Annotated in this window: 52 protein-coding genes and 1 riboswitch (1 of these 53 running past the window's edge); of the genes, 21 read left to right on the top strand and 31 right to left on the bottom strand. The window is 52.4% G+C overall.

What is annotated here, in order from left to right:
* From BZG72_RS09015 to zrgA, 5 genes are all read right to left on the bottom strand, one after another.
* Positions 1 to 262, bottom strand: the 5' end (the start) of a protein-coding gene (locus BZG72_RS09015; RefSeq protein WP_046074304.1) for a TIGR03899 family protein. The gene continues 641 nt to the left of window position 1, outside the view; only the first 262 of its 903 coding nucleotides appear in the window; it begins with the start codon at positions 260 to 262; its stop codon lies beyond the left edge, outside the window.
* Positions 263 to 501: 239 nt separating this feature from the next.
* On the bottom strand, positions 502 to 999 hold the full coding sequence (locus BZG72_RS09010) for a DUF3299 domain-containing protein (RefSeq protein WP_077606396.1): 498 nt from the start codon (positions 997 to 999) through the stop codon (positions 502 to 504).
* 3 nt (positions 1,000 to 1,002) lie between these two features.
* Entirely contained in the window at positions 1,003 to 2,262 is a 1,260-nt protein-coding gene (locus BZG72_RS09005; RefSeq protein WP_077666594.1) for an ABC transporter permease, read from the bottom strand.
* Complete coding sequence (locus BZG72_RS09000) at positions 2,259 to 2,954, bottom strand: ABC transporter ATP-binding protein (protein ID WP_077666593.1); 696 nt, start codon at positions 2,952 to 2,954, stop codon at positions 2,259 to 2,261. Before BZG72_RS09000 ends, BZG72_RS09005 begins: the two co-directional genes overlap by 4 nt.
* Positions 2,955 to 2,994: 40 nt before the next feature.
* Positions 2,995 to 3,723 (bottom strand): zinc uptake protein ZrgA, encoded by a 729-nt coding sequence (gene zrgA / locus BZG72_RS08995; protein ID WP_077666592.1) that lies wholly within the window; start codon positions 3,721 to 3,723, stop codon positions 2,995 to 2,997.
* Positions 3,724 to 3,910: 187 nt separating this feature from the next.
* Between zrgA and BZG72_RS16230 the strand changes: the two genes are divergently transcribed.
* Positions 3,911 to 4,057 (top strand): hypothetical protein, encoded by a 147-nt coding sequence (locus tag BZG72_RS16230; RefSeq protein ID WP_158075265.1) that lies wholly within the window; start codon positions 3,911 to 3,913, stop codon positions 4,055 to 4,057.
* Between the two features lie 78 nt (positions 4,058 to 4,135).
* Here the strand turns inward: BZG72_RS16230 and BZG72_RS08985 are convergent, their stop codons facing one another.
* Entirely contained in the window at positions 4,136 to 4,693 is a 558-nt protein-coding gene (locus BZG72_RS08985; RefSeq protein ID WP_046074298.1) for a YtfJ family protein, read from the bottom strand.
* Positions 4,694 to 5,066: 373 nt separating this feature from the next.
* On the opposite strand from BZG72_RS08985, the gene BZG72_RS08980 reads away from it, so the two are divergent.
* Entirely contained in the window at positions 5,067 to 5,273 is a 207-nt protein-coding gene (locus tag BZG72_RS08980; protein WP_025673598.1) for a DUF1107 domain-containing protein, read from the top strand.
* An 82-nt stretch (positions 5,274 to 5,355) separates the two neighbouring features.
* Here the strand turns inward: BZG72_RS08980 and msrA are convergent, their stop codons facing one another.
* Complete coding sequence (msrA, locus tag BZG72_RS08975) at positions 5,356 to 5,988, bottom strand: peptide-methionine (S)-S-oxide reductase MsrA (protein ID WP_443508081.1); 633 nt, start codon at positions 5,986 to 5,988, stop codon at positions 5,356 to 5,358.
* A gap of 188 nt (positions 5,989 to 6,176) precedes the next feature.
* Here msrA and tamA point away from each other — a divergent pair, with 188 nt between their 5' ends.
* Positions 6,177 to 7,880: an autotransporter assembly complex protein TamA gene (gene tamA, locus BZG72_RS08970; protein ID WP_241832533.1), complete on the top strand. Its 1,704-nt coding sequence runs from the start codon at positions 6,177 to 6,179 to the stop codon at positions 7,878 to 7,880.
* Entirely contained in the window at positions 7,877 to 11,647 is a 3,771-nt protein-coding gene (tamB, locus tag BZG72_RS08965; protein ID WP_077666590.1) for an autotransporter assembly complex protein TamB, read from the top strand. The genes tamA and tamB overlap by 4 nt, the downstream gene beginning before the upstream one ends.
* Positions 11,648 to 11,696: 49 nt before the next feature.
* Here the strand turns inward: tamB and ppa are convergent, their stop codons facing one another.
* Positions 11,697 to 12,224: an inorganic diphosphatase gene (gene ppa / locus BZG72_RS08960; protein ID WP_046074295.1), complete on the bottom strand. Its 528-nt coding sequence runs from the start codon at positions 12,222 to 12,224 to the stop codon at positions 11,697 to 11,699.
* Positions 12,225 to 12,350: 126 nt separating this feature from the next.
* Positions 12,351 to 13,373, bottom strand: a complete 1,023-nt coding sequence (gene fbp / locus BZG72_RS08955; protein WP_077638668.1) for a class 1 fructose-bisphosphatase — start codon at positions 13,371 to 13,373, stop codon at positions 12,351 to 12,353.
* A 255-nt stretch (positions 13,374 to 13,628) separates the two neighbouring features.
* Here fbp and mpl point away from each other — a divergent pair, with 255 nt between their 5' ends.
* Positions 13,629 to 15,002 (top strand): UDP-N-acetylmuramate:L-alanyl-gamma-D-glutamyl-meso-diaminopimelate ligase, encoded by a 1,374-nt coding sequence (gene mpl / locus BZG72_RS08950; RefSeq protein WP_077666589.1) that lies wholly within the window; start codon positions 13,629 to 13,631, stop codon positions 15,000 to 15,002.
* On the top strand, positions 14,992 to 15,612 hold the full coding sequence (locus BZG72_RS08945) for a flavin prenyltransferase UbiX (protein ID WP_077666588.1): 621 nt from the start codon (positions 14,992 to 14,994) through the stop codon (positions 15,610 to 15,612). The genes mpl and BZG72_RS08945 overlap by 11 nt, the downstream gene beginning before the upstream one ends.
* A 40-nt stretch (positions 15,613 to 15,652) precedes the next feature.
* Here the strand turns inward: BZG72_RS08945 and BZG72_RS08940 are convergent, their stop codons facing one another.
* The 3 genes from BZG72_RS08940 to argR form a co-directional block, all read right to left on the bottom strand.
* Positions 15,653 to 16,084: a universal stress protein gene (locus BZG72_RS08940; RefSeq protein ID WP_046074291.1), complete on the bottom strand. Its 432-nt coding sequence runs from the start codon at positions 16,082 to 16,084 to the stop codon at positions 15,653 to 15,655.
* A 59-nt stretch (positions 16,085 to 16,143) separates the two neighbouring features.
* A complete protein-coding gene (locus tag BZG72_RS08935) occupies positions 16,144 to 18,714 on the bottom strand; it encodes a TRAP transporter permease (RefSeq protein ID WP_077666587.1) in 2,571 nt (856 codons plus the stop codon).
* 292 nt (positions 18,715 to 19,006) lie between these two features.
* Positions 19,007 to 19,477, bottom strand: a complete 471-nt coding sequence (gene argR, locus BZG72_RS08930; RefSeq protein ID WP_046074289.1) for a transcriptional regulator ArgR — start codon at positions 19,475 to 19,477, stop codon at positions 19,007 to 19,009.
* Between the two features lie 306 nt (positions 19,478 to 19,783).
* On the opposite strand from argR, the gene mdh reads away from it, so the two are divergent.
* Positions 19,784 to 20,722 carry a malate dehydrogenase gene (gene mdh / locus BZG72_RS08925; protein WP_046074288.1) on the top strand — a complete coding sequence of 313 codons (939 nt, stop codon included), beginning with the start codon at positions 19,784 to 19,786 and terminating at the stop codon, positions 20,720 to 20,722.
* 75 nt (positions 20,723 to 20,797) lie between these two features.
* On the opposite strand, the gene ispB is transcribed toward mdh, so the two are convergent.
* Positions 20,798 to 21,769, bottom strand: coding sequence for an octaprenyl diphosphate synthase (ispB, locus tag BZG72_RS08920; protein WP_046074287.1), 972 nt, complete (start codon positions 21,767 to 21,769; stop codon positions 20,798 to 20,800).
* A 367-nt stretch (positions 21,770 to 22,136) separates the two neighbouring features.
* Here ispB and rplU point away from each other — a divergent pair, with 367 nt between their 5' ends.
* The 6 genes from rplU (at position 22,137) to folA (ending at position 25,988) form a co-directional block, all read left to right on the top strand.
* A complete protein-coding gene (gene rplU / locus BZG72_RS08915) occupies positions 22,137 to 22,448 on the top strand; it encodes a 50S ribosomal protein L21 (protein ID WP_046074286.1) in 312 nt (103 codons plus the stop codon).
* 18 nt (positions 22,449 to 22,466) lie between these two features.
* Positions 22,467 to 22,724: a 50S ribosomal protein L27 gene (gene rpmA, locus BZG72_RS08910; RefSeq protein ID WP_046074285.1), complete on the top strand. Its 258-nt coding sequence runs from the start codon at positions 22,467 to 22,469 to the stop codon at positions 22,722 to 22,724.
* A gap of 217 nt (positions 22,725 to 22,941) precedes the next feature.
* Positions 22,942 to 24,102 carry an Obg family GTPase CgtA gene (gene cgtA / locus BZG72_RS08905; protein WP_046074284.1) on the top strand — a complete coding sequence of 387 codons (1,161 nt, stop codon included), beginning with the start codon at positions 22,942 to 22,944 and terminating at the stop codon, positions 24,100 to 24,102.
* 145 nt (positions 24,103 to 24,247) lie between these two features.
* On the top strand, positions 24,248 to 25,027 hold the full coding sequence (locus tag BZG72_RS08900) for a threonine/serine ThrE exporter family protein (protein WP_077666586.1): 780 nt from the start codon (positions 24,248 to 24,250) through the stop codon (positions 25,025 to 25,027).
* A complete protein-coding gene (locus BZG72_RS08895) occupies positions 25,024 to 25,488 on the top strand; it encodes a threonine/serine exporter family protein (protein WP_046074282.1) in 465 nt (154 codons plus the stop codon). Before BZG72_RS08900 ends, BZG72_RS08895 begins: the two co-directional genes overlap by 4 nt.
* 17 nt (positions 25,489 to 25,505) lie before the next feature.
* Complete coding sequence (gene folA, locus BZG72_RS08890; RefSeq protein WP_046074281.1) at positions 25,506 to 25,988, top strand: type 3 dihydrofolate reductase; 483 nt, start codon at positions 25,506 to 25,508, stop codon at positions 25,986 to 25,988.
* Here folA and apaH read toward each other — a convergent pair.
* The 6 genes from apaH to lptD are packed head-to-tail and all read right to left on the bottom strand — an operon-like array spanning position 25,985 to position 32,679.
* Positions 25,985 to 26,812 carry a bis(5'-nucleosyl)-tetraphosphatase (symmetrical) ApaH gene (gene apaH / locus BZG72_RS08885; protein ID WP_077666585.1) on the bottom strand — a complete coding sequence of 276 codons (828 nt, stop codon included), beginning with the start codon at positions 26,810 to 26,812 and terminating at the stop codon, positions 25,985 to 25,987. The genes folA and apaH overlap by 4 nt on opposite strands.
* A gap of 17 nt (positions 26,813 to 26,829) precedes the next feature.
* A complete protein-coding gene (gene apaG / locus BZG72_RS08880) occupies positions 26,830 to 27,213 on the bottom strand; it encodes a Co2+/Mg2+ efflux protein ApaG (protein WP_046074279.1) in 384 nt (127 codons plus the stop codon).
* Between the two features lie 14 nt (positions 27,214 to 27,227).
* The gene (rsmA, locus tag BZG72_RS08875) at positions 27,228 to 28,034 is read right to left on the bottom strand and encodes a 16S rRNA (adenine(1518)-N(6)/adenine(1519)-N(6))-dimethyltransferase RsmA (RefSeq protein ID WP_077666584.1); all 807 of its coding nucleotides are present in this window, start codon (positions 28,032 to 28,034) and stop codon (positions 27,228 to 27,230) included.
* Positions 28,024 to 29,016, bottom strand: a complete 993-nt coding sequence (gene pdxA / locus BZG72_RS08870) for a 4-hydroxythreonine-4-phosphate dehydrogenase PdxA (RefSeq protein WP_046074277.1) — start codon at positions 29,014 to 29,016, stop codon at positions 28,024 to 28,026. Before pdxA ends, rsmA begins: the two co-directional genes overlap by 11 nt.
* Complete coding sequence (gene surA / locus BZG72_RS08865) at positions 29,006 to 30,301, bottom strand: peptidylprolyl isomerase SurA (protein WP_046074276.1); 1,296 nt, start codon at positions 30,299 to 30,301, stop codon at positions 29,006 to 29,008. Before surA ends, pdxA begins: the two co-directional genes overlap by 11 nt.
* A gap of 53 nt (positions 30,302 to 30,354) precedes the next feature.
* Positions 30,355 to 32,679: an LPS assembly protein LptD gene (gene lptD, locus BZG72_RS08860; protein WP_077666583.1), complete on the bottom strand. Its 2,325-nt coding sequence runs from the start codon at positions 32,677 to 32,679 to the stop codon at positions 30,355 to 30,357.
* Between the two features lie 154 nt (positions 32,680 to 32,833).
* Here lptD and djlA point away from each other — a divergent pair, with 154 nt between their 5' ends.
* On the top strand, positions 32,834 to 33,655 hold the full coding sequence (djlA, locus tag BZG72_RS08855) for a co-chaperone DjlA (protein ID WP_046074274.1): 822 nt from the start codon (positions 32,834 to 32,836) through the stop codon (positions 33,653 to 33,655).
* Between the two features lie 12 nt (positions 33,656 to 33,667).
* Here djlA and BZG72_RS08850 read toward each other — a convergent pair whose 3' ends face one another.
* The 3 genes from BZG72_RS08850 to rapA form a co-directional block, all read right to left on the bottom strand.
* Positions 33,668 to 34,639 (bottom strand): D-2-hydroxyacid dehydrogenase, encoded by a 972-nt coding sequence (locus tag BZG72_RS08850; protein WP_077578802.1) that lies wholly within the window; start codon positions 34,637 to 34,639, stop codon positions 33,668 to 33,670.
* A gap of 68 nt (positions 34,640 to 34,707) precedes the next feature.
* Complete coding sequence (rluA, locus tag BZG72_RS08845; protein ID WP_077578801.1) at positions 34,708 to 35,451, bottom strand: bifunctional tRNA pseudouridine(32) synthase/23S rRNA pseudouridine(746) synthase RluA; 744 nt, start codon at positions 35,449 to 35,451, stop codon at positions 34,708 to 34,710.
* Positions 35,452 to 35,490: 39 nt separating this feature from the next.
* Complete coding sequence (gene rapA, locus BZG72_RS08840) at positions 35,491 to 38,400, bottom strand: RNA polymerase-associated protein RapA (protein ID WP_077666582.1); 2,910 nt, start codon at positions 38,398 to 38,400, stop codon at positions 35,491 to 35,493.
* A 315-nt stretch (positions 38,401 to 38,715) separates the two neighbouring features.
* On the opposite strand from rapA, the gene BZG72_RS08835 reads away from it, so the two are divergent.
* The gene (locus tag BZG72_RS08835) at positions 38,716 to 40,089 is read left to right on the top strand and encodes a PhoH family protein (protein WP_046074270.1); all 1,374 of its coding nucleotides are present in this window, start codon (positions 38,716 to 38,718) and stop codon (positions 40,087 to 40,089) included.
* A gap of 45 nt (positions 40,090 to 40,134) precedes the next feature.
* On the opposite strand, the gene BZG72_RS08830 is transcribed toward BZG72_RS08835, so the two are convergent.
* The 9 genes from BZG72_RS08830 to leuA form a co-directional block, all read right to left on the bottom strand.
* Entirely contained in the window at positions 40,135 to 41,139 is a 1,005-nt protein-coding gene (locus BZG72_RS08830) for a GGDEF domain-containing protein (RefSeq protein WP_077666581.1), read from the bottom strand.
* A gap of 48 nt (positions 41,140 to 41,187) precedes the next feature.
* Positions 41,188 to 41,910, bottom strand: a complete 723-nt coding sequence (gene thiQ, locus BZG72_RS08825) for a thiamine ABC transporter ATP-binding protein (RefSeq protein WP_077666580.1) — start codon at positions 41,908 to 41,910, stop codon at positions 41,188 to 41,190.
* The gene (gene thiP / locus BZG72_RS08820) at positions 41,904 to 43,493 is read right to left on the bottom strand and encodes a thiamine/thiamine pyrophosphate ABC transporter permease (protein WP_046074267.1); all 1,590 of its coding nucleotides are present in this window, start codon (positions 43,491 to 43,493) and stop codon (positions 41,904 to 41,906) included. Before thiP ends, thiQ begins: the two co-directional genes overlap by 7 nt.
* Before the next feature lie 5 nt (positions 43,494 to 43,498).
* Positions 43,499 to 44,494 carry a thiamine ABC transporter substrate binding subunit gene (thiB, locus tag BZG72_RS08815; RefSeq protein ID WP_046074266.1) on the bottom strand — a complete coding sequence of 332 codons (996 nt, stop codon included), beginning with the start codon at positions 44,492 to 44,494 and terminating at the stop codon, positions 43,499 to 43,501.
* A gap of 43 nt (positions 44,495 to 44,537) precedes the next feature.
* Positions 44,538 to 44,639: riboswitch (TPP riboswitch) on the bottom strand.
* Between the two features lie 38 nt (positions 44,640 to 44,677).
* A complete protein-coding gene (locus BZG72_RS08810) occupies positions 44,678 to 45,469 on the bottom strand; it encodes a DUF547 domain-containing protein (protein ID WP_077666579.1) in 792 nt (263 codons plus the stop codon).
* A gap of 141 nt (positions 45,470 to 45,610) precedes the next feature.
* Entirely contained in the window at positions 45,611 to 46,213 is a 603-nt protein-coding gene (leuD, locus tag BZG72_RS08805; protein WP_077666578.1) for a 3-isopropylmalate dehydratase small subunit, read from the bottom strand.
* Positions 46,214 to 46,222: 9 nt separating this feature from the next.
* Positions 46,223 to 47,644, bottom strand: coding sequence for a 3-isopropylmalate dehydratase large subunit (leuC, locus tag BZG72_RS08800; protein WP_077666577.1), 1,422 nt, complete (start codon positions 47,642 to 47,644; stop codon positions 46,223 to 46,225).
* Positions 47,645 to 47,665: 21 nt separating this feature from the next.
* The gene (leuB, locus tag BZG72_RS08795; RefSeq protein ID WP_077666576.1) at positions 47,666 to 48,760 is read right to left on the bottom strand and encodes a 3-isopropylmalate dehydrogenase; all 1,095 of its coding nucleotides are present in this window, start codon (positions 48,758 to 48,760) and stop codon (positions 47,666 to 47,668) included.
* Positions 48,761 to 48,762: 2 nt separating this feature from the next.
* Positions 48,763 to 50,325, bottom strand: a complete 1,563-nt coding sequence (gene leuA / locus BZG72_RS08790; RefSeq protein WP_046074261.1) for a 2-isopropylmalate synthase — start codon at positions 50,323 to 50,325, stop codon at positions 48,763 to 48,765.
* Positions 50,326 to 50,849: 524 nt separating this feature from the next.
* On the opposite strand from leuA, the gene BZG72_RS08785 reads away from it, so the two are divergent.
* The 6 genes from BZG72_RS08785 to BZG72_RS08760 form a co-directional block, all read left to right on the top strand.
* On the top strand, positions 50,850 to 51,386 hold the full coding sequence (locus BZG72_RS08785) for a phosphatase PAP2 family protein (RefSeq protein WP_046074260.1): 537 nt from the start codon (positions 50,850 to 50,852) through the stop codon (positions 51,384 to 51,386).
* Positions 51,386 to 52,513: an MJ1255/VC2487 family glycosyltransferase gene (locus BZG72_RS08780; protein WP_077666575.1), complete on the top strand. Its 1,128-nt coding sequence runs from the start codon at positions 51,386 to 51,388 to the stop codon at positions 52,511 to 52,513. Before BZG72_RS08785 ends, BZG72_RS08780 begins: the two co-directional genes overlap by 1 nt.
* Before the next feature lie 171 nt (positions 52,514 to 52,684).
* Positions 52,685 to 54,472, top strand: a complete 1,788-nt coding sequence (locus BZG72_RS08775; protein WP_241832532.1) for an AMP-dependent synthetase/ligase — start codon at positions 52,685 to 52,687, stop codon at positions 54,470 to 54,472.
* A gap of 418 nt (positions 54,473 to 54,890) precedes the next feature.
* Positions 54,891 to 56,609 carry an acetolactate synthase 3 large subunit gene (locus tag BZG72_RS08770; protein ID WP_077606375.1) on the top strand — a complete coding sequence of 573 codons (1,719 nt, stop codon included), beginning with the start codon at positions 54,891 to 54,893 and terminating at the stop codon, positions 56,607 to 56,609.
* A complete protein-coding gene (gene ilvN, locus BZG72_RS08765) occupies positions 56,609 to 57,106 on the top strand; it encodes an acetolactate synthase small subunit (RefSeq protein ID WP_046074256.1) in 498 nt (165 codons plus the stop codon). Before BZG72_RS08770 ends, ilvN begins: the two co-directional genes overlap by 1 nt.
* 252 nt (positions 57,107 to 57,358) lie before the next feature.
* Positions 57,359 to 57,671: hypothetical protein (locus BZG72_RS08760; RefSeq protein ID WP_131828028.1), on the top strand; the 313-nt coding region annotated here is incomplete at its 3' end.

Below are 57,671 nucleotides of genomic sequence, written 5' to 3'. Positions count from 1 at the left end.
ACTGGTCGTAGGTCAGAGCGATGATGGCTTCGAGATTGGCCTGCTGTTTTTGCATCACATGACGCTGGCGGTTGGCACTGCGGTGCGCGAGATCTTCCTGCTCAACTTCCTGCAGGCGCGCATCCACGTGATACTCACTGGCAATCGCTTTCAGTCGTCCTTTACTGCCACGCAGATCCGCGTCTTCTTTGTAACTGTGATCTTGATGTTGCCGTTTGTCGGGATGGGCGTCGACGACCACGGGTTTGTCTTGCTCTGCCATGCGAGTCTCACACTGATTGTCAGCAAAATTTAATGCTGGCAAATATGTTAATTAAAGATTAAATTTGTTAACATTATGAGTGTTAACAATCAAGTGTAGGGATGCGTGTGCGCAAGCAAAAACTCAACCCCATCAATCTGCTGTTGATTGCCGTGTACATTGGCGCACTGGCGATCTTGTCTCATTATATTGTCTGACAACATCGGGTGCGCCGATCGGGCTCACTGATTGATAGGGACTTATCCGTCGTCGTAGTCAGTTAATTCGGTGCCTTGTAGCACATATCCCACTTCTGCCAAGTCATGACTGACATGCTCGGTTTTCAGCGTGCCCTCGACATACACCACATCCCATAGTTGTTGAATCGGCGCGCCGCCGGCAAACTTTACATAAACAATCTGATTAGGTGGCGGTGGTGGGACATGGATACAGGCACCAAGAAAGGGCACCAATAGGAATTCCGTCACCACTTTATCGTCGCCTTCTAGAGGGATCACAAAGCCAGGGATTTTGACCTGGCTGTTGTTGAGCTCCGGGCGAACTGAGCCAACAAGACTTTGTGGATTCTCACTGTCGTGGCTGATTTCCGGCATCCCGCGGCTATCAAATTGGGCGCGTTCGTGCTCGGGGACCAAATCAATCCAATCTAGCGTGAGTGGCTCACTGCTTGCCCACGCCAGTGAGCTTAACAGGCCACTGAGTAAAGCGATAAGACCGAGCGTTATCCGTTTTTTCATCTGTTACACCTTAATTGTCATGCCATCGGCGAGCGCCTGTCGATAGGCCCGCCAGGCCGGGATCAAGCCCACGATAAAACCGGCGATTAACACACCTGCCATCAGTGATAGCTCATAAGAAGACGGCCAGTCGAGTGGCAAGAACAAGCCAAACTCACTGAGGATATAAGGCTGCGCCAGCGCCAGCCCGCCATAAAGCAGGAGCACGCCAAAGACGATCCCTGCGACGGTGAGCGCGACCGCCTCACTGACCAGAAGCAAAATAATATGCAAAGGACGCGCGCCCATCGCACGTAAGATTGCCATTTCTCGCCGACGTTCATTCAGGCTGGTAAGTAGGCTTGAAAGCATGCCCAAAAGCCCGGCGACGGCGACAAATCCGGAGATCACCAGCAGTGCTTGCTCGCCAACCCGCATCATACCCCAGAGTTCATGCAAGGCAATACCGGGCATAATCGCGGTGAGTGGCTCGCGTGGATAGGTATTAACCCAGCGCTGGACGGCAAAGGTTTTGATTTTGCTGTTTAGTCCCACCATCACCGCGGTCAGCTGCTCCGGCTGTAGCTCGCGTTGCTGCGCTTGCGCTTGGGTGAGACCTTGGCCGAGTCGCGCGCCACTTTCCCAGCCGACATGAATCGCTTCTATGGCTTCAAGCGACACATGCACACTGCGGTCGACGGGGGTGCCAGTGGGCGCCAAGATCCCGGTGACCGTAAAGGGTAAATTGTCATGCTGATTAAAGCCTTTGTCGGCCAGTCCATGGGCAATGATCAGACTATCGCCCATCTTGTATCCCAGCTCTTTCGCCACTTGGGCGCCAATCACGGTATCAAATAAGCCGGAAAACGGGCCGCCTTGGCGAAAGGCGAGTGGTTGTTTTTGACCATATTGATAATGAGCAAAGTAATCATTGGTGGTGCCGACCACGCGAAAGCCGCGATGAGAATCGCCCAGTGAAATGGGAATGGTCCAATTCACATCCGAGTGCTCACGAAGGCGCTGGTAACTGTCCCAGCCGATATTGTTGGTGGCGTTACCAATACGAAACACCGAGTAGAGCAGTAAATTAATGGGACCGGAGCGGGCACCGACAATTAAATCGGTGTTGGAGATGGTGTTGGCAAAGCTGGCTTTAGCTTGGGTGCGCACCTTCTCCACCCCGAGTAAGAGCACCACGGCGATGGTGACAGTCAGCAAAGAGAGCAGGGCGGTGGCGCGGCGATTCTTGAGGCTTTGCCCTGCCAACCCTAGTAGTGAAATCATTGGTTGGCCTCCTCGCGGTGTATGGTGCGATTAAGCGCGGGAAGCGAGACATCGCGGTCAAACAAGGGCGCCAATTGGCTGTCATGGCTGACAAACAATAAGCTGCTATTAGCTTCACGGCATCGGTCTTGAAGTAATTGAATAAAGGTATTTCGGGTGTCTGCGTCGAGCGCAGAGGTGGGCTCGTCAGCGATAATCAATGCTGGTGCCCCAATTAATGCGCGAGCCGCTGCGACCCGCTGTTGCTGGCCGATACTCAGTGCAGTGACTGGCTGATGGTAACAGTGCGTGGGAAGACCAAGTTTATCGAGTAAATAGGCGGCCTCTTGGTGTGCAGGCTGGCTGAGTGCCTGACGCCGCGTGTGAGAAAAGCGCAGCGGGACGGTGACATTGTCAATCACCGATAAATAGGGCAGCAGATTAAATTGCTGAAAAATATAACCAATGTGGTTAGCACGGAACTGATCCCGTTGACGATCATTCAGTGCGGTTAGCGCTTGATGATTGACCGTCAGTGTTCCCGATTGTGGGGTATGAATGCCTGCAATCAGGCTCAGCAGGGTGGATTTCCCGCTGCCACTGGGGCCTTTTAAAAATACATGCTCGCCCTCACCGACCGCAAAGATGTCGATATCTAAGATCGGTTGCGGCTGATCTGGCCACGTAAAACGCAGTTGTTCGATGGTTATCATGCCTGACAGGGGCGCTTAACGCGCCCCGCCTCCTTGTTCACTACCACTGGATGTGCGACTTGGCACGATTCAAGGTGTCTACCCAGACCTTATCATCAGTAAAGGCCTGAATTTTGATGGTTTCTGTGTTGGGGAACAGGCTAAACCAATCAGTTTGCAATTCGGTGAAGGCTTGCGGGTTTTGGCAAACGAATTGGTAGTTCGCTGATAAGGTGTTGTGGTTACCGTGATCATGCCCATGATGCTCATCGTGGCCGTGGTGCTCGTCGTGGTCATGGTGCTCATCGTGGCCGTGGTGCTCGTCGTGGTCATGGTGCTCATCGTGGCCGTGGTGCTCGTCGTGGTCATGGTGCTCATCGTGGCCGTGGTGCTCGTCGTGGTCATGGTGCTCATCGTGGCCGTGATGCTCGTCGTGGCCGTGATGCTCATCGTAGTCGCTAAAACTGCTGGTGACTTTGGCCTCGGCGAGCTGGCAGTTTGCCTCTTTGGCTAGCTGGAAGCGTTTCCCACCATCACGCAGCAGCGCATAAGCATCTTCGAGTGTTTGCTGGTCGGCGGCATTTTTCGGGTGGTGCTCAAACCCAACCACATCATGGCCGGGTGCGGTCAGTTCAATCAGCACGCGCTCACCGTCTTGGGCGAGGCTTGCGGTGACTTCACCGTGCACATGGGCATCGAACGACTGATAGTTGGCTTCCTCGGCGAGCGTGGCTGTGGACGCGGTTGCGATGGCCATGGCGATAACATTGGGTAAAAAACGCGTTTTCATTGGGTTCTCCTAGTGAATAAATGGGTTAAATCATTGTGGTATTTATTCGACTAGGTGGGTCGCGCGCCGAAAAGGCGATGGCGATGTGGTAAGCACGTGGTGGCTTAGAAAGGGTAATAATTGCGTTGACCACATAGGTGGGCGCAGGTGCTGTGACAGCATAAGCTAAGAGGGCGGGTGGCACCAAGTGGCAGGCGCTGCAGTGCTCACTGTGATGCGTTGGAGTGAAAGTATCGAGGTGATGATGCCCCCACAGCCCAGCTTGGCTGAGCAGCAAAACAAACAGCAGATGGACGATCAATCGCCGAAACATACCAACTTCCGCGCCATATAAGTAATGTGATAACATAACAATTATCATCATCAACGCCAAGTATTGAATGGCAGCGCGGGCTGTCCCCGCGCGCGGTTGTTATTGGTTGACCAGTTGGGTGACTAAGCTGACGACTTGATTCACTTCATCGGCACTTAATTTGCCTTCTTTGACAAAACGCACTGAGCCTTTGTCATCCAATACAGCAATTAACGAGCTTTCTTCTTTTAGGCGCCACGCTTCGGCAACACTGCCGTTTTCGTCGAGCACGATAGAAGACCAACTAAACTCGCGTTTACTGTCTTCGGCTGATGATTTCACAAAGCCACCGGTGCCCCACATGGCATCATCTTGGTTAATGATGGTGGTGGTTTGGTAGCGAGCGTCATCAAAGTCTGCGGCTGTGATGGCTTCCATTAACGGCGCGTTCATTTCCTTGGCACTACTGCGTCCGGCGATAGCTTGGATCACGCGCACCTTGCCTGGCAATTGCTCGGTTTGCCAGTCTTGATAGACGATATCGTCGCCATTGAGGGTCAATTCGCCATGCTCGGCGACCTTGGCTGAAGGTAAAGGTGCACCATTTTGGATCGTGTGCGCCATACTGGTGCCAGAGAATAACGCAAAGACGAGAGCAAGTAGGGTGGTTTTTTTCATTATTAATCATCCATGTTTGTGGTCACTATTTGGCATCAGGTGCCAAGTTATCTATGGTTACGCCAGACGGTGATTTGTGCCAAGTATCTAAGGTGAATCCGTGCGCAAGATCGGAATTTTATCCGGTGATCTTAAAAAGCCTTGGCTCGTCATCGATCAAACGAGGGAACTTTTGGTGTTGTGTTGCCTCTAACACTGTGTTGGTCACCTTGGCAAGGTGGCACTTTGCTTGCTTAGCTTTGTACGCGGAGATGGTTAGATAATCTTCTGCTCTCCATGGTGGTAGCTCATATTTGCTGTGAACAGTGAATGAATCGGGTTACCGTTTCGGTCTGTTAATCAGACTTTGTTGAGAAAAAAGAAAGGGATCCTTATGCTTCGCATCTTTCGTCAATATCGACCAACCCAGATTGCGCGGTATGTGAAACGATTTTTTAAGGGCCGACTCTATATCGAAGGTGTAGGCGCGTTTGAGTTTGATGGTGGCCGTTTACTGCCGCCGGGACATAGTGACAAACGAGCGTTATCGGTAATGACCGAGGTGAATAAAGAAATTAAAGCCATGGCCATTACCGCATAAACATCGCCACACTGAAAAAACACGTCCAACCGGACGTGTTTTTTTATGCCTAGCCATTTAGCAATGGTTAATTGCCAAAGGCTTATTGTGGTGGGAAACACACACCTGTGCCACCTAAGCCGCAGTAGCCTTGCGGATTTTTGTGCAAGTACTGCTGGTGGTCAGTTTCCGCGAAATAGTACGCGCCAGCGGGTGCGATCTCAGTGGTGACCGCATCTGGCTTATCCGCCTCTCTCAATGCCGCCTGATAGGTCGCTAGACTCGCCTCGACGCTGGCTTGGTCCGCTGGATCGCAATAGTAAATTGCGGAACGATATTGCGGGCCGACGTCATTGCCTTGACGCATGCCTTGGGTCGGATCGTGGTTTTCCCAGAACACTGCAAGTAGGGTGTCTAAACTCACCACTGACGGGTCAAAAATCACGTTAACGACTTCGGCATGGCCGGTTTGCCCTGTGCACACGTCTTGATAACGCGGATGCTGGGTGACGCCGCCACTGTATCCGACCGATGTCATGACTACCCCTGGCTGTTGCCACCACTTTCGCTCGGCCCCCCAAAAACAGCCCATGCCAAAAATAACCTGTTTTTGACCGGCCGCTGGCGTGGCCGTGATAGGCTGATTAAATACCGCGTGCGGTTCGGTTGGAATAATAGGATCGGTGCGATCGGCTATCGCATTGTCAGGTTGGGTAAAGGAAGATTGCATCGACATAGGCATCCTTTGACTGCTGTGATGGAAAAGCGCAACGCGTGCTGCTTTGCGCGTTAATGGTTGGCGTTCAGGCATGGCTCCCGCACCTTGTGATCAACATGGTACTGGCATCCATCCCCGCTCAACACGTAATATGGCAAGATATCATCAATTTAGCCGGGCGACACCCGGGTAATGGATCTCACTGTATGAATATACGGCTACTCCCGCTATTCGCGATCGCTATCAGCTTGATGGCTAGCGTTGCTCGTGCGGATGTCGACATTGATATTGAAGGGCTAGACGGCATTGCACAAGACAACGTCGAGACCTATCTCGCGGCGATTGCCCCAGAAGAGCGAGATGGCTCCTACCGATTTATAGCCCGGGTCGAAAAAGATGTGCGCAAAGCGCTGCAAGCGGTGGGCTTTTATCAACCCAAGATCACCACGCGAATGGATGAAGACGCCACGCTGGAGGTCAAGGTTGACCCAGGTAAACCCGTTCGCTTGGCACAAGTGGATGTGGTGTTCAATGGCGAAGCTAATATGGATGATGACTTTCATGCTCTCATCGCCCAAGGGCCTCAGCCGGGCGCGAGGCTCAATCACAGTGATTACGAGACGCTAAAAAGCCAGATTCAAAGTTTGGCAGTGAAAAAGGGATATTTTGATGGTCGCTTTACGCAAACGCGATTAGAGGTTGCCCCTGATCGTCAGCAGGCCTTTATTCGGCTTCACTTTGCCAGTGGTAAGCGCTATCACTTTGGTGCGATTCGCTACCAAGGTGCGCAAATTCAGTTGCAGCGTCTCGACACTTTACGTGATTTTTCTCCGGGCGAGCCGTATCGCGTGTCGGTATTGGGCGAGTTTAACCAAGCTCTCGCGAATACCGGTTGGTTCGCCAGTGCCTTGGTGCAAGCGGACATGGAAGAAGCCGATGACAACGAAGTGCCGATCAAGGTGACGCTCACCCCTGAAGCACGCAACAAGTTTGAAACCGGGATTGGGTACTCCACCGACATTGGTCCGCGGTTCAAGTTTAACTGGCGAAAGCCTTGGTATAACTCACGCGGCCACAGTATCAACACATCACTAGCGATTTCTGAGCCCGAACAGACGCTAACCTCGACCTACAAGGTCCCCTTGGAGGATGTTTCCCGCGAGTATTATCAAGTGCAGTTAGGGTTACAAAATACCGATCAACGCGATACCTCCAGCCTCGAAGTGTCCACCTCTGTCTCTCGCCATTGGCTGTATGATACCGGCTGGCAACGCAGTGTCTCATTGCGCTGGCTATATGAAAACTACACCCAAGGGCAAGATGAAGACATCGTTAGCGTGGTGCTGCCTGGGATCAATTTCACTCGCACCCGCGCTCGCGGTGGGTTAATGCCGCATTGGGGAGACAAACAATCTATTACATTGGAAGCAGCCGATCCGGTTTGGCTGTCCGACATCAGCTTGGTGCGCTTACAAGGGCGGAGTGCGTGGATTCGTAGTCTCAATAAAAACCATCGCGGCTTATTACGCGTTGATGGTGGCGCTTTGATTTCTGAAGAATTTAGTGAAGCGCCACCATCGTTGCGTTTTTTCGCCGGGGGCGACAACAGCATTCGTGGCTATGCCTACGAAACTGTTTCTCCGCGTGACGATAGCGGTCAGCTCAGTGGCGCGCGCTATATGTTAACCGGTACGTTAGAGTATCAATATCGCCTCGGCGGCAACTGGTGGTGGGCGTTATTTACCGATGGCGGTGATGCGTGGACCAGTCATTTATCGTGGAAGCGTGCGGCCGGTACCGGTATTCGCTGGTCATCGCCGGTCGGCCCGATTCGTCTTGATGTCGCCCATGGCTTTGATAATGACGATGATGATTTTCGTGTACACCTTACCTTGGGGCCTGAGTTATGAGTCGCTGGTTCGTCAGGCTAACGTTTATTGCGTTAATTGCTCTTTTTTCATTGGTGGGGCTAGTGGCGGCCGCACTTTTTACTCCGGTGGGTCTGCAAGTGGGCCTGTGGGGCGCGCAAAAAGCCTTGCCAGCGTTATCGGTCGATGAGGCCGAAGGCAGCCTGCTGACCGGCTTTATGCTGCAAGGGGTGCGCTATAAGGATGCGCAGCTGCAACTGAACGCCAAACAGCTGAATCTTGTTATTGAAGGTAAGTGCTTACTGACGCCTGAGCTTTGTATTGACCAATTGGCCGTCGAAGGGGTCACGCTCGATATTGATTTGCCCGCGAATAAGGAGGATACATCGTCGGAAGACGTATCCACGTCGGTTATCCACGCGCCGTTGCCTATTCATGTCAATGCCTTTGCTTTTAACGAGGTGGCGATTCAGGTCGCTGGACAGTCGGTGAGTTGGCACCAACTGCAAGGTGGCGTGCATTTTGTGGGTGATACGTTAACTGTATCGCCGACCGATTGGCAGCAGTTGGTGGTGAGTCTGCCGAGCAACACCGAGCCTCAACAAAATACCGACCAAGCGGTCGGCAAACCGGATAGCGCGGTGGCAAGCACACCATGGCACTACCCGGGCTTGGAGTTACCCACGGTGGCGCTGCCGCTGGCTATCGAAGTGGAGCAGCTTCGTCTGCAAGATACGCGGATTGAAGCGGGCACAGTACAAACCCTCTCAGCGTTATCTTTGGCGGGTAGCGTTCGAGGCAGTGCGGTAACCATTGATAGCTTCTCAGTGACCGCCCCCCAAGGCACGGCAAGCCTTGCAGGTGATATTACACTCGAAGGTGAGTACCCACTGACCTTGCAAACCCAGTTGACCACTCATCTCGCCCCCCTTCAAGGCCAAGCTTTATCACTGTCGGCCTCTGGAAGCCTGGCCGCGCTTGAGCTAAGCGCGAATGCGCGCGGTCCGGTGACAGCGACGCTGGAAGGAGAGGCAAACCTGCTGGCGGCGAACTTACCTTTTGCGGTGCAATTGGATAGCGAGGCATTGACGTGGCCGCTGACGGGGGAAGCGATCGCGGCATTACGCGAGCTACAATTTCACGCCGATGGGGATTTGTCTGACTATCAGCTCGGCTTACAAACCGGTGTCGGCGGCCCTGACGTGCCAACCACTCAGCTGAATCTTGCCGGCCAAGGCAGCCTGACGGCGCTGACCCTCTCGCAGCTGGAGGCCAACACGCTCGGGGGCAAGGTGGCTGGCCGTGCCAGCGTAGATTGGTCCAGCGTGCCTTTTTGGCAAGCTGAGTTAGGCTTTGCCAATATTCAACCTCAGCAGCAATGGCCAGAGGTGACGGGAGATTTAACCGGTGCAATCAGCCACCGTGGCCGCTTAACCGCCCAAGGCGGCTGGGATGTGTCGGTGCCCACGTTGGTGGTGCATGGCGAGTTGCAAAAACTGCCGCTAGCGGTCGCGGGCGCGCTCAATGCGCATGATCGTGATGGCGATGGTCAGCCGAGCGTGTCAACACCGGGGTTGACGCTGTCACACGGTCCCAACCAAGTGACGGCGCAAGGGCAAGTGCGTGATGAGTGGCAAATGGGGCTATCGGTCGATATTGCTGATTTGTCGCAATCCTTGCCCATGCTCACTGGTGTGATCCGCGGAGATGCGCGACTGAGCGGGCCGTTTGCACAGCCAACCGCAAAGTTGGCACTCCATGCTAAGCAGCTGCGTTGGCAAGATGTGCGCATTAATCAGCTAACGGTAGACGGCAATCTTGCCGTGAAAGACCGCTTGGGTGGTGATCTGACGGTATTAGTATTGGGCGGGCGCTATCAAACCGCGCGTTTAGATAACCTCGATTTAACCGTGCGCGGTGATGAAGCCGCCCATCAGCTGGATTTGCGCTGGCAAGGGGCACCGGCGTCTGGCGCGCTGCGCATTGAAGGTGCATTGTCGCGAGACACAGGTTGGCAAGGAAAATTACTCGATACATCGGTGAGCGTGGAAGATCTTGGCGACATCGTGCAGCAAAGTGCAGCACCGATTACACTCCGTTTCGCCGATATGCAAACTGAGGTTGGCGAGCATTGTTGGCAGTGGCAAGCGACCTCTTTGTGTTTATCGCAACCAGCGACAATCGGCGCGCAAGGGGAGGTGGTTGCCAAGATTGAAGGCTTTGAAGCCGCGCAAATCGCTGCCTTCTTACCGCCGGAATGGCAACTTGATACACGTGCCAATGCCGCGGTTCATGCACGCTGGCAGCCTGACGCCTCGCCCGATGTGCAAGCCTCGATTGATATCGCGGATGGTGATGTGCGCCAGCAGGCCGACACACCACTGGTGATTGGCTGGCAGCATGCCAATCTCAATGCGCGTTGGCATCAGGATAAATTGCAAGGTGCGATGGCGCTGACATTGTCCGAAGGAGGCACCCTAGCCTCGGCCTTTACCTTGACCGATCTGTTGGCGCCAAGTCGCGCCTTATTGGGGGAGGTGACGGTCAATGACGTTCAACTCGCGACACTCGAACCTTTGCTGGGTAGCGATCAGCAAGCAGATATTAATGGTGAAGTGAACGCTAACTTGCGGATGGAGGGGCCGCTGACCTTGCCGAATGTGTATGGCGGGCTGACGATTGACGCGTTGCGAGTCAAAGGCTTGGCTTCACCTGTCGATGTGAACGATGGGCGGTTAGCACTCACGGTGGATGGTAAGCAAGGCAAGGTAGAAGGCGAGCTGGTGACGCCGGATGGTGTGCTGGCACTTAACGGCGATGGGCAATGGCCCAGCATGGACGACTGGCGCTTTGGCTTAAACGTGGCGGGGGATACCTTACGCGTCAACGTGCCGCCCATGGTGCGGCTGGATGTGGCACCTGACCTCACGGTATCGGCAACGCCGCATGATATGACTATTCGGGGCGATATTCGTGTGCCTTGGGGACGGATTGAAGTCGAGAATCTGCCCGAGTCTGCGATCACGGTCTCGGATGATACGGTCCTGCTGAAAGAGAACTATGTGCCAGAGGATATTGAGCAAAGTGAATCTGTGCCCTTTGATTTACAGACTGATGTGCGACTGGAGCTGGGGCAAGATGTGCAATTAGCGGCGTTCGGACTGAAATCGCGTTTGGCAGGAGCGCTGAACATCAAAAACAATCAGCAAGGTGCCTTAATTGTGGGGAATGTGAGCCTGCTGGACGGTACTTACCGCTCGTTTGGCCAAGACTTGCTGATTAAAAAGGGCGAGATCTTATTCAATGGCCCCGCTGATCAGCCGTATTTGCAGGTGGAAGCGATTCGAAATCCTGAACGCATCGAAGGGGATGTCACAGCAGGGATCCGTTTAACGGGGCCCGCCGATGACCCGGTTGCTGATGTGTTTATGGATCCGGCAGGCTCGCAGGCAAACGCCCTGTCTTATTTGTTACGTGGCCGCGCGCTTGATGCCGGCGCCGGTGATGCCAATATGACCTCGATGCTGATTGGCTTAGGCTTAGCGCAAAGTGGCAAGCTAGTGGGCGAAATCGGTCAAGCGTTCGGTGTGGAAGATCTCACTCTTGATACCGCTGGTGCTGGTGATGAGCAGAAAGTAGAAGTATCGGGTTATATCCTGCCCGATCTAGAGGTGAAATACGGTGTGGGGATCTTCGATGCGATAGGGGTGTTTACGGTGCGCTACCGATTGATGCAAGACCTTTATCTCGAAGCGGTCTCTGGGGTGGATCAAGCGGTGGATTTGCTCTATCAGTTTGAGATAAAATAGAAAAAAGCCCGCGAAGGCTCGCGGGCTTATGTGTCATTGACGCGGAGGATTACTGCTTTGCGCGCTCAAATGATGACAGGATTTCGTCTTTTGCCGCCTGGGCATCTTCCCAGCCATCCACTTTCACCCACTTGCCTGCTTCTAGCTCTTTATAGCGCTCGAAGAAGTGCGTGATTTGGGCTTTTAGCAGCTCAGGTAGGTCGTTCACGTCTTTCACGTGATCGTACTCTTTGGTTAGCTTGCTGTGCGGTACGGCGATCACTTTCGCATCTTCACCCGACTCGTCGGTCATTTTCAGCACGCCAACAGGGCGGCAGCGGATCACTGAGCCTGGTACCAATGGGAAGGGTGTGGGTACCAGCACGTCGACAGGGTCACCGTCCAACGACAAGGTGTGGTTCACATAGCCATAGTTACATGGGTAGAACATAGGCGTTGCCATGAAACGGTCAACGAAAACGGCGCCGCTGTCTTTATCGACTTCATACTTGATAGGATCGGCGTTAGCTGGGATCTCAATCACCACATAAATATCTTCAGGCAGCTCTTTGCCCGCAGGGACCTGGTTCAGGCTCATGGGATGTCCTTTTGTTTAATGAAAAAGTGTGTGCCAATTATAACCGCCAAGCGTGAAAATAACAGAGGCGACCGTGTTGGCCGCCTCTTTATCATGGAAGACTGTCGTTAGGCGTCTATTTTGCGCTTATTCGTCGTCATGATCCGGATAAGCGTCGAGATACTCCTCGACTTTATCGACCATATTGCTCGAGCCAACAAAGAATGGGACGCGCTGATGGAGCTCATTCGGAGCGATGTCCATGATTCGCTGGGTGCCATCGGTTGCTTTGCCGCCGGCTTGCTCGATAATAAACGCCATCGGGTTGCACTCATACAGCAAGCGCAGTTTGCCATTGGGGTAGGCGAGCGTGCTGGGGTAGAGGTAAATGCCGCCCTTTAGCAGGTTACGGTGAAAGTCAGCGACCAAGGAGCCAATATAACGCGACGTGTAAGGACGTTTCTCTTGTGGGACGTTTTCTTGACAGTATTTGATATATTTTTTGACGCCTTGCGGGAACTTGATGTAGTTCCCTTCGTTAATCGAGTAGATATTGCCGTCTTTAGGAATGGTCATGTTTTCGTGAGACAGGCAAAACAGGCCGAGGGATGGGTCATAAGTGAAACCATGCACACCATCACCGGTGGTGTAAACCAACATGGTCGATGAGCCGTAAATGATATAGCCGGCGGCGACTTGGCGGTGACCGGGCTGGAGAAAATCTTCTTCGGTGGGCGGTGTCCCCACAGGCGAGACGCGGTGGTAAATGGAGAAAATGGTGCCAACAGAGACGTTAACATCAATGTTAGAGGAGCCATCAAGTGGGTCAATCAACACCACATATTTGGCATTACGGTTAAGCTGTTTATTAAAAATAACCGCGTCATCTTCTTCTTCGCTGGCCACGCCACACACTTGATCGCGCGCTTCCATCGCGGCTTTAAATTTTTCGTTGGCATAGACGTCGAGTTTTTGCTGCTCTTCGCCTTGTGCGTTTTCCGTCCCAATCGCGCCGGCAATGTCGACTAAGCCGGCTTTGTTGATTTCACGGTTAACAATTTTGGCGGCCAGACGAATCGAGGCGAGAAGAGAAGATAAATCGCCGCTAGCATGCGGAAACGCGTGTTGCTTCTCAACAATGTACTCGCCGAGGGTCTTAATGTCGGGCATTCTCAATCCTTAATGATGATGAACTGTCTTTCTTGTGCAATCGGATACATGGGCAGTGGGCTGCCTCTTGGAATCGCCGCTATTCTAGCTTTCGTGACTTTTTAATCGTACTGAAGAAATGAATCAGGCGAGGGAAGTGTGATCGCGACATAAAAACCATGTCAGATGCGCGCAAGCGATAAGACCCAAGCGTTAATCCGAGGCATAATAAACGCCTGCGCCAAACGGCAGGCAATCAACAATACAGTGAAGGCTATGCATATTCATATTTTAGGCATCTGCGGGACTTTTATGGGTGGCGCAGCCATGCTGGCAAAACAACTTGGGCACACGGTGACGGGCTCTGATAGCCATGTTTACCCACCGATGAGCACACTACTGGAGTCTCAGGGAATCGATATTATCGAAGGCTATGACCCTGCCCAACTATCGCCTGCACCTGACTTAGTGGTGATTGGCAATGCCATGAGTCGAGGCAACCCTTGTGTTGAGGCGGTCCTCAATCAAGGGTTGCCTTATACTTCTGGCCCGCAATGGCTGCACGACTTTTTACTGCAAGACCGCTGGGTGCTGGCGGTATCTGGCACTCACGGAAAAACCACCACCGCGAGTATGCTGGCGTGGATTTTAGAAGACTGTGGTTATCAACCTGGCTTTTTGATTGGTGGGGTGGCGAGTAACTTTAACGCGTCGGCGCGATTAGGAGAGAGCCCGTTTTTCGTGGTGGAAGCCGATGAATATGACAGTGCGTTTTTCGATAAGCGCTCTAAGTTTATTCATTACCAACCGAAAACTTTGGTGATCAACAATCTTGAGTTCGATCATGCTGATATTTTTGATAATCTGGCGGCGATCCAGAAGCAATTCCACCATGTGATTCGCACCGTGCCAGGGATTGGGCAGATTATCGCCCCGTCAGACGATGCCAATGTCACGGATACCCTCGCCATGGGATGCTGGAGCGAGTGTGTTTATGCGGGCCCGGATGGTCAGTGGCAGAGTGTGAAAAAAGACCCGGCTGGCAGCCAGTTTGATGTGTACTTTGCCGGTGATCTCGTGGGGACGGTGAGCTGGGATTTGGTCGGTGACCACAATGTGCGTAACGCCTTGATGGCGATAGCAGCGGCCCGCCATGTGGGGGTGACCCCGGACTTTGCTTGTCAATCGCTCGAACGATTTATCAATACCAAGCGTCGACTTGAGTGGCGCGGCGAACAAGCCGGCGTCACTGTGTATGACGATTTTGCCCATCACCCAACGGCGATTCGATTAACCCTTGAGGGGGTGCGCGCGAAAGTAGGCAGTGGCCGTATTTTGGCGGTGTTAGAACCACGCTCCAATACCATGAAGCAAGGGGTGCATAAAGACACCTTGGCAGCGTCATTAGCCCGTGCGGACGCGGTGTTCTTGTACCAACCGCAAGGGCTGGATTGGTCGCTCGACGCGGTGGCGGACAGTTGCACCCAGCCGGCGCACATCCATGCCGATATTGAAGCCCTTGTTACTGCGCTGTGCGAGCAAGCCCAAGCAGGCGATACCGTGCTGGTGATGAGCAATGGTGGATTTGGCGGCATTCATGACAAGCTGCTAACAGCACTGGCGAGTAAGGAGGCGGTTTATGGCGGATAAACGAATAACCTTGGCGTGGACAGGCGCATCCGGTGCGCCCTACGGCCTACGTTTGCTCGAGTGCTTGCTTGCGCAAGACTATCAGGTTTTCTTATTGATTTCGTCGGCCGCGCGAGTAGTGTTGGCGACCGAGCATGGGCTGAAGTTGCCCGCCGGGCCGGATGCGGCGAAAAAGGTGTTAGTGGAACACTTACAATGCCACACCGACAAGCTGGTGGTGTGTGGCAAAGAGGATTGGTTTTCGCCTGTTGCGTCTGGGTCTGCGGCGCCGAAGCAAATGGTGGTGTGCCCCTGCTCGGCAGGCTCGCTATCGTCCATTGCGCATGGGTTGTCCGATAACCTTCTAGAACGTGCGGCGGATGTGGTGCTTAAAGAGCGCGGACAGTTGCTATTGGTGGTGCGCGAAACACCGTTTTCGACCTTGCACTTAGAGAATATGCACAAGCTGTCGCAGATGGGGGTAACGATTATGCCCGCCGCGCCAGGCTTTTATCATCAGCCTCAGTCAATTGACGACTTAGTGGACTTTATGGTGGCGCGGATTTTGGACCACTTGGGGGCAGAACAAACCTTGGTGCCGCGCTGGGGCTATGATCAACGCCAGCGGTGAACAATGCTCAGGCACGCCGATGCGTGCCTGAACCGTATGGTTAAGGCTTTAACACCATCACATGGACACTCGCACCCTCGAGCACTTTGGCGGCGACTGAGCCCAGCATCATTTTATTGACGCGTGAGCGCTTATGGCTTGGCATCACAATCAGATCGCAGCCGATACGCTCTGCCGTTTTAATGATCCCCTTGTAGGGCTTGCCTTCTTCAACAGAGACCTGACAGGCCACGCTTTTGGGGACATATTTATCCGCAAACCCTTGTAAGTTGCGCTTCATGTCGCGTTTCATTTTATTGGCAGCTTCTTCAGGGAAGTAAGAGGCGACCATCGAATTGTGAATGCCGGGCAGCACAGTGAGCAGGTGTATTTTGGCCCCTGACTGACTGGCGAGCCAAACGGCGTGATCCACTGCGGTATCTGCAAAGCTTTCGTCGTTCAAATCAACGGGAACCAAGATATGTTTATACATAGCGATATCCTTTGCGCTTATAAAAGAAAGGGGCACGTGTTACACACGTCCCCCTGTTATTAGGCTTGGCGAATACGACGGCGTTGATTCCACCCCAACAATGCCAATAGCAAGAGGGTGGGGACAAACACCCACTCTTTCCATGGGCGGACATTATCAACCGTCACCGTTTTGATTTGCCAGTCAAAATCGATGCCCGCTTTGTCAGCGTCACTGCCAAACTGGATCATATCCACCAACAACTTGTCATCTTCCTCACGAAGCATTAAGCCTGTGTCGTTAATGCGGGCTTCACCGCTTTCAAGGCTATGATCCACGGGCAGAACCACGTGTTTGGAGACTTGCTCACCAAAGAAGTTTTCCCCTTCCACTTCAAGTTGTAGCGGCTTTCCTTCTGGTAGCTGCTCCGCCACACGGGTGATCTCTGTGCCTGGGAAGCTGGTGGTCGGTGGATACACTTCGTCCCACCAAAACCCTGGGCGGAAGAGGGAGAAGGTGATTAACAACAGCAGTGCGGTTTCCCACCATTTGTTCTTGGTCATCCACCAACCTTGTGTCGCAGCAGAAAAAGCCAGCATGGCTATTGTCGCCGACACAATGGTCAAAATCAGGTGGAAGGGGCCATCGAGATCGAGCAACAACAACTGAGTGTTGAAGATAAACATAAATGGCAGGATGGCGGTGCGAATATCGTAGGTGAAACCTTGCACACCGGTGCGGATGGGGTCGGATTTAGCGATCGCTGCCGCCGCAAAGGCAGCCAGCCCCACCGGGGGCGTGTCATCGGCAAGGATACCAAAGTAGAACACGAATAAGTGTACCGCGATCAGTGGAATAATCAGCCCTTGTTGTGCACCTAAGGTAACAATGACCGGCGCCATCAGGGTGGAAACCACGATATAGTTGGCGGTAGTCGGCAGTCCCATCCCTAATAGCAAGCTGATGACCGCGGTAAACAGCAGCATCAGGAAGATGTTACCGCCGGAGATGAACTCGACGAAGTCTGTCATTACCAAGCCGATACCGGTGAGTGTCACCGTGCCCACCACGATCCCGGCCGCTGCGGTGGCGACACCGATACCGATCATGTTGCGCGCACCAGTAACAAAGGCCTCGGCTAAGTCTGTCACCCCGTCGCGGATCTCTTCTTTAAAGTTGGTACGCTGGTTGAAGTAGGCAATCAGCGGGCGCTGGGTGAGAATGATAAAAATCATAAACACAGTCGCCCAAAATGCAGACAGGCCTGGTGAGAAGCGCTCGACGGTCAAGCACCATACCAATACGCCGATTGGCAGCAGGTAGTACAAGCCTGAACGCACGGTGGGGCCCGGCTCTGGCACTTCGGACAAATCGGCCGCCGCGGGGTCTTCCGCTGCTTGCGATTTATACTGGGCGGAGTAGCGTACTAAAAGTACATAAGCCACCAAGGTGAGGATACCGATGACCACGGTTGCCATAGCGCCAAATACATCCTTGGTCCAACCAATGCCGTAGTAAACCGCAGCGCTGAGCACCAGCAAGCCGACAAATACCGTCATGAACGAGAACAGTTTTTGCAGTACCGTGCTGGTATGGCGGCGTGGTAAGCCTTCCATACCGGCTTTACAGGCCTCTAGGTGCACGATGTAAATCAGCGCAATATAAGAAATCAGTGCAGGAAGTAGCGCGGCTTTAATCACCTCGACGTAGGAAATCCCCACGTATTCCACCATCAAGAATGCGGCAGCGCCCATAATCGGCGGAGTCAGCTGGCCATTGGTCGACGCGGCAACTTCCACCGCCCCGGCTTTATGGCTCGGGAAACCCACGCGTTTCATCAGTGGAATGGTGAAAGTCCCGGTGGTGACGACGTTGGCAATCGATGAGCCCGAGACCAAGCCTGAGAGGCCAGAGGCCACGACCGCGGCTTTCGCAGGACCGCCGCGCATATGGCCTAATAGTGAGAAGGCCACTTTAATAAAATAGCCACCGGCGCCGGCACGGTCGAGGAGTGCGCCGAAGAGCACAAACAGAAAGACGAAAGAGGTGGACACCCCCAGTGCTACGCCAAAGACGCCTTCAGTCGTCAGCCACAAGTGTGACATGGCTTTGTTCAAGCTTGCCCCTTTGTGAGCGATGACATCCGGCATGTAGGGGCCGGCAAAGGTATAGAGTAAGAAGACACCAGCCACCACCATCAATGGGGGGCCAAGGGCGCGGCGTGTTGCTTCCAACATCAGAATCATGCCGATGGCGGCAACCGTGATATCAAACGGGGTGTAAGCACCAGCGCGATCAGCAAGCTGATTGTAAAAAAGGAAGAGATAACCTGCGGCTAAACTGCCTACGAGTGCAAAAACCCAATCGAGCAAGGGAACGCGATCACGGGGTGAGGTTTTACGCGCGGGATAAGCGGTATAAGCCAAAAACATTGCGAACGCTAAATGGAGCGAACGTGCTTCGGTATTATTGAGTACGCCAAAGTCGAGCGCAAAAGGTAGCGGTGACGCATACCAAAGCTGAAAAAGGGACCAGCAAAGTGGTACCAGCCAAAGAATACGTCCTGATAGTCCATGCGGTGATCGTGCGCCTGTGTCTGCTTGCGCCACCATGTCTTGCACATCAGGAGACGATTGATGTGTCTTCGTCATGCAGTTTGTCCTTATTATCATATGCACCGCTGATGCGGCTACAGTGTCCCGAGAAATGCATACCCGGCTGCGTCACTCTCCATGAGCGACTCGCCTGTCTGCAGCCCACTGCTACGTTCGCAGTATAATTGACGTTTAACGAAAGCGTGAACAGTGTGTGGCAGCTAAAAGCAGATAGTAACAGAGGGGTATCAAAAAATTAAAACGATGTTATCGCTTTTGCTTTCGTTGTGGCGACTCAAAAGTAAGACAGGGCAGGTAGGCAGCGGCTTCACGCTGCCTGACAAAGGAATCAATAATGATATTCAAAGAGATCACACACGGCCTCAAATAAGGCTTCTGTGCTGGTACCGCGGGTGGGTGTGATAAAGATGGTGTCGTCTCCAGCCACTGCTCCTAGGATACCTTCAGCCTTGCCCAGAGAGTCAAGTAGGCGAGCGATGAGTTGCGCCGCCCCTGGCCCCGTATGGATCACCACCACAGCCTCATTATAGTCAATTTCCATCACGAGCTCGCGCAAGGCGCTGCCAGTGGTTGGGACACCGAGTTCGATCGGTAAGCAATAGACCATTTCCATTTTGGCGTTGCGGGTACGCACAGCGCCGAACTTGGTCAACATGCGTGATACTTTCGACTGGTTGATGCCCTCAAATCCTTGAGCACGTAGGGCTTCGACAATCTCACCCTGAGAACTGAACTTTTCTTCTTTGAGGATCGCTTTAAACGCTCGAACCAATTGGTCTTGTTTTTCTGAGTTACGCATGACGGCAGACTCGCAATGACAAACGAGTGGCTATTTTGCATATACATGCAACGAGGGGCAATCACTGAGGGTGTAAAATGGCGACAATATCACTGTTGCTGACCAGACACCCCGCGACAACGAAAGGGTGGGGGAAAGGGAGAGCGAAAAAATGAGAGCTTAGGCTGATCATCACCGCCTGAGGCTTGAGTGGGGGTAGGGGCGGGCATATGATGAAGCAACAGTTCGCACCATTGATGGGCGATTTGTGCCCGAACAGAAGCCGGACCGGATCCGGACTATAAGAAATATCGAAAGGAGAACGACATGAAAGTTGCTGTGATTGGCGCCGCGGGAGGCATTGGTCAGGCTCTAGCCCTACTGCTAAAAAACAATTTACCAGCCGGTTCCGACCTGGCCTTGTATGATATCGCTCCTGTTACGCCAGGTGTGGCGGTTGACCTCAGTCATATCCCCACGCCGGTCACCATCAAAGGCTACAGCGGCGAAGACCCAACGCCAGCACTTGATGGGGCTGATGTGGTATTAATCTCTGCGGGGGTGGCCCGTAAGCCGGGTATGGATCGCTCTGACTTGTTCAATGTAAATGCCGGGATTGTTAAGTCATTGGCGGAAAAAATCGCCGATGTCTGTCCAAAAGCCTGCGTAGGCATTATCACTAACCCAGTGAACACCACGGTGGCGATTGCCGCGGATGTACTGAAAGCCAAGGGCGTGTATGACAAAAACAAACTGTTTGGCGTGACCACGCTGGATGTGATCCGCTCTGAAGCCTTTATCGGTGAGCTGAAAGGCATGGATCCACGTGAAGTGTCTATTCCTGTTATCGGTGGCCACTCGGGCGTGACCATTCTGCCGCTATTGTCGCAAGTAAAAGGGGTGACGTTTAGCCAAGAAGAGGTTGAAGCCTTGACCCCACGCATTCAAAACGCTGGCACCGAAGTGGTGGAAGCCAAAGCCGGTGGTGGTTCTGCGACCTTGTCGATGGGTCAGGCTGCATGCCGTTTTGGTCTATCGCTGGTCCGTGCCCTGCAAGGCGAACAAAACGTGGTGGAATGCGCGTACGTTGAAGGCAGTGGCGAGCATGCCCGTTTCTTTGCTCAACCCGTACGTTTAGGCAAAGAAGGGGTCGACGAGATCCTAAGCATCGGTGAGCTCAGTGCGTATGAGCAACAAGCGATGGACAAGATGCTAGAAACGTTGCGTAAAGATATTAAAATGGGCGAAGAGTTCGCGGCAAAATAGTGGGCAATTCGACATTGGTGAGAGAAGCGGCGCAATAGCGCCGCTTTTTATTTTGGCTGAGGGGCTTAAATTGCGTTAGGTGTTGCGGTCAACTGCTAAATGCGCCAACGCCACTAAGGCGTGTTTATACGGGGTATCTGGCAGCGTATCGAGCGCACGGATCGCTTTTTCTGATTCCTGCTCGGCACGTTTTCGCGTATAGGCGAGAGAGCCGCAGGCGTCCATACAGGCCAGAATCGCCTCGAGTTTATCGCGACCATTGCCTTTTTCGATGGCGGTACGGATCATCGCCGACTCTGCCTCAGACCCATGTTGCATGGCGTGCAACAAAGGCAATGTCGGTTTGCCTTCGGCGAGATCATCGCCCGTTTGCTTACCCATTTCATCGTCAGCGCTGGTGTAGTCAATCACATCATCAATTAACTGGAACGCCGTCCCGAGGTAACGGCCATAGTCTTGAAGGGCTTTCTCCGTCTCCGCGTCCGCCTCGTTAAGAATCGCGCCAATCTGGGTGGCTGATTCAAACAAGCGCGCCGTTTTAGAGTAGATCACCTGCATGTAACTGGTTTCTGTGGTATCAGGGTCGTTACAATTCATCAATTGCAGCACTTCACCCTCAGCGATCACATTGGTAGCCTCACTCATTAAATCCAGAATGCGTAACGAGCGCAGGCTGGTCATCATTTGAAACGAGCGGGTATAAATGTAGTCACCGACTAACACACTGGCCGCATTACCAAACAAGGCATTGGCCGTTGCGTTACCGCGACGCAAATCGGATTCATCGACCACGTCATCATGGAGCAAGGTGGCGGTGTGAATAAACTCAATAAACGCGGCGGCGGTGGTATGTTTGTCACCGTGATAACCAAGCGCACGCGCCGCTAATACAGCGAGCATCGGGCGCAGTCGTTTACCACCGCTATTGACGATGTAAAAGCCGAGCTGATTGATTAGCGCGACATCAGAGTTTAGCTGGGCGAGGATCTTTTGATCGACCTGCGCCATGTCGTCACTAATTAAGGCTTGGATTGATTTGAAATCCATGAATATATCCGGGCGTTGTCCTAGTTACTTGCCTGCCGAGCTAACGAAATAAATCACAACTCACTAGCAGCAAGAGGCGAAATATTGCATGTTAATACGTTCAGAATGGCGTGAAACCTTCGTCAGTATCGGCACCAGAGCGGGTATTTAGCTTCGCATAGTACACCAGATGACAGGCGACGAGATAGCGCTCACACAGGGAAAATGTGCGGGAATTAATGCTGAGCACCTTTTCACCAATTTTCTTGCTTTCCCCTCTTGCCTCAAATCAATTTCTGCCGTAGAATTCGCGCCCTATTGATGAATTATATGCGCACCCCTTGTTGCTCAATAATGCAGCAGGCCGTGCGGAAATGCGGAGTAAAACATGTACGCAGTTTTCCAAAGTGGTGGTAAGCAACACCGAGTAAGCGAAGGCCAGACTATTCGCTTGGAAAAGCTAGACGTTGAAACTGGCGCAAGTGTAGAACTTGACAAAGTATTGCTAGTGGCAAACGGCGAAGACGTTAAAGTTGGCGCGCCTTTTGTTAGCGGTGCAAAAGTAACAGCAGAAGTTGTTACTCACGGTCGCGGCGATAAAGTGAATATCGTTAAGTTCCGTCGTCGTAAACATTCTCGCAAGCACATGGGCCACCGTCAGTGGTTCACTGAAGTCAAAATCACTGGCATCAGCGCTTAAGAGTAGGAGAGAGAAGAGATGGCACACAAAAAAGCTGGCGGTTCTACTAAAAACGGCCGCGATTCAGAAAGTAAACGCCTAGGTGTTAAACGCTTCGGTGGTGAGTCTGTACTAGCAGGTAACATCATCGTTCGTCAACGTGGTACTAAATTCCACGCAGGCAATAACGTAGGTTGCGGTAAAGACCACACTCTATTCGCTCTGTCTGATGGCAAAGTGAAATTTGAGACCAAAGGTCGTCATAACCGTAAATTCGTTACTATCGAAGCTGAATAAGCTTCAACGCCAAGCGAATTTTTGAAGCCCTGCCTTTTGGCGGGGCTTTTTATTGTGTCTGGTGATCACCGGTCAGTGAGCGTCTGATCAGAGCAGCACAGAAAAGCGGTCAAAACAGAAAAATGATCCTAAGATCGATAAGATCGCCATTCACTAATCTGGGATAAAACTAATTGCAATAAACGTGCGTTTTAGCGATTGGTGCGGAGAAGTTAGCATGAAGTTTGTAGATGAAGCGATTATTCGCGTCGATGCCGGAGACGGGGGCAATGGCACCGTTAGCTTCCGGCGGGAAAAATATGTCCCTAAAGGGGGCCCAGATGGCGGTGATGGCGGCGATGGTGGTGACGTCTATCTGCTGGCCGACGAAAACCTGAATACCCTGATCGATTACCAGTTTGAGCGCTTTCATTCTGCGGCTCGTGGCGAAAACGGTCGCGGTGGCAACTGTACCGGTAAACGGGGCGACGACTTGGTGCTGAATGTTCCGGTGGGCACGCGCGCCATCGATGAAGATACCGGTGAAGTGATTGCCGATTTAACCGAGCATGGCATGCAGGTAATGGTGGCCAAAGGCGGGTTTCACGGCTTAGGCAATACCCGATTTAAGTCGTCCATCAACCGCGCCCCACGACAAAAAACCATGGGAACCAAAGGCGAAGTTCGTCAGCTGCGTTTGGAGTTGTTGCTGTTGGCTGATGTGGGGATGTTGGGCTTGCCGAATGCGGGTAAATCCACCTTTATTCGTGCGGTATCCGCGGCGAAACCGAAAGTGGCTGATTATCCTTTTACCACCTTGGTGCCAAGCTTAGGCGTGGTCCGTGTAGCGGCTGACAAGAGCTTTGTAGTGGCCGATATTCCAGGCCTGATTGAAGGTGCGGCGGATGGCGCTGGGTTGGGTATCCGCTTCTTGAAGCACCTAGAGCGTTGCCGCGTCTTATTGCACATGATTGACTTGCTGCCCGTGGATGGTACCGATCCGGTCGATAACGCGTTCACCATTATTGATGAGCTGAACCAATACAGCGAAAAGCTGGCGGATAAACCGCGTTGGTTGGTGTTTAATAAAGTGGATTTGATGCCGGAAGACGAGGCGCAGGCGCAGATTGACCGCGTGCTTGAGGCATTGGCGTGGGATGACAAATACTATGCGATATCTGCGATTAATAAAGCGAACGTCCAACCGCTTATTTACGATCTGATGGCGTCGATTGAAGCGCTACCCGCGCCGAAACCTGAAGTTGAGCCGGAAGATGAGACAGTGGCGTTTAAGTGGGATGATCACCACGAACAGCAGCTCAATCAAAGTGATGACGACGATGATTGGGACGACTGGAACGAAGACGACTACGATGTCGAGATCATCTACAAGCCTTAATCTTATAAAGCCGTTACTGTTGTAGCGGCTTTTTTTATCTCCGACGTGGCGATAATCTGAGCACAACTTTATTTGCATCAAAGACCGAGATGACGCTGTGGTGAATACTGCGAGTAGATAAGCGCAACGAAGAGGGATTTTTGAGGTGGGAAAGCGGTTAACCGAACCAGAGCAACGGGCCATATCGCGTCTGGTGATTGAAGTCGGCCAGCGGCTATTACAGCATGGTGCGGAAAGTAAACTCGTCAGTGATGTGAGCATCCGTTTAGGGCGGGCGCTAGGGCTCGATAGCGTTGAACTGGCGTTATCGGCGAGCTCCTTAGTGGTCACCACACTCAGTCAAGGTCACTGCATTACCACCGCCAGACGTTGTCCCGATCGCGGGATTAATATGAAAGTGGTGACCGATATCCAGCGCACGGTCATTTTGGCCGAGAAAGGGATCCTCGACGCCTTGGCGGTACGTAAACGCTTGAGCCGGATTGAACCCTTTCGTTACCCACCTTGGCTCGTGGTGGGGATGATAGGGCTTTCTTGTGCGGCCTTTAGTCGCTTAGCGGGCGGTGATGCGGTGGTGTTTGCACTCACGTTTATCGCCTCTGCCACCGGTATGCGGGTACGCCAGTTGATAGCTCACCGTCACTTCAATCCGCTTCTCACCTTCGCGGTCACCGCCATGGTCACCACCTTGATATCCAGTGTGGGGACCATAATGCATTGGGGCAATGAACCCTTCCTCATCATGGCCTCATCAGTCTTAATGTTGGTACCTGGCTACCCGTTGATAAATGCGGTATCCGACATGGTCAAAGGCTTTGTCGATATGGGTATCGCACGCTGGACGATGGCATCCTTGCTCACCTTGGCAACAGCATTAGGCATTGTCGGTGCTATGAGTCTCGTGGGGGCGTGGGGATGGTTATGAGTTTATTGCTCGCCTTACTGGAAGATATGTTTTTTGCCATGATCCCTGCGGTGGGGTTTGCATTAGTGTTCAATGTACCGGTTAAGGCGCTCAAATACTGTGCTTATGGCGGTGCCGTGGGGCATGGCTTACGCTTTTTACTGATGGAGTCTGGTGTCGCGATTGAATGGGCCACGCTGGCAGGGGCGACCACGATTGGGTTTTTAGGTGTGTACTGGTCGCAGCGCTTTTTGGCGCATCCCAAGGTGTTTACCGTGGCAGCGATCATCCCGATGATCCCCGGCGTTTACGCGTTTAAAGCGATGATTGCGTTGGTAACCATCAACAATCAAGGCTATAGCCCTGCTTTATGGGCGAGCCTTATCGAAAACCTCACCACAGCCGGCTTTATTCTCTCGGCATTGGCCATTGGTCTTGCGATGCCCGGGTTATTGTTTTATCGTCGCCGACCAGTGATTTAAGGAAAAAGGCACCTAGAATGCGCATCAGTTTAGTGGCTGCGATGGCAAACGATCGAGTGATTGGCAAGAATAACCAAATGCCGTGGCATTTGCCGGCGGATTTAGCGTGGTTTAAACGCACCACCCTTGGTCACCCTGTGGTGATGGGGCGTAAAACCTTTGAGTCGATTGGTCGTCCGCTGCCCAAACGACCGAACATTGTGATCAGCCGCGACCCTGATTTTCAGCCAGAGGGCGTCACAGTGGTGAGCTCGCCAGAGCAAGCGCTTGAAACCGTGGTCGAGTATGAGGAGGTCATGGTGATTGGTGGCGGTACCATTTATCAGGCGTTTTTGCCCCGTGCTGACCGTTTGTACCTGACCTTTATCGATCTCGACGTCGACGGCGACACCCGCTTCCCGCAGTGGGGAGAAGGATGGGTGAAAACAGAGGTCGGCGCCCATCCTGTGGATGAAAAAAACGCCTACCCCGTCACTTTTACTGTCTGGGATCGTGCCTAAGTGGCGCTATTTTCTGCCGCTAACGTAAAGCAGGCTTTATCTTCCCAACGAAGGAGCGTGAGCTTACCGCCCCATACGCACCCAGTATCTAGCCCATAAAGCTTGGGCTGGATGGTGCCATTTAACGCCGCCCAATGGCCAAACACCACCGACTGATCAAGCGGCTGGCGCGCCGGCACCTCAAACCAAGGTAACAAACCACTGTCTTCGGCCTGGTTGGGCGGCAATTTGCATTGCATATCAAGGCGGCCATCTGGGAAACAAAAACGCATGCGGGTAAAGCTATTGATGATATAGCGATAGCGGTCAAGCCCGGTGAGTGTTGGATCCCACTGATCGGGGCTGTCGGCATACATGTTTTCTAGCAACCAGCGCTGATCATCACTGCGCAATATCGCTTCTACCTCGCGTGCACAGGCGACCGCTGTCTTTTTATCCCATTGCGGGCTAACCCCGGCATGGGTGAGTAAAAAGCCACCGTCTGGCGCGGAGACATCCATCAGAAGCGGTTGCTGAGAAAGCCAGCCGAGGAGTTGCTCCCTATCTGGCGCATCGAGAATGGGCTGGGTGTTGTCTTTGGCTTTGACCGGTTTTATGCCATGGGCAACGGCCAGTAAATGTAAGTCATGGTTACCCAAGACAACCTGAGCTGCGTCACCGAGCTGATAAAAGTAACGTAATACGCTAAGGGAATCTGGCCCACGTGCGACCAAATCCCCAACTGAGTACAAAGTGTCTTTATCTGGGGAAAACCCGACTTGGGTGAGAAGCGCATCTAATGTGCGCTCACAGCCATGGATATCCCCGACAAGATAGGTCGCCATATGCCTCCCTGCTGGGGTTAGTGGAGAATGTTTGGCAGCGCGAGACGAAACGGTGCGATGTCGACTTTAAATGACTGATCGTCTTGACCTTGCATGGTATAAAAACCTTGCATCACACCCACAGGGGTCTCGATGATGGTGCCACTGGTGTAGGTGTATTTTTCCCCCGCGGCAATCTTGGGTTGCTCGCCGACAACGCCTTCTCCTTCTATTTCTAGTTCTTTACCATTGGCATCGGTAATGAGCCATTTTCTGCGCATAAGTTGCGCAGGGGCATCGCCGCGGTTTTCAATGGTGACGGTGTAAGAGAAGACAAAACGCTCATTGTCAGGCTCTGATTGGTCTTCCACGTATTGGGTCGCGACGTGAATCTCGAATTGCGATTGTTCAGTGGCTTGCAAATCAAGGCTCCTGTTTATGATGAGTGATTGGCGTCCAACCAGTTAGCTAAGCGGGAGAACTGCGCCAAAGTCATGTGCTCAGGACGTAAGCTAGGGTCGATACCGAGATCGGTCAAGGTGTCCGTGCTGACTAATGATTTAAAACAGTTACGTATGGTTTTGCGACGCTGATTAAAACCTTCACGACACACGCGCTCTAACCATGACAAATTGGTGACCGGGTGTGGCAGGGTTTTGTGTGGCACCAGACGGACAACGGCAGAGTCCACTTTCGGTGCGGGTTTAAAGGCACTCGGTGGCACTTCCAATACAGGGATGACTTGGCAGTAGTATTGTGCCATCACAGTGAGACGCCCATATGCTTTGGTGCCCGGGCCTGCAGCCAGACGGTTAACCACCTCTTTTTGCAACATAAAGTGCATATCTTGCACTTGATCGGCAAACGAGAACAGATGGAACATTAACGGTGTAGAGACATTGTATGGCAGGTTACCAAAAATCCGCAGTGGACCTTGCTTGGCAAGCTCGGCAAAATCAAACGCCATGGCATCGGCCTCATGGACCGTGAGTTTGCGCCCCATAAATGGATGACTGCGTAGGCGTGCGGCAAGATCACGGTCAAGCTCAACCACGTTTAAGTGATCAACTTGCTCAGTGACGGGCTCGGTGAGCGCGCCGAGGCCTGGACCAATCTCAACTAGATTCTCGCCGGATTGGGGATTAATGGCTGACACTATCCCATCGATGACATATGGGTCGTTTAGGAAGTTTTGTCCGAAACGTTTTCTGGCACGGTGGCCTTGATGGACTTTATCGCTCATGCTTGCTATCTACTAATTCAATGGCGTGGGAGATGGCCGTCCGCAGGCTTCCTGTATCCGCCGTACCGGTACCCGCTAAATCCAGTGCAGTACCATGATCTACTGATGTTCTGACAAAAGGCAGACCCAGGGTAATATTCACTGAGCGGCCAAATCCTTTGAATTTTAACACAGGTAAGCCCTGGTCGTGATACATCGCCAGCACGGCGTCTGCATCTTGCAGGTATTTTTCCTGGAAAAGCGTGTCTGCAGGTAAAGGACCGACTAAATCCATCCCTTGTTGGCGCAGATCATCCAGCGCCGGCTCAATGGTGTCGATTTCTTCTGTTCCTAAACAGCCCCCTTCACCAGCATGCGGATTCAGGCCGCACACATAAATACGAGGATGTGTGATGGCAAACTTTTCACGTAAGTCTTGATGCAAAATGCCGATAACGTCGTGCAAGCGCTCACGGGTGATGGCCTTGGAGACATAGGCCAATGGAATATGGGTGGTGACCAAGGCGACGCGTAGCCCCTCAGTGGCGAGCATCATCACGACTTGATTGACATTGGCGTGCTGGGCGAAAAACTCGGTGTGGCCACTAAAAGAGACCCCAGCACGGTTGATGATCCCTTTGTGAACCGGACCGGTGACAATCGCAGCAAACTCGCCGCTCATGTTTCCTTCCGCGGCGCGGGTGAGGGTATCAAGTACATAGCGGCCGTTGGCCTCATCCAGTTGCCCGGGCGTCACCGGCGCGCCAATCGGCGTCTCTGCGACAATGAGCTCGCCCGCCTTGTGTGCTTGCGGCTCAGTGCGGGGATCGTAGTCGCGTAAGCTGATGGCTAGCCCTAACTGCTTGGCGCGCTCAGCCAGCATCTGCTTATTGGCGACGGCGACAAGCTGATGAGGCCAGGCATGAAGCGCCATGGCCAAGACAAGATCAGGCCCGATGCCTGCAGGCTCTCCGGGCGTAATCGCGATACGCTCAGCTGTCATCGGTGAGCACCTCGACGTAAGCCCCTGCGCGTAGCTCTTGCAGCCAGGCCTGCGCTTCTTCGTTGAATTTTCTATTGAACAGCATGCGGTAAGCGCGATTTTTCACTGCCGCATCGGTTTTATCCACTTCACGACGATCAGTGACTTCGACAATATGCCAGCCATGTACGGTTTTAAACGGCTCGCTGACTTGTCCTTCTGGCAGGGCATCGACTTTGGCTTTGAAGGCAGGCACATAGGCATCTGTGGTTGACCAACCTAGATCCCCCCCATTGACTGCCGAGCCTGGATCGTCGCTGTACTGCTTGGCGAGATCGGCAAAACTTTGCTCACCACGTCGGATTTGGTTCGTCAGTTGGTTGAGCTCTTTCTCCGCGCCTTTATCACTCAATACGATCGATGGTTTGATCAGGATATGACGCGCTTTCACTTCGGTGACCGCGACCGTTTCTAGCCCTTGTACATCGTCAATTTTGAGAATATGGAAGCCAACGCCGCTTCTAAAGGGGCCGATGATCGCCCCTTTACCTTGGTTGGTGATCTGGTCGGCGAAAATGGTGGGCATTTCTTCTCGTCGCAACCAGCCCCAATCACCGCCGTCGAGCGCTTTGGGCCCTTTGGAATATTCCATCGCCAGTTCAGCGACATTCCCGTCATGGCGTAGAGTATCGACTAAGCGATGAGCTTGCTGTTTCACGCTTTCACGCTCAGCCTTGCTAGCATCGTCGTCTAACTTGAGCTGAATATGCGAAAGTTTGTATTTCACTTTTTGCATTTTTTGCTCGTTTAGTTGGCTAGCGAGCGTCTCGACTTCTTGCGGTAAAATACTAATACGGCGACGTACTTGCGCATTACGTGCTTCGGAAATGGTGAGCTCACGACGCACTTGTTCACGGTATTGTGCCCACGCGACACCTTGCTCAGCCATTTTTTCACGCAGGGCTTGTACGCTAACCGATTGCTCCTTAGCAATGTTTTCAATTGCTTGTTGCAATTGGCTGTCGTCTATCTGGATCCCTAAACGTTTAGCCTCTTGCAGCTGTAGCTCCTCAATAATCAGCCGCTCACGCATCTGCTCTTCAAGCACCTCTTGCGGCGGCAATTCGCGATCGCTGTTGGCGGCATTAAGGGTAACGGTACGGCGCATCGCCGTCATATCACTTTTTAACACCACGCCGTCATTGACGACCGCAATCACGCGATCGAGTGCTTTCGGCGCGGCTTGTGTTAAAGGGGTCAGCAACACTAAAACGCCAGTGATGAGGGCGTGACTCCATTTGTTCATGCTTTGTCCACTTCTTTTCATAGGTTCAACAGTCCAGACCACAATATGGCGGGTTAGTTCTTCAGGGCAAAAGGATTACGATAACCCAACGCATTACCTGAGTCTGTGTTGAAGTTAAAGCCACTGTCAGCTCCCAGTCCCAACAGGCTAAACGAGAGAGTCACGTTGTTGTCGTATTCTGGGTCTGCATTAATATCGGAGCGCGAGAGTAAGTACTCGTTGTAGCTCAGGCCGACCACCCAACAATCCGAGCGATAGGTCAGGCTAAACTGATTTTCTAGCATCACGTCTTGAGTCAGATCGCGCCAGTATTGGCCTTTAAAACTGAGGCCTCCCCACAGTGGGAAGCCTGTGACCACACCGGCTTGGGATAGGCCGTCATCGGTGAGTGCGCTGATATCGCGGTTAGGCAAGGTAGACTCAATGTATTCTTGGGCCACATAGCGATAACTGGTTTGCGCGTAGAATTGTTGGCGGCGATACTCGGCAATCACGTTACCAAATTGCATTTCACTGAGGTTGCTGTCGTACTGCATTGATGCCCGTAAAAACAGGTAGTCATCAATATTCGCTTCCCCTTCGAGCGCCCAAGATGAATAGTCAAAGGTTTCTGCGTCTTGGTTTGACGGCTGATCAAAGTAATAAATTTGCCCGAACGACAGGTTGAGTCGCTCTTTATAGCCACCGTCGTAAAAACGAGTGGTCGCCCCGTAAGTCAGCTGGTTAGCCGGGTTAACATAATCAATGCTGCTAAATTGATTGCCGCGGAACAAACCATAGTAGTCGGTTTGTAAGCGTGCGGTATCGTAGCCACCACCACTGAAGTTGACGGGGTTATAAATATCCCCTTGCTCTACGTCTTTGATGTACAAGTATTGCACTTGAGGTTCGATCGTTTGGCTAAAGTGCCCCCCCATCGCCCAAAAGTTACGCTCTAGAACCACACCGGAATGCAAGCGCACGGTTGGGATTTTACGCTCCACCGACTTACTCAAGGTCGCCGTTGACTCGGCATCTGGCATGGCATTGTCAAAGCGCTGATCGTAATGGGTGTAGAGCATGCTGGCTTCGGCCGTGGCATTAAACCAAGGGCGTGTGAAGGGCATGGTCAAGGTCGGGGCGAGATGTGTGCGCGTTGCTTCTGGTTTATTCGGGTCGTCGTTAGCAAACACACTAAATTGTGCCGGTACGCTGATATCCAACCATGGCAGCACTTGCGGCGCGTAGTAGTTAAAATCGACTTGCGGCATCAAACGATACACGCTGGTATTTTCTGTGAGCGGTTGGAAATCTCTCACGCGCACGGTGCTGTTCCAATCTAAGCCGCGGTAGCTGATTTCACCGGTTTGCAGCAAGGTATTGTCTTCCCGTTTACCCACGTCCGAGTCAATGTTTTGGAAGTAGGTGATGTCACTGACCTTGCTGTAATCGGCTTGGTAGCGCCAGTGACCCTGTACGCCGCTGTGTGTCCAGTTAAAGCCCCAGCGTGCGTCAAGATCTGGGTTACGCTGATCATCAGGCAGATATTCTGAGTACAAAGCGCCTGAGCCGAGTGGGGTTAAATAACGCACCTTAGTATTGAGCTGCACACCCCGTTCCGACATGTATTTGGGCGTGATCGTGGCGTCAAGTTGCGGATGGATGTTCCAATAAAATGGCGTTTCCATCTCGATACCATCGCGATCACTCCAAGAGACTGATGGGTATAAAAAGCCCGTTAGCCGGCCATCTTCAACGGGTACCCGCAGGTATGGCAGATAAAAGATCGGCACATTCATCACCTCAAACCGAGGGTGATAAAGGTCAGCAAATAAGCTACTGTCTTCTTTTTCTATTTTCGAGGCAGAAAAGCGCCAGCTTTTGTCTTCGTCCGGGCAGGTGGTATAGGTGCCATCTTCCAGCTCATAGAAGGTGGTACCGTTTTTAAATACCCGCTTGGCTTCCCCTCGCCCTGGCGTACACAGCATCTTGTACTGCGCATTATTGAGTGTGGTGTCTTCGTTTTCTAAATTGGCTTGTAAATAGTCCGATGTCACCATCATCTGGCCGTCATTGAACACCACATCACCTTGAGCGGTGACGATCCGTTCTGGATCGCGCAAGGTCGCGGTATCTGCCGTCATTTTACGATGACCTTGGGTCACCTCGACATTACCGTTGTAGATGGCTTTTTCATTGGTTTGCGCTTCCGCGCGATCGGCCACCACGCGAATAGGCGCATTGTTCACATCTTGGGTTTGCTCACTTGCTGGAATACAGCGCGCCTCGCTATCAGGACAAGGTTCGTTGGATGATTCCGCATTAGCAAAAACAAGGGCTGGGCCATAAAGCGCCAGGCTAATCATGGTGGCTAAAAAGCTACGTGCAGTCGGTGACATTGAAGAAGACATTCCTGTTTTATCTGATTGCGTGGTGTACACGAAGGCAACGCATCAGTATGCTTTGGCTGCAAAATGCGATTATCATAAATCAATTTACGCCCGGCATCACCTGTAAATGTTCAGGGTGTGAAACTAGCAATGAGACCATGGCATGCGACTAAATGGCAAGGTAATTGGTGCAATTCTCGGCACATTGTTGGGAGGCCCAATCGGTTTTCTTCTTGGCCTTTTCTTGGGTCATCAGTTTGATAAAGCGAAACAGCGCGCGCGTTTCGGCGGTTTTGGTGCCCAAGGCCCACAAGCACAACGTGTTTTTTTTCACGGTACCTTTGCCGTGATGGGACATATCGCCAAAGCCAAAGGGCAGGTGACACAGGATGAAATTCGTCTCGCCAGCTTATTTATGGACAGAATGCAGCTGCAAGGTGAAGCCAGGCAGTTGGCTCAGCAGGCATTCCGTGAGGGGAAAGACAGTGATTTTCCGCTGGATGAAACCCTCAACGGCATTCGTGCTTTGAGCCAAGGGCAGCGTGATTTGTCGCGTGTCTTTCTGGAAATGCAAATACAAGCGGCGTTTGCTGACGGCGAGCTACATCCTAAAGAGCGCGAACTACTCTATGTGATTGCTGAGAAACTGGGTTTTTCGCCGCAGCAACTGGAGCAACGGTTACGGATGCAAGAAGCCGCGTTTCGCTTTAGCCAAGGTTATCAAGGCGGCTGGCAGCATCAAACCGATGGGCCGGGCGCACCACCACGGCAAAGTGAGATTGATGATGCCTATGATGTGCTGGGTGTTGATGCGTCGGCTTCCTCTCAGGAGGTGAAAAAAGCCTACCGTAAGCTGATGAATGAGCATCATCCCGATAAATTGATGGCAAAAGGCTTGCCGCCAGAAATGATGGAGCTTGCCAAAGAAAAGGCGCAAGAGATCCAAAAAGCCTACGATGTGGTGAAAAAAGCCCGCGATATGTAGCGGGCTTGTGCGTTAGTCAACCAGTGTATGTTGCGGCGATCCGCTTAAAAAGCCATCAATGTTATCCACCAGTTGGTTGGCGAGACGGTTAACCGCTTCATCTGCGCCCCATGCGATATGAGGGGTGACCAGCAGGTTAGGCAATGATGCGGCGATCAGCGGGTGAGTGTTAGGTGCCGGCTCTTCACTCAGTACATCCAATCCAGCACCGCCAATTTGACCCGTTTCTAGCGCGTGTAGCAGCGCGGTCTCGTTGACTAAGCCGCCACGTCCGGTGTTGATCAATATGGCATTCTCTGGCATCAACGCCAGCGTGTCTTGGTCGATAAGATGATGGGTGTTATCGGTGAGTGGGCAATGTAAGGAGAGCACATCTGCTTGGCATAGCACGTGTTCAAAAGGCAGATAACCAAGCCGGCATGCCTGTGCACCACGGTGCTCGGCGAAAACCACCTTCATTCCTACTGCGCGCGCAAGTTGTGCGACGGCCTCGCCCAATGCACCTTTTCCAATGATCCCCAATGTACTGCCGGCCACACTGCCAATAGGGTGGGTGAAAAAGCAGAACTGTCCTTGCTTTTGCCATTCGCCATTTTGGACATCTTGGTGATAGCCGAGGAGCTGGCGCTTGAGGGCAAAAATCATGGCAATGACATGCTCAGGCACCGACTGAGTGGCATAGCCTTGCACATTGCATACTTGTACACCATGCGCTTGGCAGGCCGCCAAGTCGACATTGTTTACCCCTGTTGCGGCCACCGCAATCAGTTTGAGTTTCGGGCAGGCGGTAAGCACCGTCTCATCGATCACCACCTTGTTGGTAATGGCGATATCAGCGTCTTGTAAGCGCGCGATCACATCGCTGGGTTGCGTTTCACCGTAGGCTTGCCAGTGATGTGGATACTGGGGCGTGGGCAGGACAATATGCGCTGGGATAGTGTTGCGGTCGAGAAAGACGATATTGACGGGGTCGTGCTGAGCCATGTTGATCTCCGAGTCTCAATCCATGGCTCTAGGGTGCGAGATATCGCGATGTTGTGCAATGGTTTCAGCTAGCTGGCCTGTGAATCCGTCGTTGTGCTCGCAAGTGGTACGGCCAATTGATACTCATTGGCCAAGCGGTTGTCGGGCATTGTGGGGTAAAAATCACAGGGAGCCTGAAAATGGAGCGTTTCACCGGTGGCCGGATGCAGCAGGCTGAGCTCGGCAGCATGGAGGTGCAGTCGATGGGTATAGGCGAGCGCGTCCGGGCAGGCATAAAACTCATCGCCGACAATGCTGTGCCCTATAGACTGCATATGCACACGCAGTTGGTGCGAGCGTCCCGTCAACGGGTACAGGGCCATCAAGCAGGTAGGTGATGAGGCTTGCAAGCAACGGTAGTGGGTTTGTGATGGCTTGCCATGTTCAAAGCACACTTTCTGACGCGGGCGGTTGGGCCAGTCACAAATCAGCGGCAAGTCAATGATGCCGTCATGGCTGTCGGGTTGTCCCCACACTTCCGCATAATAGAGTTTGGTGGGGACGCGGTCGCGAAACTGCGCTTTAAGGTTGCGCTCTGCTTCTTTATGGGCGGCAAAGGCCATCACCCCTGAGGTGGACATGTCTAAGCGGTGAACCAGCTCGGCGGAGGGAAACGCGGCTTTCACGCGCGACCATGCGCTGTCGTAATGCTCGGGATTGCGACCAGGGTTGGCCAGCAGACCACTGGGTTTGTTGATCACCACCAGATCCGCATCTTGATAGAGGATGTCTAACCAAGGGTCTGTCGGTGGATGGTATTCAGTCATTGCCATAGGGTTTATCGGGGCCGCCGGGCCCCGTCTCACTTTGGTTTATTGGTGGCTAACCACAACAAGGCGCAGCGCATCGAGTTCAATTTGTGCGTGCTGAATATGGTGCGACAAGGTGCTTATCTGCTCGCGTAATGCGTCTAGCTCATCATCACGAATATTCGGATTGACCGTTTTCAGCGCCTCTAAACGCGCTAAGGCTTGTTGGAGCTCGGTTTCCATTTCTTGGAGCGCCCGGGCTTGGATCTCACCGAGGGCTTTTTCTGCCAGTGGCTCACTGCTCTCAATCAGCTTGTGGATCTGGCTTTGTACTGAGTTGACCATTTTACTGCCGAGGTGACGGTTAACAGGGCTCAGTTGACGATGGAAGCTTTCAAACTCGACGTTGGCGGACCGATCATTGCCATTGGCATCAAGTAACAGTCGCACGGGTGTTTGCGGTAAAAAGCGGTGGATACCGCTCGATTTCGGAGCTTGGGCGTCAATGGTGTAGATAAGCTCGACAAACAGCGTGCCGACCGGCAGTGACTTGTTTTTAAGCAGTGATACCGCGGTGGTGCCGATGTTTTCGCTCAGCAGCAAATCAATGCCGCCTCGAACAATGGGGTGCTCCCAAGACACAAACTGGACATCTTCGCGACTCAATGCGGTATCGCGGTCAAAGGTGATGGTACAGCCGTCGGCAGGTAGCCCTGGGTAGCTGGGCACCATCATGTGTTCAGACGGTTTGACCACCAAGGCATTTTCTCCTTTGTCATCTTGATTGACACCGATAGTATCAAACAGCCCCAAGGTAAAGGTGACTAAGTTGGTATCACCATCCTGCTCAGCAATGGTGTTTGCCAGTTGGTTGGCGGCTTCCCCACCGTGAGAGTGCATTTCTAGCAGTTTATCGCGGCCTTGCTCCATTTCCGCTTTTAGCCGTTGGTTCATGGTGGCACTGTCGTGAATAAGGGTCGTCAGCGCATCATCTTGTTGGTTGGCGGCCAACAAGGCCAGGAGGGTCTCGCCGTATTGTTCAAACACCGCTCGGCCCGTGGGGCAAGTATCTTCAAACGCGTCCAAGCCTTCGTGATACCAGCGTGCCAAAATGGTTTGCGCGGTGCCTTCAAGGTACGGGACATGAATGGCAATATCTTGCGTCTGGCCAATACGGTCAAGGCGGCCAATACGCTGCTCGAGTAAGTCGGGATTCATCGGTAAGTCGAACATTACCAGCTGATGAGCAAATTGGAAGTTGCGCCCCTCAGAGCCAATTTCTGAGCAGATCAAGACCTGGGCGCCCCCGTCCTCTTGGGCAAAGTAAGCCGCGGCTTTGTCACGCTCGACAATCGACATGCCTTCATGGAATACGGTACCGCGAATGCCTTCGCGCTCACGCAGTGCTTGCTCCAGAGTCAGTGCGGTTTGCGCCCGCGAGCAAATAATCAGCACCTTCTCGCTGCGATGGGCCTTTAAGTAATCCAGCAGCCAGTCAATACGTGGATCAAAGCCCCACCAGCTCGCGCTATCCCCTTCAAACTGTTGATAGATATCTTCTGGGTATAGGTTTTGCACGGCCTTTTGTTCGCTTGAGCCGGTGCTACCCATCATGCCAGCGACTCGCATGGCAGTTTGATATTGACTGGGTAGCGCGAGTGGGTGCATACGCAGTTGGCGGCTGGGGAAGCCACTGATTGCCGCTCGGGTATTGCGAAATAACACACGCCCGGTGCCGTGACGGTCCATAAGATCATCAATCAATTGTTGGCGCGCCTGAGCGTTCTCTTCTGCGTTATCACTGTGCACTTGGGCTAAACGTGCTGACAGATCTTCGTGTTGCAATAGCTGACGTATCCCAGCTTGTGCCGCGTCGGTCAGTGGGGTATCACTCAGCAGCGCCTCAACGGCCTCAGCCACGGGCGCGTATTGTTGTGCTTCTTCGACAAAGACGTCGTAATCATAGAAACGGTCGGGGTCGAGCAGGCGCAAGCGAGCAAAATGGCTTTGTTGGCCCAGTTGCTCTGGCGTGGCGGTAAGTAGCAACACGCCCGGCGTATGTTCGGCAATGCTCTCAACGATTTGATATTCTCGACTCGGTGCCTCCGGCGTCCAAGTTAAGTGATGGGCTTCGTCAACCACCAGTAGATCCCAGTGGGTATCACAGACTTGTTCCACCCGGCGGCGGTTTTTGCGCAGAAACTCGAGTGAGCACAATACCAACTGTTGGGTATCAAAGGGGTTGGGGGCGTCGGCAAAAGCCTCGACACAGCGCTCTTCATCGAAAATGGAGAAATGCAGATTAAAGCGGCGCATCATCTCCACCAGCCACTGGTGCTGCAGGGTTTCGGGTACCACAATCAGCACACGTTCCGCACGGCCAGCCAGCACCTGCTGGTGGATAATCATTCCTGCCTCAATGGTTTTCCCCAACCCCACTTCGTCGGCGAGCAGCACGCGTGGAGCATGACGACGACCGACTTCATGGGCAATATAAAGCTGATGGGGGATCAGGCCAGCACGCATACCAGTTAAGCCGCGTAGCGGGCTGCGCAATTGCTGATATTGGTTGGTCAGGGCGCGATAACGCAGGGCAAAACGGTCCATACGATCGAGTTGGCCTGCAAACAGTTTGTCTTGCGGCTTGTTAAAGCGAATTTGGTGGCTGAGTAAGATCTCACGCAGTGCGACCTCATCTTCCCCTGTGTCGGAACGCTGGCCGTAATAGGTTAATACCCCATCGTTTTCCTCAACGCGTGAGACGGTCATGGTCCAGCCTTCGTGACTTTCCACCTCATCGCCGGGATTGAACATCACCCGAGTCACGGGCGCATCATGGCTGGCGTACAGCCGTGTTTCATCACTAGCAGGAAACATTAGGGTCACGGTACGGCCATCAACGGACACCACAGTGCCGAGTCCAAGATCATGTTCCGTATCACTGATCCAACGTTGTCCAAGCGCAAATGACATAGGGGAAAACCTCTGAATTAACTCGATTGTCGAAAGACGCGACGCCATTCAATACAGCGTCGTTTAAATACTCTGCTATTCAGTGTGGCACTGAAAAAATTGGCCGCCAATAGTACTCGAACTTGTGAGGAGGGTCACGATGAAACTCAACGAATCGCATCAAAGGTCACGCTGACATACAAACGTCATTAATGGGCGGCAAAGATAAAAGCGTGAGCTGGCGCAGTAAAACAAGTTGGGCGCATCCCAACGGCCAGGTCTACGCTTATTTTAAGCGCTGTCACCGACAGTGAACTGCCGACACAGGAGGTGCCTATGGGCGACGCCGACCGGAAGCTGTTTGTACTTGATACTAATATTCTCCTCCACGAGCCTTTCTCGATTTACTCTTTCCAAGAACACGATGTCGTGATCCCCATGACTGTCCTCGAAGAACTTGACCGCATCAAAGACAGCAAGCGTGATGTCTCACGGGATGCGCGTGTGGCGATCCGCGCCTTGGAAGATATTTTTAAAGAGGCTACTCCTGACGAAATTGGCGAGGGTATTGCCGTTGGCAAAGGGGATGCCACTGGCACGGTATCGATTCTCGCTGATTTTGAGATCAAAGAAACGGTCCATGCCTTCGCGGATAAAGCGGGTGATAACCGAATACTCAATGCGGTGTTATATCTACAAACCAAACGCTCGCCACGTAAAGTGGTGTTGGTGACCAAAGACATCAATATGCGTCTGCGCGCTAAAGGGGCGGGGGTGATGCATGTGGAGGATTATCGCACCGACCAGTTGATTGATGATGTACGATTGTTGACCAAGGGTTTCCACCAATTTGAAGGTAGCTTTTGGGATAAAGTGGGGGAGTGCAATAGCCAAGCCTATGGCACAGAGACCTTACATACGTTGCCGTCAGAGCTCCTCGATACCCCGTTTGTTAATCAATACCTGTTGGATGACAGTGACGATTTTGCTGCGCGAGTGCAAGCCATTGATGGCGATAAAGCGGTGATTAAAGATCTGAGCCGAGAGCGATTGATGCATCGCGCCGCGTGGGATGTGAAACCGAAAAATATCTACCAAGGCATGGCAATGGATGCGTTGCTGGATCCGAGCATTGACTTGGCGATCCTCACCGGTCCGGCGGGCTGTGGTAAAACCATTCTGGCGATGGCAGCAGCCCTTGAACAAGTGGTCGAAAAAGGGATGTATGACAAGATTATCGTGACCCGCAATACCCCAGATATTGGCGAGTCGATCGGCTTTTTACCGGGCACTGAAGAAGAGAAAATGTTGCCTTGGCTTGGGGCCGTCACCGACACGCTAGAAGCGTTGCACATGCATGACGAGTGCACTGATGGTTCGATGCGGTATATCATGGAGAAAGCCAATCTACAGTTTAAATCGATTAACTTTATGCGTGGTCGTTCGATTCAAAACGCGTTTGTCATTTTGGATGAGTGCCAAAACCTGACTGCCTCTCAGCTTAAAACCATTATCACTCGATGTGGGGAGGGTACTAAGCTGGTGTGCTCGGGGAACTTAGCGCAAATTGATTCTTCGTATTTAACCCCAGTGACATCAGGGCTGACTTACATTGTCGAGCGGTTTAAAAACTTTGAAGGCAGTGCGTGCGTATACCTCAATGGCGTGGTGCGTAGTCGGTTGGCTGAATTTGCCGAAGAGAATTTGTAGTGGATATCAGGTGGTGGTCATCAAGCCGCCACCTTTCTCCATGAGCTAAAACAATTCAACATCGTCCTCGGCGACAAAGGTTTTTATCACCCCAGATTGTAGTAAGTCATCATAAAAAGCGACTTGGTTACGGCCGTTTTGTTTGGCGTGATAGAGCGCTTGATCCGCATTGCCTAAGATGGAGCTGGTACTGAGTTGTCCACGTTCAATTCGTGTCGCGCCCATGGAAATAGTCACGGTCTGAGCGGCACCAAAATCTCGAGCGTTGACATTAGCAATAAAGGTGTTGGCTTTTTGCTCTGCCATCGCCCGCGAGCAGGGCTGAAACAGCACCACAAATTCATCGCCGCCATACCGGAACAAGGTGTCTTGTGACGAGAAGGTCTGGCGCATCAATGAAGCCAGTAACAAGATGACCTCGTCACCAAATACATGACCAAAGTTATCATTGATTTGCTTAAAGTGATCAACATCGAAAATACACACCCAAGGTGAGAGCGAGCTGTCGGAGTCACTATCTGATGTCGCCTCGCTTTGTGCTAGGCGATCACAAATAAGATCCAGCTTTTTAGAGAGGACTTTGCGATTAAATAAGCTGGTGAAACTGTCACGCTCGCTGGCCATGATAATCTGCTGATAGTTCTCGTAAATACGCGTCAATCCTGCCACTAGAGCACGTTGTTCCTGGCTGAGATCTGTGGCGCGGCCGCATAAAACACCGTTCACACCTTCTTCTTTCTCGTAATAAATGGGGACAGCAATCAATACATGATCATTGGTATGGTGTTGAGTCACCGCTTGTGTCGCTAGGCATTCTGCAAGCAGCGCGTCAATTTGATGGATGTTCTCTTGCTGAAAAGCGCTGTTGTCATTGGTGCCTAATACCGTGAAGGCAGGCTGCATATCGGCGCAGTAATCAAGCAGCACCACTTCACTCACTGGGGTAAGCTCGGTAATTGAGGTCAGCAAGCTTTTAGTAATCGCATCGACTTCCGTTTTAGCGGTAAAGTCGACAATCGAGTCGAGGATCTGGATGCTGCTGGCGGCCACAAGGCGCCTCCTTGGATTCTTCCGTGTTTTCCTTAGTATAGAAGCCTATCAGGGGGATGCCACCCGGAACGAATCGTCAGCGGTGCCCATGTAACCTTGCATCATCGCGGGTGGATGATTGAGCACCTCAACCGGACGGTGAAGACAGACTTTTCCATCATCGAGATAAAGAAACTGAGAGGCAATGGCTTGAGCATCTTCAGGGTGGTGGGTGACCATCACCACGGTAGTGCCTTGCGCTTGGGCGGTACGCTTAACTAGCATCAGCATGTCTTTTTTTAGCGCGGGATCGAGTGCGGAGAAGGGCTCATCGAGCAGCAATAAAGGTTGGTTGCGTGCGATGCTTCTACCCAGTGCGATACGTTGTCGTTGCCCGCCTGACAATTGGCCGGGCAGGCGAGAGAGATAGTCGCTTAAGCCGACCGATTGCGCTGCCTGTTCAATGTTTTCCCGCTGGGTAGCGGTGAGTTTCAGTGATGGTGATAAGCCAATCGCCATATTGTCGAACACCGACAAATGGGTAAAGACATTATGCTCTTGGAACAAGATAGACAGTGGCCGCTGGTGGGCGGGGGTTGTTGTCACTGGCTTACCATCAATAGTAATCTCGCCACTATCAGGGGCAATCAACCCGGCAATCAGTGATAGTAAGGTGCTTTTGCCTGCCCCGCTGGGCCCGAGCACGGCCACAATCTCTCCAGGGGCGATATGGGCATCAAAGGTCATCCAATCTTGTTGGTAACTATACTGAACATCGGAAATCGTTAACATGCGTGTCTCCATTGGATAAGGCGCGTCAGTAGGGCATAACACCCCAAGCTGGTGAGCAGTAACAGCATCGCCGCGGCGGCGCCCGCTTCCATTTGGTAACTGCCCATTAAGCGAAACAAATACAGGGGCAGGGTTTGAAAGTTTTGACTACCAAATAAGGAGATGGCACTGAGATCGCCCATGGATAACACAAAACTCACCGCGACACCGCGCGCAATAGGTGCACGTAAACAGTCCCACTCAATCAGACGTAAACGCGTGATGCCTCTGACGCCTAAGGTGGCGCACAAGTTATGGTATGACTGAGCGAGCTGGAAGGCGGGGGCACTCAAGACCTTGATAAGATAAGGCAGCGCCATTAGGGCGTTCACGGTCATTACCAGCCACAGCGCTAAGCTGAATACGTTACTAAACTGGCGAAACAGCAAAAAAAGCCCGGTACTGAGCACGATACTTGGCACTACCAGGATGATGGCACCGAGCGTTTCTATCCCATCCGCCTGTTTTTTTCGTCCATGTAAGCGCCAGTGCCGACTGGCTAAGATCACCGCCACCGCTAACACAAAAGCAAAGGTGGTGGCGCCCGTGGCAATGAACAGCGAGTGCAGAGTTGCTTGCCACAATGCGCTATCGCCGAGCACCGCTAATGCGCTGGGGTTCAACCCGCGTGCAATCACCACGCCCAGTGGCGGTAACACCAGTAGCAAAACGAGGCCAATCCAAAGGCCATCCCAACACTTGGCCGCACGGCTATCCAAAGACGCAGGCAGCGGCAGCACTTCACTGGGTGTGCTCGGCAGCGGGCGCGTCAAGGTTTGCACGGTAAATGCGATGGCCCCGCATAGCAGCATTTGCCACAGCGCGAGGACAGCACCCGTTTGTAAATCGAAATCAAAATGAATGGCTTGGTAAATGGCCAGCTCGATGGTCGTCGCTTTCGGCCCGCCGCCCAGTGCCATGACAGTCGCGAAGCTGGTAAAGCACAACATAAATACTAGCCCCACGATATGAGGCAAACTTTGGCGTAGATACGGCCATTCTAGGTGCTTAAAACGTTGCCAGCCTTTGAGCCCTAGCTGGGTAGCAAGACGGCGTTGATCCGCTGGGATCCCCTCTAAGGCTTGCACCATTAATTGGGCGGAAAAAGGGAGATTAAAAAACACATGGGCGAGTAAAATGCCACTTAAGCCATAAATAGAAAACGGCATAGCCGCATCGAAGTGCGCGAAAGCTTGTGCAATCCAGCCACTACGGCCATAGATAGCAACCAGTCCAAATACTCCCACCAAGACCGGCAGCACCAAGGTCATGGCGAATAACTTCAGCAGCCATGCCTTTGCTGGAAATTGTCGGCGAGACAGCGCATGAGCGACTGGCACTGCTAGCCCAACGCTAAGTACAACGGATAACGCGGCCTGTTTAAAACTAAAGTAGGTGACATGACGCAAGTAGGTATCTTGCCATAAGGAGGCAAGTGACAAATCGTGGCTGTGAGAGAATAACGCCCAGAGTGCGCTGCCAATCAAAGCCACGACCAAGCTGGCCGCAATACTGCCCGGCCAGGTTCGAGAAGGGTTGAGCATCTTGGCTATTCAACCAGCGCGGTTTGCCAGTCACGCACCCATTGCTGGCGATTGCCCATCACTTCATCAGGCTGATACAGCAAGCTCTCTTGCGGTTTGTCCAAGGTGTAGAAGGCATCAGGCAAGTTGACATCGGTGACCGGATACATCCACTGAGTGGTTGGGATCACCGACTGTGCCGCATCACTGAGCATAAATTGTAAAAACGCATCCGCACGTTCCGGCTGATCGGTATAGGCTGATTTAGCGGCGACTTCGATTTGCATATAGTGCCCCTCTTCAAACATGGCGGCGGCAAAGCGATCGTCTTCATCGGCCACTAAGTGGTAAGCCGGCGAGGTGGTGTAAGAGAGCACCATGTCCGCTTCTTTATTGAGGAACATGTTGTAAGCTTCGGTCCAGCCTTTGGTCACAGTGATCGTGTTATCGGCAAGATCGCGCCATGCTTGTTGATTATTATCGCCGTACACTTTTTGGATCCAAAGCATTAGCCCCTGGCCGACCGTTGATACGCGCGGATCTTGGTAAATCACACTGATGTCATCGCGCTCCTCAATCAAGGCTTTGAGGCTTTTGGGTGGGTCGAGCAAACGAGTAGTGTCATACACAAAGGCAAAATAGCCGTAATCGTAAGGGATAAAGTATTTGTTATCCCACCCGCCAGGCACTTGCAGGCGCTCGGTATTGACCGCGTGCTCGGCAACAATCCCACTGCGCTCGGCTTCTTTCATTAAGTTGGTATCCATACCGAGTACGATATCGGCTTGGGTGGTTTCTCCTTCAATGCGCAGGCGATTAAGTAAGGCGGCCCCATCGTCGAGAGACACAAACTCAAGCTGGCAATCGCATTGCTGTTCAAATTTCGCTTTAATTTTAGGCCCCGGCCCCCATTCAGCAATAAAGGAGTCATAGGTATAGACAGTAAGCGGGTCCGCGGCGCGGGCGCCGAGTGATAATAGCGATAAAGAAACCAGAGTGAGAACAGAGGTAAAAACTTTCACAGCACGCTCCTAAGTTGGGCGTGGGTGTTGAGGCAAGTTGATGGCAACATCAAGTCTCAATCCCTACGCCAGTGTTAGCTGGATCAGGTTCGATGGGTCTAGCGCAGTGCGCAATCTCAGCCGTGAGGCTCCCCAATGAGTACGGTGGTATTGTACTGATTGGCTTAGGGTTAACCAAGCCTTTTAGTTGCCGAGTTGGTTAAGGTCCCAGTTGTAGTCGTATTCCAATGTTGCCTCTTGTGGCAATGGAATATCGCGATACTGGTTTATGTGAGCGATCACGCCTTGCTTATCGCCACCAAAGTCAGCTTCAAACCATTCATAAATTGAGGAAAGTTGCCATTTTCCCCCTTGCTGACTCACGCCTTTATCACTGTTAATGAAGGTATAGGCGGCGTGCTCGAGCTGTGCATCAAGTGCACTTGCTTGAAAGGCTTGTGGCTGAAGATTAGGGCAGCCAAGGCTGGCACAGTTGACCGCATAGTGGGTACGCGGATCTTGCCAAAGCGGGCGTAAAATCCGGTGTTCGATATCGTTTAAAGCGAGCGGCTCGCCAGCGACGGTAACCACTTCATCATCCCAAGGGCCAAAGCTAAATAGCCCACCGAGTTTGGTGATGGAACGGACCGGGTACTCGGCGATAATCAGTTTTACCGTGACCGCATTATAGAGGTTAACCCAATACGCGTATTGCTCGTCTTTGGTCAGGGTACGTGGGTCGCGCGCGGTGAGCATGTCAATGTAATGGTCGAGGGTTGCTTTGTCGTTATCCGTGACCGCGGCATAGTTAAATAAGGTGTGCTGCCCCTGAGATTGCAAATACTTATCCAGTAATACTTGCCAGCTGTGATGGGTAAACGTGGCTTGGCTGTCAGGGTTATGGGCATCCCACATTGCCCAGTAATCCGCTTTGGGCGCGGCTTGACTGATGAGCGGAAACACTAACCAGAGCAGAATTATCAAATGTTTTTGCATTGCCAGTCCTTAATGCGATCAAACCTTCTTTGAGACTAGACCAAGCGAGTCAGCGGTTGGTTTCATTGAGGATGGAAAAATGGGTTGAAGCGCCAATAAGTACGGGTAACACCGCGCTTATTGGCGTTCTTGGAGGGCGTATTACACCAAAAAGTCTGGTATTTGTTTTTCAAAGCGTGAGATATCGGATTCGTGCTGCAACGTCAGACCGATGCTATCTAACCCTTCCAACAGGCAATGACGGCGAAAATCATCCATCTGGAAGGCAAAGCAGTGTTCACCGGCTCGAATGGTTTGGGCGGGCAAATCTAGCGTTACAGTCGCGCCTTCATTTTCCGCCACATACGTAAATAAAGCATCGATTTGGCCTTCTTCAAGGGTCACCGGCACCATTTGGTTGTTGATGCAGTTGCCATAGAAAATATCGGCAAAACTGGGGGCGATAATCACTTTAAACCCGTAATCATCCAGCGCCCAAGGCGCATGCTCGCGGGATGAGCCACAGCCAAAATTCTCGCGGGTGAGCAAGACGCTCGCGCCTTGGTAACGTGCTTGGTTAAGCACGAACTCGGGGTTCGGTTGCTGGCCCGCATCGTCTAAAAAGCGCCAATCGTGAAACAGGTGCTGCCCAAAGCCGGTGCGGGTGACTTTTTGCAAAAACTGCTTAGGAATGATCGCATCGGTATCGACGTTTGCCGCATCCAACGGGGCAACAATGCCGGTATGAGTGTGTATGCCTGACATAAGGCCTCCTTATATTTGGTTAACGTCGACAAAATGGCCCGCAATCGCCGCCGCTGCGGCCATGGCTGGGCTGACCAAGTGGGTGCGGCCTTCACGGCCTTGACGCCCTTCAAAGTTGCGGTTACTGGTGGAGGCGCAGCGCTCTTTGGGGCCTAAGCGATCATTATTCATCGCCAAACACATTGAGCAGCCGGGCAAGCGCCATTCAAAGCCAGCGTCACGGAAAATGACATCCAGCCCTTCTTTCTCCGCCTGTGCCCGCACTTGCTCGGAGCCTGGCACCACCATGGCATGCACGCCCTCTGCCACACATCGCCCTTTGGCAACCGCAGCGGCCGCACGCATGTCTTCAATCCGTGAGTTGGTACAAGAGCCGATAAAGACTTTATCGATACGGATTTGGTTGATGGCTTGGCCGGGTGTCAGCCCCATATATTTTAATGCGCGTTCTGCCGAGTGACGTTCAATCGGATCGTTCATTGTCTCTGGAACAGGCACGGTATCATGCACACTGACCACTTGGCCGGGGTTGGTGCCCCAGGTCACTTGATGGTGAATTTGACTGCCATCGAGGGTGACCACGCGATCAAACTGCGCATCGGCATCCGAGTGCAAGGTTTGCCAATACGCAACGGCTTGCTGCCATTGCTCGCCTTTCGGGGCAAATTTCTTGTCTTTTAAATAGGCAAAGGTGGTGTCATCCGGGGCGATCAGGCCAGCTTTGGCGCCTAATTCGATTGCCATGTTGCACACCGTCATTCTCCCTTCCATCGACAAGTCGGTGATTGCGTCCCCGCAAAACTCCACCACATGTCCGGTGCCGCCGGCATGACCGACCTTGCCAATAATGGCTAGGACAATATCTTTGGCAGTGATCCCGGGGGCGGTTTTGCCCGTGACTTCAATTTTCATCGTGCGGGCGCGGGATTGCTTGAGCGTTTGGGTGGCCAGCACGTGCTCGACTTCAGAGGTACCAATGCCAAAGGCCAGTGCACCAAAAGCGCCGTGGGTTGCGGTGTGGGAGTCACCACAGACGATGGTGGTGCCGGGCAGGGTAATACCAAGTTCGGGGCCCATCACATGCACAATGCCTTGGTAAGGGTGATTCAAGTCATACAGGGTGACACCGAACTCTTCGCAGTTTTTGGCCAGTGTTTCCATTTGGATACGCGCCATTTCTCCTGACGCGTTAATGTCTTTGGTTTCGGTGGAGACATTGTGATCCATGGTGGCGAAGGTTTTACTCACTTGGCGTACCGGACGCCCTTTTTCCCGCAGGCCATCAAAGGCTTGTGGTGAGGTCACTTCGTGCACCAAGTGGCGGTCGATATACAGCAGCGGCGCTTCGCCGGGCTGCTCAGTGACAATATGGGCTTGATGAATTTTTTCGTACAAGGTCTTGGCGCCTTGCTGGGTGTTTGCATTCGACATAGCTCGTATCCTTACGGGTAATTATTCTGCGCCTTGGCGGATATAGGCGGCGATACGATCGCCCATTTGTTCGGTACTGAGGGCAGGATGGTTGCCCGCCAGATCAGCGGTCAGCTCACCGGCCGCCAGTGCTTGGCTGACCGCATGCTCAATCGCACAGGCCGCGTCTTCTTCGCCTAACGAGTAGCGTAACATTAGCGCGGCGGAGAGAATTTGCGCCACTGGGTTGGCGATATTTTTACCCGCAATATCGGGGGCAGAGCCGCCGGCGGGCTCATACAAACCAAATTTACTCGCGTTCAAGCTCGCAGATGGCAGCATGCCCATTGAGCCGGTGATCATTGCGCACTCATCGGAGATGATGTCACCGAAAATATTCGAGCACAGCATCACATCAAATTGCGACGGGTCTTTAATCAGCTGCATGGTGGCGTTGTCGATATACATATGGCTCAAGTGGACATCCGGATAGTCTTTGGCCACCTCTTCCACCACTTCACGCCATAGCATTGAGCTTTGCAACACATTGGCTTTATCGATTGAGCACACTTGCTTATTACGCAACTGAGCCGATTGGAAGGCAATGCGGGCGATACGCTCAATTTCATAGCGATGATAAACTTCCGTATCAAACGCTTTTTCCTCGCGGCCTTCACCTTCACGTCCTTTGGGCTCACCAAAGTAAATCCCACCGGTTAGCTCTCGCACCACCACGATGTTAAAGCCTTTGTCGGCAATGTCGGCGCGCAGCGGGCAAAAGCCTTCGAGACCAGTGTGGATTTGTGCCGGACGCAAGTTACAAAACAGCCCAAAGTGTTTGCGCAATGGCAGCAAGGCACCGCGCTCCGGTTGCTCGGTTGGCGGTAAATGCTCCCACTTTGGGCCGCCCACTGAACCAAATAAAATTGCATCGGCTTTTTCACACCCAGCCAAGGTGTGTGCGGGCAGCGGCGAGCCATGGGCATCAATCGCGGCACCGCCCACAGGATAGTGGTGACGCTCCAAGGTGAGTGAGAATCGCTCGCTAACCGCATCAAGCACCTTCTCGGCTTGCGTCATGACTTCGGGGCCGATACCGTCACCGGGCAAAATAGCAATCTGATGTGCGCTGGCCATGTTTATACTGTCTCCTGTTTTAAGTGGGATTGTTCCTTAATCTGGGCGATTTTGTCGGCGCGATAAATGGCATTGATCACATGCAGTAGCGCCTCACCGGAGGCTTCGATAATGTCGGTCGACACCCCGGTGCCGTGATATTTACGGCCCTTGTAGTTAGCAATGATGTCGGCTTGGCCGAGACCATCTTCTCCTTCCCCTTTGGCGGTCAGATCGAATTTATCCAGTTCAATGTCATAGCCGGTAATGCGGTAGATGCACTGATAAAGGGCATCGACGGGGCCGTTACCAATCGCCGCCTCGCGTTTCTCTTCGTCGCCACATTGCAACTTGATGCTGGTGGTCGCCATTAGGCTGCCGGATTGCACGCCTAAATAGTTCAGCTTGTAGAAGTCGTCCTCTTCTTTGAGGTTGTTGAAGAACATCAAGGCTTCTAAGTCGTAATCGAACACCTGACCTTTACGATCTGCCAGCTGCAAGAAAGATTGATACAAGGTGTCTAAATCGTAATCTTGTTGGTCGTAGCCAAGGTTATCCATGTGGCTTTTCACCGCGGCACGGCCGGAACGGCTGGTCAGATTAAGCGCCTTTTTGCCCAAACCAATCGACTCTGGGGTCATGATTTCGTAGGTGTTTTTGTTTTTCAGCATGCCATCTTGGTGGATGCCGGAGGAGTGGCTAAAGGCATTGGCACCGACCACGGCTTTATTGGGTTGGATTGGCATGTTGCAAAGCTGACTAACTAACTTGCTGGTGCGGGCAATTTCGGTGTGGTTCAATCCTGTTTCTACGCCTAACAAGTCAGCGCGGGTTTTCAAGATCATCGCAATCTCTTCCAGCGCGCAGTTCCCCGCACGTTCACCGATGCCATTGATAGTGCCTTCCACTTGGCGAGCGCCGGCTTGAACCGCGGCAATAGAGTTGGCCACCGACATCCCTAAGTCATCATGACAATGGACAGAGATCACGGCTTTGTCGATATTCGGCACGCGGTTAAACAAGGTCGCAATGATATCGCCGAATTCACTCGGCACTGTGTAACCCACCGTATCTGGGATATTGACGGTGGTCGCACCGGCATCAATCGCCGCTTCGACCATACGGCACAAGTTATCTATTGGGGTGCGCCCGGCATCTTCGCAGGAAAACTCCACATCGTCCGTGTATTGGCGTGCATGCTTAACGGCGCGCACCCCCATCTCGACCACGTCATCGTAGCTGCGGCGAAGCTTATCTTTGACATGGATGGTTGAGGTGGACAAAAAAGTGTGGATACGAAAGGCGTCAGCGGCTTTGAGGGATTCGGCGGCCACATCTATGTCTTTAGGAACCGCGCGAGACAAGGCACAGACACGTGCATGTTGCATGTGCTCGGCAATGGTGCGCACGGATTCAAAATCGCCCGGTGAGGAGACCGGAAAACCGGCTTCAATAATGTCTATCTTCAAGCGGTCCAAGGCTTGGGCGATCTGCAATTTCTCTTTGACGGTTAAACTTGCTGACAGCGCCTGCTCGCCGTCGCGTAAGGTGGTATCAAACAGAATGACTTGGCTGTTCTCGCTCATGGGTGACTCCCTGTTGTGTTTGCTTGGCCGCTTTGAAGGGCTCTTTAATTGGCGCTTGATGTTATTTTGGCGACGTTAGATACAAAAAAACCCGCGTCTGGCGCGGGTTTTTGAGATTTGGCATTCACTGTTTTCTGCCCAAAACCTACCCGCGCGACTGGGTCACGATAAGGAGGAGGATGAGGCGTAGGTGAAACAGTGTCATGCTGATGTCCGTCAGTAAATATCCTGTTACCAGAAATAACAGAGCGATGGGGAAAGCGTCAATCTGAAAAAAACAAAACCCGTTTTCTGCGCAATATAACGGTAAAAAACTGGTTAGTTAAACTGGTTTTAAAACTAAAAGTTAGATTTTTGTGCTGCGCTCTGGCGCGGCTTTGTCCAGTCTTCATTATTTTTACTTGTCCCAACGTACCTGAGCTCAAGCGGCGACGTAAATTCATCGAGATGACCCAATAACGTCACCGACCTGTCATACCGGCTGACTAGAGTTTAACCATCAGCTCGCCGCATTGGGAGGCAGGATGAGAAGCTTTACCGCGATTCAACGCTTCGACCACACGGTGTCGACACTGTGTTTATCTCACCGCTTTAGCGCTGGCACAGCGAAAATAGCCCGTGCCGTTTCCCGTTCAGGTGACGGGCCACTCTATCTGGTGATTGGCTTTACTGCATGGTGGCTTCATGAGGCGGTCGGGCTCTGGTTTTTGCTCACAGGATTGACGGCTTTTGCCATCGAACTCCCGATCTATTGGGTACTTAAACGCAGCTTTCGGCGCGCACGTCCTTCGCAGTTACCTGCCTTTATCACGCCTTCCGATCTTTACAGTATGCCATCAGGCCACACGGCCGCGGCTTTTCTCATGGCCTCATTGCTGAGCACCTTTTTTCCTTCGTTAACCCTTTTGGTGTTCATCTGGGCCAGCCTAATCGGTATTTCGCGCGTGTTACTGGGCGTGCACTTTGTGAGCGATATCGTGGTTGGCGCTGGGTTAGGGCTGCTGTGCGCGACGTTGGCACACAGTATCACTTTCGATCTTTACGGAATAACAGGTATTTAATGAAGCTTTTATACGGTGTTCAGGGAACCGGTAACGGGCATATATCGCGAGCCCGCGCCATGGCTCGTGCCTTAGCAGGATATGATGTCGAGGTCGATTTTGTTTTTTCTGGGCGGCCAGCCGAGCGTTATTTTGATATGGCGCCATTTGGTGACTATCGCACGTTTACCGGCATGAGCTTTGTCAGCCGTGATGGCAAAATTGATATGTTAGCCACCGCGCGACACAATCGTTTTACACAGCTACGACGCGATATTCGCCAGCTTGATGTATCAGGCTACGATAAGGTTATCTCTGATTTTGAACCCATCAGTGCGTGGGCGGCGCGCCGGCAAGGGGTGCCATCGGTGGCCATCAGCCACCAAGCGGCGTTTTCTCACGCGGTGCCCAAACATGGGGAAACGCTGATCAATCGCATTATCATGCGTTATTTTGCGCCAACCGACTATGCCATTGGCTTGCATTGGTATCACTTTAACCAACCGATTTTACCCCCGATTATTGATACCACTCCGGTGGATAAAGCGGTGGCATCGTCCACTGCGGAGAGGGCGGTGCTGGTGTATCTCCCCTTTGAATCGTTATCTGCAGTCAGTGAGCTGCTGTTGCGCTTTAGCCAGCCTTTTATCTGCTTTCACCCCGAGATTAATGCCCCCTACCAACGTGAAAACCTTACGCTAATGCCCTTAGGCAAAGAAAGCTTTCACACGGCGCTGCATCAGTGCCAGGGCGTGATCGCAAATGGGGGATTTGAGCTTCCATCGGAGGCATTAAGTTTAGGGAAAAAGCTCCTTTTAAAGCCATTGTCTGGTCAGTTTGAACAGTTGAGTAATGTCGCAACACTTTCTCAGCTTGGGCTAGCACACAGTATGGATAGTTTGAATGCGAGCGCGGTACGTGAATGGCTGCAGGCACCGGCGGTGGGCGCGATTGGGTACCCAGATGTTGCTCAAGCATTGGCGGAGTGGCTGGTAAAAGGAGAGTTAAGTCAGACACGTAGCCTGTTTCACCATCTATGGGCTCAGGTTGACTATCCAGAAACGGTTGAGGAGTCGATTTTGGACTTTAATCGCTCATCAATGCGCATGGATCCACACCCACTCAGGTTGCAACGCTTGATTCGGTAGTGCGATGTGCGGCGCGCGCCGATAAGCTGTTTCCACAAGGCTGAATCACGTTTTTACATTTTTGCTAGAGCATTCACTCAATTTCTCTTGAGTTTGATGGTGCGCTCGGTAAACTCGCTGTCATTATTGAGCGTACATGTGTTCGCCAAACGGCGAGCCAAGAGAGACTCCGTGAACACCCAAAACCATATCGTCACGCGCATTCGCGATCAGATTGCCGCCCAAAATGAACGCGAAGCAATCCGCTTCCAACAAGACACGCAATGGATAAGCATTAGTTGGCGCCAGCTAGGCGAACGCATCGATCAGCTGTCACGCTGCTTACTCAACGCTGGCTGTCAGGTGCAGCAAACCGTCGCCATTTTTGCGCCGAACAGCGAAAAATGGGCAATGTTGGACTATGCCGCGTTGCAAATTCGCGCCGTACCTGTGCCGATTTACGCAACTAGCACCGCCCAGCAAGCCGCACACATTATCAATGATGCAGACGTGCAGTGGATTTTTGCCGGTGACGAACAACTGGAGAGCGCGGTTACTGCCCTTAAACACTGCCCCAATGTCAAAGGGGTGGTTGCCCTAAGTCAAGAGACGGCGGTTCCCGCGCATCCCAAGGTGTGGGATTGGGCCAGCTGGCTATTGCAAGACGATCGCGGCTATCAAGCCGAGTTAGACGCGCGCATTGACGCACGATGCATGGACGATCTGACCACCTTGATTTATACCTCCGGTACTACGGGCGATCCGAAAGGCGTGATGCTGGATTATGCCAATGTGGCGGCGCAGTTGGATGTGCACGATCAAGTATTGGCACTAAGCCCCGATGATGTCTCTTTAGCCTTTTTGCCGCTTTCTCATGTGTTTGAGCGCGCATGGAGCTATTACGTCCTTCACCGCGGGGCGGTCAATTGCTATCTCTCCAACCCGCTTCAGGTGCGTGATGCATTGGCCGAGGTCAAACCGACGGTAATGTGTGCGGTACCGCGTTTTTATGAAAAAATCCATGGCGCTATCCACGACAAACTCAGTCGGGCCACAGGGATCAAACCGCATTTATTCCGATGGGCACTGCGCCAAGGTGAGCGTCATGCTGCGCAATTACGCACTGGCCAGTCTCCGTCTTGGTGTCAGCAATGGCAATTGGCGTTGGCCGACAAGCTGGTGCTCAGTAAGTTACGTGCGCTACTAGGTGGCAAGATGCGTTTGATGCCGTGCGGTGGGGCGCGTCTTGATCCTGATATCGGCGCGTTTTTCCACGCGATAGGCATTAACGTCAAGCTCGGTTATGGCATGACCGAAACCACCGCCACGGTTTCTTGCTGGGACGATACCCGCTTTGATCCCCAATCGATTGGCCATCCGATGCCAGGGGCAGAAGTGCGAATTGGGACGGACGATGAAATTCAAGTCCGTGGGCCGATGGTAATGCGGGGTTACTTTAATCAGCCTGATGCGACTGCCGCCACCTTTACCGAGGATGGCTTTTTGAAAACCGGCGATGCGGGGTATCTTGATGCCAAGGGCAACGTATTTATCACTGACCGAATCAAAGAGTTGATGAAAACCTCAGGCGGTAAGTACATCGCACCACAGCGGGTGGAAGGCGCTTTGGTGCGCGATCATTTTATCGATCAGATTGCGGTGGTGGCCGAGGCGCGTCATTTTGTATCGGCCTTGATTGTGCCTTGCTTCGATGCCTTAGAAGAGTGGGCGCGGGCGGCCAATATCGAATATCAAAATCGCAAAGAGCTGCTAAAACACGCCGATGTGGTAGCCTTGTTTGAAAAGCGTTTGCAGAGCTTACAACATGAATTGGCCAAATTTGAGCAAGTCAAACGCTTTACCTTGTTGCCACAGGGCTTTTGCATGCACAGTGGCGAGCTCACGCCGACCATGAAACTGCGCCGCAAAGTGATCCTTTCACGTTACCAACATCACATTGACACCATGTATCAACGTTAGTCCTGGTGCATCAAAGCGGGGGAAGGTTTCTCATGGCTGAGAATCTTCCTTTGTTTTCGTTATTTGTATGCCTTTTCCCCCTTTTTCCTCCCCACGCCTGAATAGCAAATCTGGCAAAGTGTCGATTTTATAGTGGATGTTTCCAATTTCCTCCCCCGTGGTCAGCGTAAACCAGCAACATTCACTCAACATTTAGATTAAAAATGTAAATACTGATTAGCTAATAGACAGTTTTGCAAATAAAACGTTACATTGATTGCAGCTTCATCCGAAGCAGGCCAAGTGACAATCTAACGCCGCCTTACCGCCAGTATTTGGTTCAGATGTCCGCGTGGTGAGTGACCACCAGTACATCCAAGAGTAAGGGGCAGGATTAGGCTAAAAGTAAGTCCTAACTATGCAAACAGGGAGGCGTAGAGTGGAAATGTTATCCGGTGCCGAGATGATCGTGCGCTCCATGATCGATCAAGGCGTAAAACATATTTTTGGCTATCCAGGCGGGTCGGTACTGGATATTTACGACGCATTACACGAAAAAAGTGATATCGACCATGTGTTGGTGCGCCACGAACAAGCCGCGGTACACATGGCCGATGGTTATGCGCGTGCCACGGGGGAAGTGGGCGTGGTTCTGGTCACGTCAGGCCCAGGGGCAACCAATGCCATTACCGGCATTGCCACCGCGTATATGGACTCGATCCCCATGGTGGTGTTTTCTGGCCAAGTCATGAGCGGCCTGATTGGTAATGATGCCTTCCAAGAGTGTGACATGGTGGGGATCTCCCGCCCGGTGGTCAAACACAGCTTTTTAGTCCAGCGCGCCGAAGATATTCCCAATATTGTAAAAAAAGCTTTTTATCTTGCCGCGACAGGACGTCCCGGCCCTGTGGTGGTGGATATCCCCAAAGACATGCTGAATCCGGCGCAAAAGCATCCGTATCAGTACCCTGATAGTGTGCGTATGCGCTCTTACAACCCGACCACGTCAGGGCACAAAGGTCAGATCAAACGTGGCTTAAAAGCGCTACTGGCAGCGAAAAAGCCGGTGCTATACGTCGGTGGTGGGGCCATCATGGCCGACTGCGGCGAGCAAATTCGCCAGTTGTCAGAAAGTCTAAACATCCCCGTCGTTAGCACCTTGATGGGCCTGGGGGCGTTTCCCGGCACCCATGATCACGCGCTGGGTATGCTGGGTATGCATGGCACCTACGAAGCGAACATGGCGATGCACCAAGCCGATCTGATTTTTGGTATTGGTGTTCGTTTTGACGATCGTACCACCAACAATCTAGAAAAATACTGTCCCGATGCCACCATCATGCACATTGATGTGGATCCTTCCAGCATTTCTAAAACCGTGGCCGCAGATATTCCCATCGTCGGCTCGGCGGATGCGGTATTAAATAGCATGCTCAAATTGCTGGTGGAGCAAGGTGGCAATAACGACAGCGATGCGATCAGCACCTGGTGGCACAATATTCAGATTTGGCGTGAGCGCCAATGTCTGCAATATGTCGCTGATCCTGAGCGGATTAAACCCCAGCAAGTGATTGAAACCTTGTATCGCCTCACCCATGGCGAGGCGTATGTGACCTCAGACGTCGGCCAGCATCAAATGTTTGCGGCACTCTATTATCCGTTTGATAAACCACGTCGTTGGATTAACTCCGGCGGCTTGGGCACCATGGGCTTTGGGCTACCCGCCGCCATGGGGGTGAAGTTTGCGCTGCCGGACGCGCAGGTGGTGTGTGTCACCGGTGATGGCAGTATTCAAATGAACATTCAGGAGCTGTCGACGGCATTGCAATACGACATTCCGGTGGTGATCGTCAACCTCAACAACCGTTTCCTCGGGATGGTCAAACAATGGCAGGACATGATTTATCAAGGCCGCCACTCGCACTCTTATATGGACTCGGTGCCTGACTTTGCTGCGATCACTGAGGCCTATGGTCATGTGGGGATGCGCATCAATCATCCGTCCGAGCTGGAAGCGGGCTTAGAGGCAGCCTTAGCGATGAAAGATCGCTTGGTCTTTGTCGATATCAATGTTGATGAAACCGAGCACGTTTATCCGATGCAGGTACGCGGTGGGGCGATGAATGAAATGTGGTTGAGCAAAACGGAGAGAACCTAATGCGCAGTATTGTATCGGTTTTAATGGAAAACGAGCCAGGTGCCTTGTCGCGCGTGGTGGGCTTATTCTCTCAGCGTGGCTACAACATTGAATCACTCACGGTGTCACCGACGGATGACGCAACCTTATCGCGCTTGAATATCACCACCTCGGTGGTGAGCGACGCGGACCGCGAGCAAATCGAAAAGCACCTGCACAAGCTGATTGATGTGCTGAAAGTAAGCAATGTGACTGAAAGCGATCATATTGAGCGCGAGCTGGCGTTGGTGAAGGTGAAAGCCAGCGGCTTTGCCCGCGCGGAGGTAAAACGCACCGCCGATATTTTCCGTGGTCAGATTGTGGATGTGACGCACTCGCTCTACACCGTACAGTTGACGGGTGACAGTGACAAGTTAGATGCCTTTATTCGCGCGGTCGGTGAGATTACCGAGATCATTGAGGTGGCACGCAGCGGTGTGGTTGGCATCGCACGCGGCGAGCGAGCGTTGCGTCAGTAACCAAAGCCACTGGTCGAGGTAAGGAAAATGGCACGCCAAGGCGTGCCATTTTTGATCAACAACATGATGCACCACGAAAGCAAGGCAGCCATGATGGTATTGGGTTCGTAGCCACAACCTGATTTCCCTACTACAAGAAAACTTACTCACATGCAACAAACCACACTTTGCGGCTCCCCCACTGCTAAAGTGTGGTTTGTGTCTTTTCAGGTGTTTAGACTAACAAGCTGGCTAAAAACGTAGGTAAGCATCATGAGTAACACCCCAATTGTCGTATCTGTTCTCGCATTAGTGTTGGTCGGGATGCTGTTTGGCTTAAATTTCCAAGTCAGTGAATCCGCCGTTACATTTTTCAATACCATGGGTACCACGCTGTCTGGTGTTGGTGCCGCGGCAGCAGCATATATTTCATATTTGTCTATTGGAGAATGGAGGCAACAAACAAAACATTCCTTATTGTATGGTTACCTATCTGAACTTGAAGACCTATTATTAGATTTACGAAGAGACTTTGAAAAAGAGGCCTTCCCTGATTCATCTTTAACCATGGATGCCATTAATAATC

Source organism: Salinivibrio sp. PR6 (assembly GCF_001995955.1).
GTDB lineage: Bacteria > Pseudomonadota > Gammaproteobacteria > Enterobacterales > Vibrionaceae > Salinivibrio > Salinivibrio siamensis.
Note: the sequence above shows the minus strand (reverse complement) of the source record. Positions and strands in the feature narration are given on the sequence as shown.

Bases quoted from the DNA above. Each gene is read 5' to 3' on its own strand.
- BZG72_RS08780 (WP_077666575.1), top strand. From the start codon at position 51,386: ATGAAGCTTTTATACGGTGTTCAGGGAACCGGTAACGGGCATATATCG.
- ppa (WP_046074295.1), bottom strand. From the start codon at position 12,224: ATGAGCCTGAACCAGGTCCCTGCGGGCAAAGAGCTGCCTGAAGATATT.
- ispB (WP_046074287.1), bottom strand. From the start codon at position 21,769: ATGGATTTCAAATCAATCCAAGCCTTAATTAGTGACGACATGGCGCAG.
- mdh (WP_046074288.1), top strand. From the start codon at position 19,784: ATGAAAGTTGCTGTGATTGGCGCCGCGGGAGGCATTGGTCAGGCTCTA.
- rpmA (WP_046074285.1), top strand. From the start codon at position 22,467: ATGGCACACAAAAAAGCTGGCGGTTCTACTAAAAACGGCCGCGATTCA.
- zrgA (WP_077666592.1), bottom strand. From the start codon at position 3,723: ATGAAAACGCGTTTTTTACCCAATGTTATCGCCATGGCCATCGCAACC.
- mpl (WP_077666589.1), top strand. From the start codon at position 13,629: ATGCATATTCATATTTTAGGCATCTGCGGGACTTTTATGGGTGGCGCA.
- leuA (WP_046074261.1), bottom strand. From the start codon at position 50,325: ATGAGCGAGAACAGCCAAGTCATTCTGTTTGATACCACCTTACGCGAC.
- surA (WP_046074276.1), bottom strand. From the start codon at position 30,301: ATGAACAAATGGAGTCACGCCCTCATCACTGGCGTTTTAGTGTTGCTG.
- leuD (WP_077666578.1), bottom strand. From the start codon at position 46,213: ATGTCAGGCATACACACTCATACCGGCATTGTTGCCCCGTTGGATGCG.
- cgtA (WP_046074284.1), top strand. From the start codon at position 22,942: ATGAAGTTTGTAGATGAAGCGATTATTCGCGTCGATGCCGGAGACGGG.
- ilvN (WP_046074256.1), top strand. From the start codon at position 56,609: ATGCGCAGTATTGTATCGGTTTTAATGGAAAACGAGCCAGGTGCCTTG.
- BZG72_RS08935 (WP_077666587.1), bottom strand. From the start codon at position 18,714: ATGACGAAGACACATCAATCGTCTCCTGATGTGCAAGACATGGTGGCG.
- thiQ (WP_077666580.1), bottom strand. From the start codon at position 41,910: ATGTTAACGATTTCCGATGTTCAGTATAGTTACCAACAAGATTGGATG.
- leuB (WP_077666576.1), bottom strand. From the start codon at position 48,760: ATGGCCAGCGCACATCAGATTGCTATTTTGCCCGGTGACGGTATCGGC.
- lptD (WP_077666583.1), bottom strand. From the start codon at position 32,679: ATGTCACCGACTGCACGTAGCTTTTTAGCCACCATGATTAGCCTGGCG.
- BZG72_RS09010 (WP_077606396.1), bottom strand. From the start codon at position 999: ATGAAAAAACGGATAACGCTCGGTCTTATCGCTTTACTCAGTGGCCTG.
- pdxA (WP_046074277.1), bottom strand. From the start codon at position 29,016: ATGACAGCTGAGCGTATCGCGATTACGCCCGGAGAGCCTGCAGGCATC.
- rapA (WP_077666582.1), bottom strand. From the start codon at position 38,400: ATGTCATTTGCGCTTGGACAACGTTGGATCAGTGATACGGAACATGAT.
- folA (WP_046074281.1), top strand. From the start codon at position 25,506: ATGCGCATCAGTTTAGTGGCTGCGATGGCAAACGATCGAGTGATTGGC.
- tamB (WP_077666590.1), top strand. From the start codon at position 7,877: ATGAGTCGCTGGTTCGTCAGGCTAACGTTTATTGCGTTAATTGCTCTT.
- fbp (WP_077638668.1), bottom strand. From the start codon at position 13,373: ATGCCCGACATTAAGACCCTCGGCGAGTACATTGTTGAGAAGCAACAC.
- rluA (WP_077578801.1), bottom strand. From the start codon at position 35,451: ATGGCAATGACTGAATACCATCCACCGACAGACCCTTGGTTAGACATC.
- djlA (WP_046074274.1), top strand. From the start codon at position 32,834: ATGCGACTAAATGGCAAGGTAATTGGTGCAATTCTCGGCACATTGTTG.
- apaH (WP_077666585.1), bottom strand. From the start codon at position 26,812: ATGGCGACCTATCTTGTCGGGGATATCCATGGCTGTGAGCGCACATTA.
- BZG72_RS08980 (WP_025673598.1), top strand. From the start codon at position 5,067: ATGCTTCGCATCTTTCGTCAATATCGACCAACCCAGATTGCGCGGTAT.
- argR (WP_046074289.1), bottom strand. From the start codon at position 19,477: ATGCGTAACTCAGAAAAACAAGACCAATTGGTTCGAGCGTTTAAAGCG.
- BZG72_RS09000 (WP_077666593.1), bottom strand. From the start codon at position 2,954: ATGATAACCATCGAACAACTGCGTTTTACGTGGCCAGATCAGCCGCAA.
- rplU (WP_046074286.1), top strand. From the start codon at position 22,137: ATGTACGCAGTTTTCCAAAGTGGTGGTAAGCAACACCGAGTAAGCGAA.
- BZG72_RS08785 (WP_046074260.1), top strand. From the start codon at position 50,850: ATGAGAAGCTTTACCGCGATTCAACGCTTCGACCACACGGTGTCGACA.
- BZG72_RS08940 (WP_046074291.1), bottom strand. From the start codon at position 16,084: ATGTATAAACATATCTTGGTTCCCGTTGATTTGAACGACGAAAGCTTT.
- rsmA (WP_077666584.1), bottom strand. From the start codon at position 28,034: ATGAGCGATAAAGTCCATCAAGGCCACCGTGCCAGAAAACGTTTCGGA.
- BZG72_RS08810 (WP_077666579.1), bottom strand. From the start codon at position 45,469: ATGCAAAAACATTTGATAATTCTGCTCTGGTTAGTGTTTCCGCTCATC.
- thiP (WP_046074267.1), bottom strand. From the start codon at position 43,493: ATGCTCAACCCTTCTCGAACCTGGCCGGGCAGTATTGCGGCCAGCTTG.
- BZG72_RS09005 (WP_077666594.1), bottom strand. From the start codon at position 2,262: ATGATTTCACTACTAGGGTTGGCAGGGCAAAGCCTCAAGAATCGCCGC.
- BZG72_RS08850 (WP_077578802.1), bottom strand. From the start codon at position 34,639: ATGGCTCAGCACGACCCCGTCAATATCGTCTTTCTCGACCGCAACACT.
- tamA (WP_241832533.1), top strand. From the start codon at position 6,177: ATGAATATACGGCTACTCCCGCTATTCGCGATCGCTATCAGCTTGATG.
- BZG72_RS08835 (WP_046074270.1), top strand. From the start codon at position 38,716: ATGGGCGACGCCGACCGGAAGCTGTTTGTACTTGATACTAATATTCTC.
- BZG72_RS08895 (WP_046074282.1), top strand. From the start codon at position 25,024: ATGAGTTTATTGCTCGCCTTACTGGAAGATATGTTTTTTGCCATGATC.
- BZG72_RS08985 (WP_046074298.1), bottom strand. From the start codon at position 4,693: ATGAAAAAAACCACCCTACTTGCTCTCGTCTTTGCGTTATTCTCTGGC.
- msrA (WP_443508081.1), bottom strand. From the start codon at position 5,988: ATGTCGATGCAATCTTCCTTTACCCAACCTGACAATGCGATAGCCGAT.
- BZG72_RS08945 (WP_077666588.1), top strand. From the start codon at position 14,992: ATGGCGGATAAACGAATAACCTTGGCGTGGACAGGCGCATCCGGTGCG.
- leuC (WP_077666577.1), bottom strand. From the start codon at position 47,644: ATGTCGAATGCAAACACCCAGCAAGGCGCCAAGACCTTGTACGAAAAA.